53 protein-coding genes and 1 pseudogene (1 of these 54 running past the window's edge) are annotated in these 57,671 nt (G+C 51.6%); 17 read left to right on the plus strand and 37 right to left on the minus strand.

Annotated elements, in window-relative coordinates; genetic code table 11:
- The coding region (locus tag C7B16_RS25265) for a hypothetical protein (protein WP_224465868.1) at positions 1-109 on the plus strand (109 nt) is incomplete at its 5' end.
- A gap of 13 nt (positions 110-122) precedes the next feature.
- On the opposite strand, the pseudogene C7B16_RS07860 reads toward C7B16_RS25265, so the two are convergent.
- From C7B16_RS07860 to C7B16_RS07880, 5 genes and pseudogenes are all read right to left on the minus strand, one after another.
- Positions 123-551 (minus strand): annotated as a pseudogene (locus C7B16_RS07860) (MFS transporter); the annotation flags it as partial.
- A 56-nt stretch (positions 552-607) separates the two neighbouring features.
- Positions 608-1,813 (minus strand): L-rhamnonate dehydratase, encoded by a 1,206-nt coding sequence (rhmD, locus tag C7B16_RS07865; RefSeq protein WP_016248993.1) that lies wholly within the window; start codon positions 1,811-1,813, stop codon positions 608-610.
- Positions 1,814-1,827: 14 nt separating this feature from the next.
- Positions 1,828-2,610 (minus strand): IclR family transcriptional regulator, encoded by a 783-nt coding sequence (locus tag C7B16_RS07870; protein WP_000894175.1) that lies wholly within the window; start codon positions 2,608-2,610, stop codon positions 1,828-1,830.
- Positions 2,611-2,827: 217 nt separating this feature from the next.
- Positions 2,828-4,030, minus strand: coding sequence for a nicotinamide mononucleotide deamidase-related protein YfaY (locus C7B16_RS07875; RefSeq protein ID WP_016262177.1), 1,203 nt, complete (start codon positions 4,028-4,030; stop codon positions 2,828-2,830).
- Positions 4,031-4,129: 99 nt separating this feature from the next.
- The gene (locus tag C7B16_RS07880) at positions 4,130-4,672 is read right to left on the minus strand and encodes a YfaZ family outer membrane protein (protein ID WP_001516761.1); all 543 of its coding nucleotides are present in this window, start codon (positions 4,670-4,672) and stop codon (positions 4,130-4,132) included.
- 277 nt (positions 4,673-4,949) lie between these two features.
- Here C7B16_RS07880 and nudI point away from each other — a divergent pair, with 277 nt between their 5' ends.
- Complete coding sequence (gene nudI / locus C7B16_RS07890; RefSeq protein ID WP_107179551.1) at positions 4,950-5,375, plus strand: nucleoside triphosphatase NudI; 426 nt, start codon at positions 4,950-4,952, stop codon at positions 5,373-5,375.
- A 39-nt stretch (positions 5,376-5,414) separates the two neighbouring features.
- On the opposite strand, the gene ais is transcribed toward nudI, so the two are convergent.
- Positions 5,415-6,017 carry a lipopolysaccharide core heptose(II)-phosphate phosphatase Ais gene (ais, locus tag C7B16_RS07895; RefSeq protein ID WP_016262178.1) on the minus strand — a complete coding sequence of 201 codons (603 nt, stop codon included), beginning with the start codon at positions 6,015-6,017 and terminating at the stop codon, positions 5,415-5,417.
- A 314-nt stretch (positions 6,018-6,331) separates the two neighbouring features.
- Between ais and arnB the strand changes: the two genes are divergently transcribed.
- Genes arnB through arnF form a run of 7 tightly spaced genes read left to right on the plus strand, consistent with a single transcriptional unit; the run spans position 6,332 to position 13,682 of the window.
- Positions 6,332-7,471: a UDP-4-amino-4-deoxy-L-arabinose aminotransferase gene (arnB, locus tag C7B16_RS07900; protein WP_001516764.1), complete on the plus strand. Its 1,140-nt coding sequence runs from the start codon at positions 6,332-6,334 to the stop codon at positions 7,469-7,471.
- A 3-nt stretch (positions 7,472-7,474) separates the two neighbouring features.
- A complete protein-coding gene (gene arnC / locus C7B16_RS07905; RefSeq protein WP_000459655.1) occupies positions 7,475-8,443 on the plus strand; it encodes an undecaprenyl-phosphate 4-deoxy-4-formamido-L-arabinose transferase in 969 nt (322 codons plus the stop codon).
- A complete protein-coding gene (gene arnA / locus C7B16_RS07910) occupies positions 8,443-10,419 on the plus strand; it encodes a bifunctional UDP-4-amino-4-deoxy-L-arabinose formyltransferase/UDP-glucuronic acid oxidase ArnA (RefSeq protein WP_107179552.1) in 1,977 nt (658 codons plus the stop codon). The genes arnC and arnA overlap by 1 nt, the downstream gene beginning before the upstream one ends.
- A 2-nt stretch (positions 10,420-10,421) precedes the next feature.
- Positions 10,422-11,315, plus strand: a complete 894-nt coding sequence (arnD, locus tag C7B16_RS07915) for a 4-deoxy-4-formamido-L-arabinose-phosphoundecaprenol deformylase (protein WP_000598503.1) — start codon at positions 10,422-10,424, stop codon at positions 11,313-11,315.
- Positions 11,312-12,964: a lipid IV(A) 4-amino-4-deoxy-L-arabinosyltransferase gene (gene arnT, locus C7B16_RS07920; protein ID WP_107179553.1), complete on the plus strand. Its 1,653-nt coding sequence runs from the start codon at positions 11,312-11,314 to the stop codon at positions 12,962-12,964. The genes arnD and arnT overlap by 4 nt, the downstream gene beginning before the upstream one ends.
- Complete coding sequence (gene arnE / locus C7B16_RS07925; RefSeq protein ID WP_000638004.1) at positions 12,961-13,296, plus strand: 4-amino-4-deoxy-L-arabinose-phosphoundecaprenol flippase subunit ArnE; 336 nt, start codon at positions 12,961-12,963, stop codon at positions 13,294-13,296. The genes arnT and arnE overlap by 4 nt, the downstream gene beginning before the upstream one ends.
- Positions 13,296-13,682 (plus strand): 4-amino-4-deoxy-L-arabinose-phosphoundecaprenol flippase subunit ArnF, encoded by a 387-nt coding sequence (arnF, locus tag C7B16_RS07930; RefSeq protein WP_000523874.1) that lies wholly within the window; start codon positions 13,296-13,298, stop codon positions 13,680-13,682. The genes arnE and arnF overlap by 1 nt, the downstream gene beginning before the upstream one ends.
- Here the strand turns inward: arnF and pmrD are convergent.
- From pmrD to C7B16_RS07980, 9 genes are all read right to left on the minus strand, one after another.
- The gene (gene pmrD, locus C7B16_RS07935; RefSeq protein WP_010376827.1) at positions 13,676-13,942 is read right to left on the minus strand and encodes a signal transduction protein PmrD; all 267 of its coding nucleotides are present in this window, start codon (positions 13,940-13,942) and stop codon (positions 13,676-13,678) included. The genes arnF and pmrD overlap by 7 nt on opposite strands.
- 109 nt (positions 13,943-14,051) lie before the next feature.
- Positions 14,052-15,407: an o-succinylbenzoate--CoA ligase gene (gene menE / locus C7B16_RS07945; RefSeq protein WP_085449101.1), complete on the minus strand. Its 1,356-nt coding sequence runs from the start codon at positions 15,405-15,407 to the stop codon at positions 14,052-14,054.
- Entirely contained in the window at positions 15,404-16,366 is a 963-nt protein-coding gene (menC, locus tag C7B16_RS07950) for an o-succinylbenzoate synthase (protein WP_001255642.1), read from the minus strand. The genes menE and menC overlap by 4 nt, the downstream gene beginning before the upstream one ends.
- Positions 16,366-17,223, minus strand: coding sequence for a 1,4-dihydroxy-2-naphthoyl-CoA synthase (gene menB, locus C7B16_RS07955; RefSeq protein WP_000640000.1), 858 nt, complete (start codon positions 17,221-17,223; stop codon positions 16,366-16,368). The genes menC and menB overlap by 1 nt, the downstream gene beginning before the upstream one ends.
- 14 nt (positions 17,224-17,237) lie before the next feature.
- Positions 17,238-17,996: a 2-succinyl-6-hydroxy-2,4-cyclohexadiene-1-carboxylate synthase gene (menH, locus tag C7B16_RS07960; RefSeq protein WP_016249000.1), complete on the minus strand. Its 759-nt coding sequence runs from the start codon at positions 17,994-17,996 to the stop codon at positions 17,238-17,240.
- A complete protein-coding gene (menD, locus tag C7B16_RS07965) occupies positions 17,993-19,663 on the minus strand; it encodes a 2-succinyl-5-enolpyruvyl-6-hydroxy-3-cyclohexene-1-carboxylic-acid synthase (RefSeq protein WP_038355041.1) in 1,671 nt (556 codons plus the stop codon). Before menD ends, menH begins: the two co-directional genes overlap by 4 nt.
- 88 nt (positions 19,664-19,751) lie before the next feature.
- A complete protein-coding gene (gene menF, locus C7B16_RS07970) occupies positions 19,752-21,047 on the minus strand; it encodes an isochorismate synthase MenF (RefSeq protein WP_107179554.1) in 1,296 nt (431 codons plus the stop codon).
- A gap of 78 nt (positions 21,048-21,125) precedes the next feature.
- Entirely contained in the window at positions 21,126-21,431 is a 306-nt protein-coding gene (elaB, locus tag C7B16_RS07975; RefSeq protein WP_000070671.1) for a stress response protein ElaB, read from the minus strand.
- Positions 21,432-21,485: 54 nt separating this feature from the next.
- The gene (locus C7B16_RS07980; protein WP_000568147.1) at positions 21,486-21,947 is read right to left on the minus strand and encodes a GNAT family N-acetyltransferase; all 462 of its coding nucleotides are present in this window, start codon (positions 21,945-21,947) and stop codon (positions 21,486-21,488) included.
- A gap of 64 nt (positions 21,948-22,011) precedes the next feature.
- Here C7B16_RS07980 and rbn point away from each other — a divergent pair, with 64 nt between their 5' ends.
- Positions 22,012-22,929, plus strand: coding sequence for a ribonuclease BN (gene rbn, locus C7B16_RS07985; RefSeq protein WP_000420121.1), 918 nt, complete (start codon positions 22,012-22,014; stop codon positions 22,927-22,929).
- Between the two features lie 121 nt (positions 22,930-23,050).
- On the opposite strand, the gene C7B16_RS07990 is transcribed toward rbn, so the two are convergent.
- A complete protein-coding gene (locus C7B16_RS07990; RefSeq protein WP_107179555.1) occupies positions 23,051-24,814 on the minus strand; it encodes a vWA domain-containing protein in 1,764 nt (587 codons plus the stop codon).
- Between the two features lie 137 nt (positions 24,815-24,951).
- Between C7B16_RS07990 and C7B16_RS07995 the strand changes: the two genes are divergently transcribed.
- Both C7B16_RS07995 and C7B16_RS08000 read left to right on the plus strand, forming a co-directional pair.
- Positions 24,952-25,923, plus strand: a complete 972-nt coding sequence (locus C7B16_RS07995; RefSeq protein WP_001516775.1) for a M28 family metallopeptidase — start codon at positions 24,952-24,954, stop codon at positions 25,921-25,923.
- Between the two features lie 101 nt (positions 25,924-26,024).
- Complete coding sequence (locus C7B16_RS08000) at positions 26,025-26,528, plus strand: YfbM family protein (protein ID WP_000525379.1); 504 nt, start codon at positions 26,025-26,027, stop codon at positions 26,526-26,528.
- A 68-nt stretch (positions 26,529-26,596) separates the two neighbouring features.
- On the opposite strand, the gene nuoN is transcribed toward C7B16_RS08000, so the two are convergent.
- The 14 genes from nuoN to lrhA form a co-directional block, all read right to left on the minus strand.
- Positions 26,597-28,054 (minus strand): NADH-quinone oxidoreductase subunit NuoN, encoded by a 1,458-nt coding sequence (gene nuoN / locus C7B16_RS08005; RefSeq protein ID WP_000156702.1) that lies wholly within the window; start codon positions 28,052-28,054, stop codon positions 26,597-26,599.
- Between the two features lie 6 nt (positions 28,055-28,060).
- Positions 28,061-29,590 (minus strand): NADH-quinone oxidoreductase subunit M, encoded by a 1,530-nt coding sequence (nuoM, locus tag C7B16_RS08010; RefSeq protein WP_001516777.1) that lies wholly within the window; start codon positions 29,588-29,590, stop codon positions 28,061-28,063.
- 164 nt (positions 29,591-29,754) lie between these two features.
- On the minus strand, positions 29,755-31,596 hold the full coding sequence (gene nuoL / locus C7B16_RS08015; RefSeq protein ID WP_001516778.1) for an NADH-quinone oxidoreductase subunit L: 1,842 nt from the start codon (positions 31,594-31,596) through the stop codon (positions 29,755-29,757).
- A complete protein-coding gene (nuoK, locus tag C7B16_RS08020) occupies positions 31,593-31,895 on the minus strand; it encodes an NADH-quinone oxidoreductase subunit NuoK (RefSeq protein ID WP_000612644.1) in 303 nt (100 codons plus the stop codon). The genes nuoL and nuoK overlap by 4 nt, the downstream gene beginning before the upstream one ends.
- Positions 31,892-32,446, minus strand: coding sequence for an NADH-quinone oxidoreductase subunit J (nuoJ, locus tag C7B16_RS08025; RefSeq protein ID WP_000393511.1), 555 nt, complete (start codon positions 32,444-32,446; stop codon positions 31,892-31,894). The genes nuoK and nuoJ overlap by 4 nt, the downstream gene beginning before the upstream one ends.
- Before the next feature lie 11 nt (positions 32,447-32,457).
- Complete coding sequence (gene nuoI, locus C7B16_RS08030) at positions 32,458-33,000, minus strand: NADH-quinone oxidoreductase subunit NuoI (protein ID WP_000172749.1); 543 nt, start codon at positions 32,998-33,000, stop codon at positions 32,458-32,460.
- Positions 33,001-33,014: 14 nt separating this feature from the next.
- The gene (gene nuoH, locus C7B16_RS08035) at positions 33,015-33,992 is read right to left on the minus strand and encodes an NADH-quinone oxidoreductase subunit NuoH (protein WP_000220077.1); all 978 of its coding nucleotides are present in this window, start codon (positions 33,990-33,992) and stop codon (positions 33,015-33,017) included.
- Positions 33,989-36,715 (minus strand): NADH-quinone oxidoreductase subunit NuoG, encoded by a 2,727-nt coding sequence (gene nuoG / locus C7B16_RS08040; protein WP_010376987.1) that lies wholly within the window; start codon positions 36,713-36,715, stop codon positions 33,989-33,991. The genes nuoH and nuoG overlap by 4 nt, the downstream gene beginning before the upstream one ends.
- A gap of 52 nt (positions 36,716-36,767) precedes the next feature.
- Positions 36,768-38,105, minus strand: a complete 1,338-nt coding sequence (nuoF, locus tag C7B16_RS08045) for an NADH-quinone oxidoreductase subunit NuoF (RefSeq protein WP_000789507.1) — start codon at positions 38,103-38,105, stop codon at positions 36,768-36,770.
- The gene (gene nuoE / locus C7B16_RS08050) at positions 38,102-38,602 is read right to left on the minus strand and encodes an NADH-quinone oxidoreductase subunit NuoE (protein WP_000545042.1); all 501 of its coding nucleotides are present in this window, start codon (positions 38,600-38,602) and stop codon (positions 38,102-38,104) included. Before nuoE ends, nuoF begins: the two co-directional genes overlap by 4 nt.
- Before the next feature lie 2 nt (positions 38,603-38,604).
- A complete protein-coding gene (nuoC, locus tag C7B16_RS08055) occupies positions 38,605-40,407 on the minus strand; it encodes an NADH-quinone oxidoreductase subunit C/D (protein WP_107179556.1) in 1,803 nt (600 codons plus the stop codon).
- Positions 40,408-40,500: 93 nt separating this feature from the next.
- The gene (nuoB, locus tag C7B16_RS08060) at positions 40,501-41,163 is read right to left on the minus strand and encodes an NADH-quinone oxidoreductase subunit NuoB (RefSeq protein WP_000386733.1); all 663 of its coding nucleotides are present in this window, start codon (positions 41,161-41,163) and stop codon (positions 40,501-40,503) included.
- 15 nt (positions 41,164-41,178) lie between these two features.
- The gene (gene nuoA, locus C7B16_RS08065) at positions 41,179-41,622 is read right to left on the minus strand and encodes an NADH-quinone oxidoreductase subunit NuoA (RefSeq protein WP_000062991.1); all 444 of its coding nucleotides are present in this window, start codon (positions 41,620-41,622) and stop codon (positions 41,179-41,181) included.
- A gap of 614 nt (positions 41,623-42,236) precedes the next feature.
- Positions 42,237-43,175, minus strand: coding sequence for a transcriptional regulator LrhA (gene lrhA, locus C7B16_RS08070; protein ID WP_001516780.1), 939 nt, complete (start codon positions 43,173-43,175; stop codon positions 42,237-42,239).
- A 934-nt stretch (positions 43,176-44,109) separates the two neighbouring features.
- Here lrhA and alaA point away from each other — a divergent pair.
- Together alaA and yfbR are read left to right on the plus strand one after the other, a co-directional pair.
- Entirely contained in the window at positions 44,110-45,327 is a 1,218-nt protein-coding gene (gene alaA, locus C7B16_RS08075) for an alanine transaminase AlaA (protein ID WP_000074519.1), read from the plus strand.
- Between the two features lie 83 nt (positions 45,328-45,410).
- Positions 45,411-46,010 (plus strand): 5'-deoxynucleotidase, encoded by a 600-nt coding sequence (gene yfbR / locus C7B16_RS08080; RefSeq protein ID WP_000813873.1) that lies wholly within the window; start codon positions 45,411-45,413, stop codon positions 46,008-46,010.
- A gap of 70 nt (positions 46,011-46,080) precedes the next feature.
- Here the strand turns inward: yfbR and C7B16_RS08085 are convergent, their stop codons facing one another.
- The 4 genes from C7B16_RS08085 to yfbV all read right to left on the minus strand — a co-directional run bounded on the left by C7B16_RS08085 (position 46,081) and on the right by yfbV (position 49,694).
- Entirely contained in the window at positions 46,081-47,913 is a 1,833-nt protein-coding gene (locus C7B16_RS08085) for an SLC13 family permease (protein WP_105276151.1), read from the minus strand.
- An 86-nt stretch (positions 47,914-47,999) separates the two neighbouring features.
- Complete coding sequence (gene hxpA, locus C7B16_RS08090; protein WP_001203379.1) at positions 48,000-48,650, minus strand: hexitol phosphatase HxpA; 651 nt, start codon at positions 48,648-48,650, stop codon at positions 48,000-48,002.
- 10 nt (positions 48,651-48,660) lie between these two features.
- Positions 48,661-49,155 carry a YfbU family protein gene (locus C7B16_RS08095; RefSeq protein ID WP_000426118.1) on the minus strand — a complete coding sequence of 165 codons (495 nt, stop codon included), beginning with the start codon at positions 49,153-49,155 and terminating at the stop codon, positions 48,661-48,663.
- 83 nt (positions 49,156-49,238) lie between these two features.
- The gene (yfbV, locus tag C7B16_RS08100) at positions 49,239-49,694 is read right to left on the minus strand and encodes a terminus macrodomain insulation protein YfbV (RefSeq protein WP_000106629.1); all 456 of its coding nucleotides are present in this window, start codon (positions 49,692-49,694) and stop codon (positions 49,239-49,241) included.
- 337 nt (positions 49,695-50,031) lie between these two features.
- Between yfbV and ackA the strand changes: the two genes are divergently transcribed.
- The 3 genes from ackA (at position 50,032) to yfcC (ending at position 55,163) form a co-directional block, all read left to right on the plus strand.
- On the plus strand, positions 50,032-51,234 hold the full coding sequence (gene ackA, locus C7B16_RS08105; protein ID WP_000095712.1) for an acetate kinase: 1,203 nt from the start codon (positions 50,032-50,034) through the stop codon (positions 51,232-51,234).
- Positions 51,235-51,308: 74 nt separating this feature from the next.
- Positions 51,309-53,453 carry a phosphate acetyltransferase gene (pta, locus tag C7B16_RS08110; RefSeq protein WP_000086737.1) on the plus strand — a complete coding sequence of 715 codons (2,145 nt, stop codon included), beginning with the start codon at positions 51,309-51,311 and terminating at the stop codon, positions 53,451-53,453.
- 189 nt (positions 53,454-53,642) lie between these two features.
- On the plus strand, positions 53,643-55,163 hold the full coding sequence (gene yfcC, locus C7B16_RS08115; protein WP_032141354.1) for a putative basic amino acid antiporter YfcC: 1,521 nt from the start codon (positions 53,643-53,645) through the stop codon (positions 55,161-55,163).
- Between the two features lie 40 nt (positions 55,164-55,203).
- On the opposite strand, the gene C7B16_RS08120 is transcribed toward yfcC, so the two are convergent.
- The 3 genes in view from C7B16_RS08120 to C7B16_RS08130 are tightly spaced (each overlapping or abutting the next) and all read right to left on the minus strand, a layout consistent with a single transcriptional unit that may run on beyond the window.
- The gene (locus C7B16_RS08120) at positions 55,204-56,157 is read right to left on the minus strand and encodes a transketolase family protein (RefSeq protein WP_000593041.1); all 954 of its coding nucleotides are present in this window, start codon (positions 56,155-56,157) and stop codon (positions 55,204-55,206) included.
- Positions 56,150-56,980, minus strand: a complete 831-nt coding sequence (locus tag C7B16_RS08125) for a transketolase (RefSeq protein ID WP_001101102.1) — start codon at positions 56,978-56,980, stop codon at positions 56,150-56,152. The genes C7B16_RS08120 and C7B16_RS08125 overlap by 8 nt, the downstream gene beginning before the upstream one ends.
- Positions 56,977-57,671, minus strand: partial view of a PTS ascorbate transporter subunit IIC gene (locus C7B16_RS08130; protein WP_001516785.1) — the 3' portion only. The gene runs 694 nt beyond the window's last position; 695 of the gene's 1,389 nt are visible here — the last part of the coding sequence; its start codon lies beyond the right edge, outside the window; the stop codon is at positions 56,977-56,979. Before C7B16_RS08130 ends, C7B16_RS08125 begins: the two co-directional genes overlap by 4 nt.

Genomic DNA, 57,671 nt, shown 5'->3' on the forward strand with positions numbered 1-57,671 from the left:
ACAACTTGTGAAATTACCGACAAGAAGGGAAAGGGCCTTCCCGAGAGTGGTAAAGGAGAGGCCCTGGAAATACCCCACAGCCCCGAAAAAGAGCCAGTCAGTTGCTTAACTGACTGGCATTACCCCATAATGCTGGCGCGATTACGCTGCGGAAACCATTGCGAAGTGAGATAAATCATGCCTGGAAAGAACCCGGCTTCCGCAGCACCAAGCAGGGTGCGAACTATCAGAAATTTCACTTCAGTATCGGCCCATGCCATTGCCGCCGAAAGAAATCCCCACAGCAGTGTCGTCGTACCAATCCAAGTCCTGGCTCCCAGTTTGCGCATCAACAAATTCGCCGGAACACCGAGAAACGCATACACCACAAAGAAAATTCCCGCTCCCAGCGCATAAGCTTCATTACTTAGCCCGGTATCAATCTGGTAGGTCTGTTTGGCAAAACCAATATTCGAACGATCGAGAAACGCCAGCACGTACAGCGCCAACATAAACGGGATCAAACGCGCGCGGTTTTTCTTCACCACGGCGTCAAGCAAAGCGGTGCTCATAAGAAGCTCCTTAGAACATGTGAGCGTTACTGTTGTCACGGCAACGCCCGGAATGATTAGTGGCTGTAAGGGCGTTTCAGATTGCAGTCACGATTGAGTTCGACGCCGAACCCCGGTTTATCAAGTACTGATTTGTGAATACGACCATTCACCGGCACCGGCTCATTAAGCAAAATCGGATCAAACTGCGGACGCATCGATGAACAATCCGGACTGGTCATCAGGAATTCGCTAAATGGGGTATTGGTGAAGGTGATCACCGCATGGTGGGAGTAAACAGACGAACCGTGCGGCACCACCAGTTGTCCACGTGATTTGGCAATTGCGGCAATCTCCACCAGCGTGGTTAAGCCACCGCACCAGCCAACATCTGGTTGCATAATGTCGATACCGGTTTCTGAAAGTGTACGGAAAGATTGCAGTGTGCCGTGGTGCTCGCCACTGGTGACCATCATTCCTGCTGGCGCGTTGCGTTTTAATTCGCGATAACCTTCATACTGTTGCGGCGGCAGGCACTCTTCGATCCATTTCAGGTTATAAGGGGCACAAGCGTGAGCCAGTTTGGTGGCATAGTTCACGTCCTGGCTCATCCAGCAGTCGAGCATCAACCAGAAATCTTCACCGCATTTTTCACGCATACCCGCGACCATAGCGGCGTCTTTGCGGATCCCCGCATCACCATCATGTGGCCCCCAGTGCGTCGGCATCTTGCCGCCGATAAAGCCCATCTCTTTTGCCAGATCCGGGCGCGCGCCCGTGGCGTAGAACTGAATTTCATCACGGACAGCGCCGCCTAAAAGTTTATAAACCGGAAGCCCGACCACTTTGCCGAACAGATCCCACAGAGCCAAATCAACACAGGAAATCGTGTTCATCACCAGGCCCCCTGAACCGGAGTAATACTGGGTGGCGTTGAGCATTTGATCGTGAATCAGTTTGATATCACTGACACATTTGCCCTCTATGAAACGGTTTAGGTGTTTTTCAACGATAAAGCACCCCATTTCACCGGCTGTTGAAACGGCGAAGCCGGTCTGGCCATTTTCTGCTTCGACTTCAACAATTAACGTGCCAAGAACGTTAATACCAAATGACTGGCGGGACTGCTCGTAATCGCGGTATTTACTCATCGGGGTAGCAATATGATCGTCAATCCAGTGATCCACTCCCTGGTCGTGATAATCACCGCCGCCAGCGCCTTTTTCTGCTGTCGCTCCGCCAGTAAACCAGGCGCGAACCTGTTTGATTTTTGGTAGGGTCATGATGTTCTCCATTTTTATGAGGCCAGTAAGTCAAAGGGACTTTTCCATCCCAACAGACGTGAAATATCCCTGGCGCAGGCGATGGCTTTGCCCGCCAGATAATCACGATATTCTTCATTGATTTGTAAACGAGTACCGACCACTGAGATCGCGGCGGTAAGCTCGTTATTGGCGTTAAACACCGGGGCAGCAACACAACGGACATCGGTGTAATCTTCACCGTTGTCATAGCTCCAGCCCTGACGGCGAATACGTGCCAGTTCTTCGTGGAGCTGTGGTGGACGGGTAATCGTGGTGGGTGTCGCCTGTTCCCAGACCAGCCCTTCGATAATACTTTGCTGTACAGCTTCAGGTTGCCAGGCAAGCAGGCATTTACCTATTCCGGAGCGATAAAGCGAAAGGCTTTTTCCTTCATGGGAACGCACGCTGATAGTGGCTGAAGACTCCACTTTCAATATGTAATATGCGCTACCGTTATCGATGATCCCAAGGTGACACAACAGTCCAGTGGTATCCATCAGTTGCGTCAGGCGTGGGCGTGCCAGTTCCCGGAGATCCATCTTGCTTAACGCATGGCCGGAAAGCTCCACCAGCCTGGTCCACAGACAAAAATTTTCCTGGTGATCAAGACTCAGAAAACGCTGACGCTTGAGTTCGTTAAGCAGCAAATAGGCTGTGCTTTTAGGGATCCCCAATGTGTCGATGATCGTCGCAGCACTACAGGGGCCAATGCGAGCAATCAAATTGAGAATATCAATAGCCCGTGTCAGGGCGGGAACTTTGCTTGATTCCAACATACTGGACTCCAGTCTTAGATACTGGAATCAGTCTCGTTGCTCAGGGGGAGTAAAATTGTGAAGCGCATCAAATCCCACTCCTCGTCCAGAGGACTGGAGGAATTACGCACAAATTTGTGAATTAGCGCACGGATTTTTTCTTATTGAGTACAACAGGTTGGACAACCTTTGCGGGAGAGAAGTGTGCCGGTGTAGTAAACCGGCACGGAGTGGCTGCTCAGGCAGTTAGGGTCATAGATTCAACAACCTCAATCCAGCCATGCTCGCTGGCAATGTCCTGACCGTTCAGCCAGCGACGCAGCATATTGAGTGCCATCATTGCACACACTTCCTGACGAATAGCCAGACTGTAGCGCGTAGTGCTGAAATGTACGCGCAGAGCAAAAGTGCCATCCGGTGTGGCCAACGCAAAGTTGAGATACCCATCTTCCAGGCCAGAAATGGCCAGTGCCAGCCCGGCGAAATGTTTGGCTCGTCGTTCAGTTATCCAGTGTGCGGTTTGCGCCAGTGTTTCTTCCTGTGAAGGCACGACTTCACACGCCAGTAATGGCGCACCAGCACGAGAAAGTTGCAACGCCAATAAACCACCGGTGAATTGCTCGCTCAACGTCAGACTGAACTGGCGACGTTGCAATTCCCGGCTGATCTGCGCAGGTAGTCCTTCGGTGCCTTCAAAAATCATGCTCTGTCCGGCGACGCGTTTAACGTCCTGCCATAGTTTTTCCATCGCCTGTAGCTCGCTTGCCGGTCCGGTGAGTTTCAATTCGATAATCGGCATAGAAGAGCGATAGCCCATCGTTACGCCCGGCGGCAGTTGCAACGTGTCCAGGCTTTGCGCCAGATCGCTTTCTGAACGACCAAAGGTAGTCAAACGCAGGCAAACCGGTGGCTGCGGTAAGGAAAAACGCTCACGCAGGCGCGGCAGAATTTCATGCTCCACCATCACTTTAAATTCCGAAGGCACGCCTGGGGTAAAGAACATCAGGCAACGGTTAAGTTGCACAGCAAAACCACAGGCCGTGCCAACCGGATTATTGATAAATTCAGCACTGGCTGGCAGCTCCGCCTGTTTGCGGTTACTCGACGCCATCACGCGCCCACGTTCGCGGAAATAGCGTTCCATCTCTTGCAGCCAGGCTTCATGAAGAACTAATCCCTCACCTTTTGCTGTCGCAGCGGCCAGTGCGCTTAAATCATCGCTGGTCGGCCCCAGACCACCGTTGACGATCAGCACATCGGCGTGCTGGCTACGTTCACGCAGAATGGTGACTAAATCCTCAAGGTTATCGCCCACCGTATTACGGCGAGATAATGGCAACCCCTGATGAAAGAAAAAATCAGCCAGCCAGGCAGCGTTAGTGTCAACGATTTGCCCGTGTAACACTTCATCCCCTGTGGATAACATTTCCACTTTTAACATGGTTATCTCCTGCTTTTGTTATCGAATCACTATAACGCAAAGGGAGATAAGGCGTAGAAAGAAACTGAATGGCGCGGCAGAACGCCGCGCCGAAAGGCATCAGAAGCTGGCGTTAACCCCGACATAAGGGCCGTCAGCCACCGCGTTGTCGCGGTGGCCGTCTTTACCCGACAGATTCAGATAGCGGTAGCCCGCCTCAATGCTGACTGGACGCATAATAGTGTAACGCGCGCCAGCATTCGCTTCTTCATAACTTTTAATACCGCTGGAGAGCGAATCCGGAGAGTAGTAATACTCGCCAAACAGACGGAAGCTATCGCCAATTTGCCACTGCAAGCCACCGCCTACCGCCGCGGCATAACCTTCATCACCGTCGTTCGGGTTGGTATAAACGCCTTTACCACCCACGGTTGCCATTAGCGGACCCAGCGGCAGATTCAATCCCAGACCAACGCCCGCGACGTCACCGTCGTCATCGTTATGTGTCCAGTTACCGCTTAATGCCAAACCGGTCGATTCAGTACCGAAACCAACACCAATATTGGTATATTCTTTTCCCGCCTGACCGCTGATACTCATCGCATTTGCCGATGCAGAAACCAATAGCATTCCAGCCAGAACTGGCAGCGCCAATTTTTTCATTTTTACCTTTTCCCGAAAGAAGATAATTAAAAGTCCCCAAAGCTGCGGGATTGTACTGCCTGACGCAGAGGATTCAATGCGTGAAAAAAGCGATCTGCTAACTTATTGTAACTAAATACTTCTTGAATAATTAAGTGCAGAAAAAGCAGCCATCAAAAATTGATTGCCAGCCAAATAATCATCGTGGCTATCATCACCCAAAAGACAAATGCTACTTTCACCTGTTTGTCCATTGCCGTATTCTTTTATTTTATTTTCGATGGTAAGGAATATTCCCATGCGACAACGGACTATCGTTTGTCCCTTAATTCAAAATGATGGTGCTTATCTGCTGTGTAAAATGGCCGACGATCGCGGCGTTTTCCCCGGACAATGGGCGCTGTCTGGTGGCGGCGTAGAGCCCGGTGAGCGTATTGAAGAAGCATTACGTCGTGAAATCAGGGAAGAGCTGGGCGAACAACTGATTCTTACTGACATCGCACCATGGACCTTCAGTGATGATATCCGCATCAAGACCTACGCAGATGGTCGCAAGGAAGAGATTTATATGATTTACCTAATCTTTGACTGCGTCTCTGCCAACCGTGAAGTAAAAATTAACGAAGAGTTTCAGGACTATGCATGGGTAAAACCTGAAGATCTTGCGCACTATGATTTGAATGTCGCCACCCAAAAAACATTACGTTTGAAAGGTCTGATGTAACAGTAATGACAGCCATTATTGGCTGTCATATTAAAAATATCAGCGATTAGCAAATTCACCATCCAGTAAAACGTTGCCTTTTTCCACATGCATTACCAGCCCATCCAGATAATCTGGTTTAAATGTCACGTTACGTTTATCTTTAGCGATATAGGTCAGACAATGGTTATGGGTGAAAATAACGATATTTTTATCTGGTGCTTTGCTTTGTAACTCCTTAATTGTGCTATAAATCTCATTTCTACATTGTAGAAATCGTTTATCTACCGTCAGTTTTTTTCCAGCAGAAAACCAGCTCGCTGATTGAATAGTCCGAACGGTATTACTGGAATAAAGATCGAAATTAGGGATGTCCGCGCTGAAAGCTTTGCCCAGTTCACGGGCATCCTGAGTACCTTTCACCGTAATGCCTGTTTTGTCTGACAAGCAGTGATTGGAGGAACGGTCGCAGCGTTCCGCATGGCGAAACAGAACCACAACCGGGTGCTGCTGCGCTAATCTGGCCAGCGTTCTATTGTCGATACGTGGCAAACCATTACTGCTCCAGGCAGCATGTGTACCCAGCCCCACAATCGCCACAAGCACCAGTAAAATGAAGATATATTTTTTAGACTTCAACGAAGCCCGACAAAAAGCTAACACGTAAGCTCCACCTATAGACAAGCGTAGCCAACTAACTGGCCGTGAAAACAAACATCATTTTCATCGGTAAATAGTGGCGGGATAAATTAAAACATTACGGCGCACGCAAAATGCCTTAAATTTTGTCAAATTAAAAGCCCGAATAAGATGAAAAAACAAAAAAAATAATATTTAAGTCTTATATTCATTCCTTAAGGTTAAATTAATATTCTAACCTTAGAATTTCACTCCAAATGGCAAAATAGACATAACGCTCCCTATGACAAATATTAGCGAATAACTGGGAAAGATATTCAATGACCGAAGGAAAAACCATGTCAGACTTTTTGCCTTTTTCACGTCCGGCAATGGGTGTGGAAGAACTCGCCGCGGTTAAAGAAGTTCTCGAATCAGGATGGATCACTACCGGTCCGAAGAATCAGGCACTTGAACAAGCCTTTTGCCTGTTAACGGGAAATCAGCATGCCATCGCAGTCAGTTCAGCCACTGCCGGAATGCACATCACGCTGATGGCGCTGGGGGTTGGTGTTGATGATGAAGTCATTACTCCCTCCATGACCTGGGTTTCAACTCTCAATATGATCTCCCTGTTGGGCGCAACACCGGTGATGGTGGACGTTGATCGCGATACGCTGATGGTCACGCCTGAAGCGATCGAAGCGGCCATTACGCCTCGTACCAAAGCGATCATCCCGGTGCATTATGCCGGAGCGCCGGCAGATATTGACGCCATTCGCGCCATTGGTGAACGCTACGATATCGCAGTCATTGAAGATGCCGCCCATGCCGTCGGTACAAATTACAAAGGTCAACATATTGGCGCGAAGGGCACCGCTATTTTTTCATTTCACGCCATCAAAAATATTACCTGTGCGGAAGGTGGATTAGTCGTTACTGATGACGAAAATCTCGCTCGCCAGTTACGCATGTTGAAATTTCATGGTCTGGGTGTCGATGCATACGACCGAAAAACATGGGGTCGCGCACCGCAGGCTGAAGTATTAACACCAGGCTATAAGTACAATCTGACCGATATTAACGCCGCGATTGCTCTGACGCAGTTGAATAAATTAGAGCAACTAAATACCCGTCGTCGAGAAATTGCCCTGCAATATCAACAAGCACTGGTGGATCTACCCTTCCAGCCTCTGAAGCTTCCCACATGGCCACATGTTCACGCCTGGCATCTGTTTATTATTCGTGTTGATGAACAACGTTGTGATATCAGCCGCGATGCGTTGATGGAAGCACTGAAAGAAAGAGGCATTGGCACTGGGTTACATTTCCGCGCAGCTCACACGCAAAAATATTATCGTGAGCGTTTTCCCACGCTGTCGTTACCGAATACCGAATGGAATAGCGAACGCATCTGTTCGTTGCCGCTTTTCCCGGATATGACCACCGCCGATGCCGACCGCGTCATCACAGCCCTTCAGCAACTTGCAGGACAATAAGCCATGTTTGACATCCACCCTGTTAAGAAAGTCTCGGTGGTTATTCCCGTTTATAACGAGCAGGAAAGTTTACCGGAATTAATCAGGCGCACCACCGCAGCCTGTGAATTGCTGGGCAAAGAGTATGAAATACTGCTGGTTGATGACGGCAGTAACGACAATTCTGCGCAAATGCTGGTCGATGCCTCACAAGCAGAGGGCAGCCATATTGTGTCTATTTTGCTTAACCGCAATTACGGACAACATTCGGCAATTATGGCGGGTTTCAGTCACGTTACCGGCGACTTAATCATTACTCTTGATGCCGATCTCCAGAATCCGCCAGAAGAGATCCCCCACCTGGTGGAAAAAGCCGATGAAGGTTACGACGTGGTAGGGACTGTGCGCCAGAACCGCCAGGACACCTGGTTTCGTAAAACTGCCTCGAAGATGATTAACCGACTGATCCAGCGCACCACCGGCAAAGCGATGGGCGACTACGGCTGTATGCTGCGCGCTTATCGTCGTCATATTGTCGATGCCATGTTGCACTGCCATGAACGCAGCACCTTTATTCCGATTCTGGCGAATATCTTCGCCCGCCGCGCCATTGAAATTCCGGTACACCATGCCGAGCGTGAGTTTGGCGAATCAAAATACAGCTTTATGCGCCTGATTAATTTGATGTACGACCTAGTGACCTGCCTCACGACCACACCGTTACGTATGCTTAGTCTGCTTGGCAGCATTATTGCGATTGGTGGTTTTAGCATTGCGGTACTACTGGTGATTTTACGCCTGACGTTCGGACCGCAGTGGGCGGCAGAAGGCGTCTTTATGCTGTTTGCCGTACTGTTTACCTTTATTGGCGCTCAGTTTATCGGCATGGGATTACTCGGTGAATATATTGGCCGGATCTACACCGATGTCCGCGCCCGCCCCCGCTATTTTGTGCAGCAAGTTATCCGTCCATCCAGCAAGGAAAATGAATAATGAAAGCCGTCGTTTTTGCCTATCACGATATGGGTTGCCTGGGTATTGAAGCCTTGCTGGCTGCCGGTTACGAAATTAGCGCCATTTTTACTCATACCGATAATCCTGGCGAAAAAGCATTTTATGGTTCGGTCGCTCGCCTGGCGGCGGAAAGAGGGATTCCGGTTTACGCGCCGGATAACGTTAATCATCCTCTGTGGGTGGAACGCATTGCCCAACTGTCACCTGATGTGATTTTCTCTTTTTATTATCGCCATTTGATCAGCGACGAGATTTTGCAACTTGCCCCCACTGGCGCGTTTAATCTGCATGGTTCGCTGTTACCGAAATATCGCGGCCGCGCGCCACTGAACTGGGTACTGGTGAACGGTGAAACGGAAACTGGCGTTACGTTGCATCGGATGGTGAAACGTGCCGATGCCGGAGCCATTGTTGCCCAGCTACGCGTTGCCATTGCACCGGACGATATCGCCATTACGCTGCATCATAAATTGTGCTACGCCGCGCGTCAGTTGCTGGAACAGACGTTACCCGCCATTAAACACGGTAATATTCTGGAAATCGCCCAGCGCGAGAACGAAGCCACCTGTTTTGGTCGCAGAACGCCAGATGACAGCGTCCTTGAATGGCACAAACCGGCATCCGTACTGCATAACATGGTGCGTGCCGTTGCCGATCCGTGGCCTAGCGCCTTCAGCTATGTAGGCAATCAGAAATTCACCGTCTGGTCGTCACGCGTGCATTCTCATGCGTCCACAGCACAACCGGGGAGCGTGATTTCTGCTGCACCGCTGTTAATTGCCTGTGGCGATGGTGCGCTGGAAATTGTCACCGGACAGGCGGGCGATGGAATTACTATGCAAGGTTCGCAATTAGCCCAGACGCTAGGGCTGGTTGAAGGTTCAAGACTTAACAGTCAACCTGTTTGCACCGCCCGACGCCGTACCCGGGTGTTGATCCTCGGGGTGAATGGCTTTATTGGCAACCATCTGACAGAACGCCTGCTGCGCGAAGATCATTATGAAGTCTACGGGTTGGATATCGGCAGCGACGCCATTAGTCGTTTCCTTAATCATCCGCATTTTCACTTTGTCGAAGGTGATATCAGCATTCATTCTGAATGGATTGAGTACCACGTCAAAAAATGTGATGTCGTATTGCCGCTGGTGGCGATTGCCACACCGATTGAGTATACCCGCAACCCGCTGCGCGTATTTGAACTCGATTTTGAAGAGAATCTGCGCATTATCCGTTACTGCGTGAAGTACCGTAAGCGAATTATCTTCCCGTCGACCTCGGAAGTTTACGGGATGTGTAATGATAAATATTTCGACGAAGACCATTCTAATTTGATCGTCGGGCCGGTGAATAAACCGCGCTGGATTTATTCGGTATCAAAACAATTGCTTGACCGGGTGATTTGGGCGTATGGCGAAAAAGAAGGATTGCAGTTTACCCTCTTCCGGCCGTTTAACTGGATGGGGCCACGGCTGGATAACCTTAATGCAGCGCGAATTGGCAGTTCGCGCGCCATTACACAACTCATTCTAAACCTGGTAGAAGGATCGCCAATTAAGCTGATTGATGGCGGAAAACAAAAACGCTGCTTTACTGATATTCGGGACGGCATCGAAGCACTGTTTCGCATTATCGAAAACACGGGAAATCGCTGTGATGGCGAGATTATTAATATCGGCAACCCCGATAACGAAGCGAGCATTGAAGAACTGGGCCAGATGCTACTGGCAAGCTTTGAAAAACATCCTCTACGCCATCACTTCCCACCGTTTGCAGGCTTTCGCATCGTCGAAAGTAGCAGCTACTACGGTAAAGGATATCAGGACGTGGCACATCGTAAGCCTGGCATCCGCAATGCCCGCCGCTGCCTGGATTGGGAACCGAAAATTGATATGCAGGAAACCATCGATGAGACGCTGGATTTCTTCCTGCGCACTGTCGATCTTACGGATAAATAATCATGATCAAAGTGGGCTTACGCATTGATGTTGATACCTTTCGCGGCACCCGCGAAGGCGTGCCGCGTCTGCTGGAAATCTTGAGTCAGCATAATATTCAGGCCAGCATTTTTTTCAGCGTCGGCCCCGACAATATGGGCCGTCATCTCTGGCGGCTGGTGAAGCCGCAGTTTTTGATGAAGATGTTGCGATCAAACGCAGCGTCGCTTTATGGCTGGGATATTCTGCTGGCAGGCACTGCATGGCCAGGAAAAGAGATTGGCCACGCCAATGCCGACATCATTCGTGAAGCGGCTAAACACCACGAAGTTGGCCTGCACGCCTGGGATCACCACGCCTGGCAAGCCCATAGCGGTAGCTGGGATCGGCAAACGATGGTGAACGATATCGCGCGTGGTCTTCACACACTGGAAGAGATTATTGGCCAACCGATAACCTGTTCCGCCGCCGCTGGCTGGCGAGCCGATCAACAGGTGATTGAGGCAAAAGAAGCGTTCCATTTGCGCTACAACAGCGATTGTCGCGGAGTAATGCCGTTTCGTCCGTTGCTCGAATCAGGAAAACCGGGTACAGCACAAATCCCGGTGACGTTACCCACCTGGGATGAAGTCATTGGCCGGGATGTGAAAGCGGAAGATTTTAACGGCTGGCTGCTCAACCGCATCCTGCGAGAGAAAGGGACGCCAGTTTATACCATTCATGCAGAAGTCGAAGGCTGCACTTATCAGCATTATTTTGTCGATCTTCTGAAACGTGCCGCCTGTGCAGGTATTACGTTTTGCCCTTTAAGCGAGTTGTTATCAGAGACTTTGCCACTCGGGCAAGTTGTCCGCGGAAGTATTGCCGGACGTGAAGGCTGGCTCGGTTGCCAACAAGCTGCGGGAACTCGTCCATGAAATCTGTTCGCTATTACGCAGCATTCTTTGCGTTTATCACTGTCTATTATCTCTTGCCGATTAATTATCGTCTGCTCTGGCAACCCGATGAAACGCGTTATGCGGAAATCAGTCGGGAAATGCTGGCCTCCGGCGACTGGATTGTGCCCCATCTGTTAGGGCTACGCTATTTCGAAAAACCCATTGCCGGATACTGGATCAACAGTATTGGGCAATGGCTGTTTGGCGCGAATAACGTTGGTGTGCGGGCAGGCGTTATCTTTGCGACCCTGTTAACCGCCGCGCTGGTGGCCTGGTTTTCTCTGCGTTTATGGCACGATAAGCGTCTGGCACTACTCGCCACAGTGGTTTATCTCTCGCTGTTTATTGTCTACGCCATCGGCACTTATGCGGTGCTCGACCCATTCATTGCATTCTGGCTGGTGGCGGGAATGTGCAGCTTCTGGCTGGCAATGGACGCGCAAACCTGGAAAGGCAAAAGCGCGGGATTTTTACTGCTGGGGTTAACCTGCGGCATGGGGGTGATGACTAAAGGTTTTCTCGCCCTCGCCGTACCGGTATTGAGCGTGCTGCCGTGGGTAGCCATGCAAAAACGCTGGAAAGATCTCCTTATTTACGGCGGACTGGCTGTTGCCAGTTGCGTACTGACTGTTCTTCCCTGGGGGCTGGCAATAGCACAACGGGAGCCTGACTTCTGGCATTACTTTTTCTGGGTTGAACATGTTCAACGCTTTGCGATGGATGATGCCCAACATAAAGCCCCGTTCTGGTACTACTTGCCTGTCATCATTGCCGGTAGTCTGCCGTGGCTGGGATTGCTCCCCGGCGCGCTGCGCGCAAGCTGGAAAAACCGTCGTCATTCCGCAACCGTCTATCTCTTGAGCTGGGCGGTGATGCCGCTGCTGTTTTTCTCTGTCGCCAAAGGTAAATTACCGACCTATATTCTCTCCTGCTTTGCGCCTCTGGCAATGCTGATGGTGCATTACGCTTTGCTGGCAGCAAAAAATAATCCTCTGGCGCTGCGGATTAATGGCTGGATTAACATCGCTTTTGGCGTCACTGGCATTATTGCCACGTTTGTTGTTTCGCCCTGGGGACCAATGGGCACGCCTGTCTGGCAGACTTTCGAAATCTATAAGGTCTTTTGTTCCTGGTCGATTTTTTCGCTGTGGGCATTTTTCGGTTGGTACACCTTAACGAATGTGGAAAAAAACTGGCCCTTTGCGGCGCTTTGTCCGTTGGGGCTGGCGTTGCTCGTGGGATTTGCGATCCCCGACAGAGTCATGGAAGGGAAACACCCGCAGTTTTTTGTTGAGATGACGCAAGAGTCACTCCAGCCGAGCCGCTATATTCTTACTGATAGCGTCGGTGTTGCCGCTGGTCTGGCATGGAGCCTGCAACGCGACGACATCATCATGTATCGCCAGACGGGTGAATTGAAATATGGTCTTAATTACCCGGATGCGAAAAGCAGATTTGTCAGCGGCGATGATTTTGCCAAATGGCTAAATCAGCATCGACAGGAGGGGATTATTACACTCGTGCTTTCGGTTGACCACGATGAGGATATCAACCGTCTCGCCATTCCACCTGCAGATGCCGTCGATCATCAGGGGCGTCTGGTGCTCATTCAGTATCGCCCCAAATGATCTGGCTGATTTTAGTCTTTGCCAGCCTGCTTAGCGTAGCCGGGCAACTCTGCCAGAAACAGGCAACTCGCTTTGTGGCGGTAAGTAAACGGCGCAAACATATTGCACTGTGGCTGACGCTGGCATTGGTGTGCCTCGGGCTGGCAATGGCACTCTGGCTACTGGTATTACAGAACGTGCCGGTAGGCATTGCCTACCCGATGTTGAGCCTGAATTTTGTCTGGGTGACGCTGGCAGCAATAAAACTGTGGCACGAACCGGTGTCTTTTCGCCACTGGTGTGGGGTGGCATTCATTATTGGCGGCATTGTGATCCTGGGGAGTACGGTGTAATGGGCCTGATGTGGGGATTATTCAGCGTCATTATTGCTTCCGCTGCACAATTAAGTCTGGGTTATGCGGCGAGTCATCTGCCGCCGATGACGCAATTATGGGATTTTATCGCAGCGCTTTTTGCTTTTGATTTCGGTGCCCGAATGCTGGTTGTCGGCCTGGTTGGTTATCTGATCTCCGTTTTTTGCTGGTATAAAGCGTTACATCAACTGGCACTCAGCAAAGCCTACGCCTTACTGAGTGTAAGTTATGTACTGGTATGGATTGCATCAATGATACTTCCCGGCTGGGAAGGAACTTTTTCGCTGAAGGCTATGCTGGGCGTAGCCTGTATTATGTGCGGATTAACGCTGATTTTCATGCCGATTGCAAAACAACGTTACTGATGTTTTTCACCAGATTTACACTGTCGTTCCCACTCATCAGGACTATAACTGCTTGCCGAGAGGACTTTCACCGTGTGCTGCTTTTCCCGGTTAATGCAATAAAGCGCATCCTGTAGAGGAGAAAGCAGGTCACCTGATTTAACGCTAAAGTCAGTTTGCACTTCAGCAATCATTCTTATCGTGCCGCCAGCATCACAAAGCTTCAGTATGTGTCTGTTATCTTGCTTATTACTGCACGATTTTTTGACCAGCCATTCCATTGCACCATCCTGTTTAATAAGAATTTTCACATTAATTTACAGATTAACAGATAAACTCTTTATCAACGGCAATGGAATAGCGGAAATGAGAGATGAAACTAATGATTTTTTAATCCTGACGTTGCACCCACTCTTTTAGCACCTGACGTGAAATTTTAATGCCGCCGTTTTTCAACTCTGGCGGCAGCATAAGCCAACGCACTGGTTGCTGAAAACGCGCCAGCTTGTCTTTCACCCATTCGCTAAGATCAACACTTTGCTGGTCATACTCCACAACGGCTACCGGTCGATGACCAAACTCCTTGTCTGCAACGGGAACGATAAATACCTGCAAAACCGCCGGATGCGCAGCAATAACCCGCTCCACCTCTTCTGGCTGAATACCTTCGCCGCCGCTAAAGAACAGGTTGTCTAAGCGCCCGACAATAGTCAACTTGCCATTATGCAGCTCACCACGATCGCGGGTAGCGTACCAGCCTTCGTCATTGACCAGCGGCACCAGTTGTCCGTTCCGCCAGTAACCCTCCGCCATGCTGGCAGCCCGTAGCCATACTTCATCCTTGACGATTTTGACTTCCCGCCCCGGCAACGGAAAACCGACATCAGCCAGACCGTCGGCTTCTTTCGCACACACCGTAGAGGCGAACTCTGTCAGGCCATAGCCGCAAAAGCAACGAATGCCCTGCCCGCGTGCCTGCTCCGTCAGTTCGACCGGAATTGCCGCGCCGCCAAGCAACACCGCTTTCAGGGAAACCGAACTGCGATTTACCAGCAATCGCCAGAGCTGCGTCGGCACCAGCGAGGCGTGAGTACAGCCTGCCAGCATTTGTTCCAGCGGTTGTTTGTCGCGTACCGTCATCCGCGCGCCAGCGTATAACCAGCGCCACAAAATCCCCTGACCGGAAACATGAAACAGCGGCAAAGAGAGCAACCAGTCATCGTGCTCATCAAAGGGGATCAGCGATAACACACCTTGCGCACTGGCAAGGTGTGCCTGGCAGGTATGGACAGCGGCTTTCGGCAAACCGGTGGAACCAGAAGTTAAGGTCATGGAGCACAAACGCTGCGGCTGCCACGAGGCAACGTATGCGCCTTCTCCTACCTGAATTTGCAGCGAAGTTAACGCCGGAAACGTGTTTTCTCCTTCCGGCACCAACGCGAATTGCAGAGTAAGATTGGGCAACAATTCCTCAAGCAACGGTTGCGGAAGCTGTGGGTTTACGGGCAGAACTCGCGCCCCACATTGTAGTAGCGCCAGCCAGACGAGCAGCGTTTGCGGTGTATTCCATGCCCGCAACATCACCCCGCTGCCTGCAACCACACCCTGCGCCACAAAACCCGAAGCCAACTCATCGACGCGAGTACAAAGCTCGCGCCAGTTGAGTTGCTCGTTATTGAGACGCAAGGCAATGGCTTCTCCCCGCACTTGCCGCCAGTGACGCCACGGCCAGTCAGAGAAGATCATAGCAGCCGCTCCAGTGCATCCACTTCCACTAACGGCAGCGGGCTACCCGGCCAGCGACGAACCTGCTGCGCCTGCATCAGATCCAGCGTATCCAGCCCCGGAATAGTGTCGGGCGTTAACCAGGCGGCAACCCGCGCCAGTTGCGTTAAACCTAAACTCGACTCGATGGAAGAACTGATCACCGCCGTCAGCCCCAGCGCGTGGGCTGCCTGCACCTGTTCACGCACTTTCTCCAGGCTACCGGTTAGCGTGGGCTTGATAACCACAGCCCGAACCCCTTCTTCTGCCACAAAGGCAAAATCCGCCTCACGCAGACTTTCATCCCAGGCAATAGCGATGCCGGTTTCACGGGCAAACGCGCGCGAATCATCACGGGTTTTGCACGGTTCTTCAAGGAAGGCGATGCGGTCGCGGTAATCAGGGTTGACGTATTTCGCAAACTGCTGACCCTTCAGCGGCGTCCAGGCGCGATTTGCGTCAAGACGCAAATGCAGATCCGGAACCGCTTCCAGCAACAGATTCACCACCATGCCGTCGCGCACCGCTTCGTACAATCCCACTTTGACCTTCGCCACTTTCTCACCAGGCATATCGGCAAGTTTGAGGATCAGGTCGTCGGGATCGCCATTACACAGCGGCGCTGCACGGTAATTGGCTGCCTGCGGCAACGCATCAGTAAGCTCCGCCAGCGCACAGCTCACACCAAAGGCGACGGAAGGCATCTGCGGTAGCTCGCAATCACCTGCCAGCCAGTTATTTACCCAGGAAAGCAGCACGCTCTGCGCTTCTTCCCAGGTTTCCTGACTGAAACCCGGCAGTGGGGAGATCTCTCCCCACCCTTCACGCTCGCCCTCACGCAGGCAAACATACAGCCCGTCGCGGGTTTTTAACCGCCTGTCGCGCAGAACCACCCCCGCGTCCATGGGGATCTGCCAGCGGTATACCTGCGCGCTACGCATTACGGATTCCGTTTGAATTTGCTGAAATCAGGCTGACGTTTCTGGTTGAAAGCGTTACGACCTTCCTGACCTTCTTCCGTCATGTAGAACAGCATGGTGGCGTTACCTGCCAGCTCCTGCAGCCCCGCCTGACCATCACAGTCAGCATTCAGCGCGGCTTTCAGGCAGCGCAGTGCCATTGGGCTGTTTTGCAGCATTTCGCGACACCAGCGGACGGTTTCTTTTTCCAGATCCGCCAGCGGTACAACGGTGTTCACAAGGCCCATATCCAGCGCCTGTTTGGCGTCGTACTGACGGCACAGGAACCAGATTTCACGCGCTTTTTTCTGCCCGACAATGCGAGCCATATAAGAAGCGCCCCAGCCACCGTCGAAGGAACCAACTTTCGGACCAGTCTGACCGAAAATAGCGTTTTCAGCCGCAATGGTCAGGTCGCACATCATATGTAGAACATGACCGCCGCCGATGGAGTAACCTGCAACCATCGCGACAACCGGTTTCGGACAGGTACGGATCTGACGCTGGAAGTCCAGCACGTTCAGGTGATGTACGCCGGAGTCATCTTTATAGCCGCCGTAGTCGCCGCGCACTTTCTGATCGCCGCCAGAGCAGAATGCTTTATCGCCTGCGCCAGTCAGAATAATTACGCCGATGTTATCGTCATAACGCGCATCCGCCAGCGCCTGGATCATCTCTTTTACCGTCAGAGGACGGAAGGCATTGCGCACCTGCGGACGATTAATGGTGATTTTTGCGATACCGTCGGTGGATTTTTCATAACGAATGTCCTCGAAACCTTCGGAACAGTCGTGCCATTCAACCGGTGCGTAAAGCATTGCTTCATCAGGATAAATCATATTGTGTCCTTTAGTCAGAAACGCAAGATCTGCGCCAGACTTGCGATTACGCCAGCGGGATTTTCCCGGTGCGCGTTATGTCCGGCGCGAGGAATGACATGGCAGTCGGCAGCCAGTTCCGCTGCCAGAGCGCGGAATTTGCTGTCACGTTCACCACATAAATAATAAAACGTAAATGTGCGGGCGCTAAGGTTAGCACGTAAATCAGGCTGGACGGCGAGAGAAGTAGCCTCCAGCATGGCGGCAAGAGTTACACCGTTATTGTTGCTGCGCAGTGCCACCAGCTCCCGGCGTTGCTCATCGTTGAGCGAGGCAAAAACAGGCTGTTGATACCAGTCGGTAAATACCGCGGTTAACGGTTCTGAGCGAAAACGCTGCGCCCAGCGGTGATCGGAAAGCTGACGTTCTGCACGTTGTTCAGCACTTTGCAGCCCTGGATGCCCGCCTTCGACAATCACCCCACCAATCCCCGGCATCCCCTGACAAGCCGCCATCATCGCCACGCGTCCACCGAGGGAGTATCCCACCAGCCAGTAATTTAGTATGTTGTAACTAACAAGAGTGTTATGCAGCACATCGGTGACATCAGCAAAACCATCAACGCTGATAGCCATTGAACCGCCGTGTCCGGGGAGATCCACATACAATCGCGAGTAGTCCGTAAACGCCTCGCCCACTTCCTGCCATTCGCGGCAATCTCCGGAAAAACCGTGCAGAAAAACCAGCCAGGGTAAACCTGGCTTGCCGTGTTTTGCCTGCGCATGCAGGATCATAAATGGCTTACCTGCGCCAGCAACTGCTGGAGTGTTTGCGCACCATCAGTATCGTTAACGACCATTTCAATCACGGTGGTGGTCGGGGTGCGCCATGCGCCAGCCAGAGCCGATTCAAACTCATCCCAGTTTTGCGGGCGATGATATTTCAGTTCGAACATAGCGGCAGCGTGCTCAAAATGAACGTTCTGTGGCATTAAATAAAAACGCTCACGCTCGCTTTTTGGTGTGGGAAGTAGCGAGAAGATTTGCCCGCCGTTATTGTTCACCACAATTAATACCAGCGGCGCGGAAACCTGGCGCAACAAGGCCAGCGCGTTCAGGTCGTAAAGCGCCGAGAGATCGCCAACAATCGCCAGTGTCGGTTTACCGCTCGCCCGCTGAACGCCAGCGGCGGTCGAGATCAGACCGTCAATACCGCTGGCTCCACGGTTGCTGTAAACCGGGTAACCTGCCGGAAGTTGTGAGAGTGCGTCGATCAAACGCACCACCAGGCTGTTACCGACAAACAGTTGCCCCTGTTCCGGTAGGTATTCGCTGATGCGGTGCGCCAGTTGCGCTTCGCCAAATGCATCGCGACGGGTAACAACTGCCTGCATCGCCTGTTCAGCCAGACGCGGGATCTCCACGCACCAGGGCTGACGTTTTTCAGCCGGATGCAACTCCAGCCAGTCAGTAATATTGGCAATCAGCCGACGTCCACGGTGATGCGCCGGGTCGAGTCGCCCTTCGATGTTATCAACAATCCAGTATTCTTCCGGTTCACAATTCGCCTGCCATTGCAGTAACCGTTTTCCGGTCAGGCTACTACCCATCTGGATCACAATCTGCGCCTGCTGTAACTCGCCAATCGCTTTAGCATTACCTAACCACAAGTCGGCACACGGCAGCGGTTGCCCGGTTTGCGACAGCACGTCGCCAATCAGCGGCCAGCCAAGAGTTTGCGCCCACTGGGCAACTTTTTTGCCCTCTTCCGCACTCATGCGCCCCGCAACCACCACGCCGCGCTTTTGCCGCCAGAAGAACCAGTCGCGCTGTTTTTCGCTCTCCAGCCGAGGGGCTTCACGCAGCCACGGTTTATCGTCCTGCCACCAGTCGCCCAGCCGTTGTTGCCACGCCAGCCCCGTGTCGTCCATCTCGCCATACAGCGGTTCGGCAAACGGGCAGTTGATATGGACTCCCCCCGTATGCAGCGTACCTAAAGCGTGATCGATGGTGGAAACCAGCCAACGCGCAGGAATATCCTGGGTCGGGCGTGGTAGTGAAATGCTATGCGTGGGATGAGAAGCGAACATACCCGGCTGGCGAATCGCCTGATTCGCACCGCAATCAATCAGTTCCGGAGGACGATCGGCGGTTAACAGGATCAGTTTTTCTCCAGTTAACCCAGCCTCAATCAGCGCCGGATAGAGATTCGCTACCGCCGTGCCGGAGGTCACAATCACCGCCACCGGCTGTTTGCTGACCTTCGCCAGCCCCAGCGCCAGATGTCCCAGCCCACGCTCATCAAAATGGGTGTGATGAATGAATGCGGAATTTTCCGCTGCCGCCAGAGTTAATGGCGTAGAACGAGAGCCAGGGGCGATGCAGACGTGTCTGACGCCGTGACGTGTTAATGCTTCCAGAATGACCGCCGCCCAGCGTCGGTTAAATGCGCTTACTGACATGAGTTTGTCCGGTATCAATATTGCGGCTAAGTATAGAGAGCTACAAAATTAGATTATTGATATGAATCGATAATGATGCGACTCATTACTATTCCATTTGTAATAAAGTCCGCAGTCCTGCCGCTTTGTTGTCGATTTCCTGCCACTCTTGCTCGGGATCTGAGCCACGGACAATACCTGCTCCGGCATACAGACGCACTACATTGTCACTGATTTTTGCCGAGCGCAGGGAAACGCAGAATTCACTTTGTTGTAGAGAAAGATAACCCGCAGAGCCAGCGTACCATTCACGGGTAAACGGTTCGTGTTGCGCGATAAACTGCCGCGCCAGATCGCGCGGTAAGCCTGCTACGGCTGCCGTTGGCTGCAACTGATGCAAGCAAACCTCGTCGTCTGCTTTATTGAGTGAAGTCCAGATGCAGCGACGCAGATGTTGTACTTTTCGCAGGCGAAGTACCTGCGGCGGCAAAACATCCAGTGTCTGGGTATCAGACTGTAATCGCTGGCAGATATCTTCCACCACCAGCATGTTTTCACGTTGGTTTTTATCATCCGCCATAAGCCACTCGGCCAACCGCTGCGCCTGTTTATCGTCGGGGTGATTTGCCACCGTTCCGGCAAGGGCTTCAGTGCGCAGCGCTTTGTCACGCCGCCGCCATAGTCGCTCAGGCGTTGAGCCGAGAAATGCGCTTTCGCCATCAAAGCCCATGTAGAAATGGTAACAGTTAAGATTCAGTCGACGGCTGGCAGCCATCATTGCCGCCGCATTGACCGGACTTGCAAAATGCAGATCTGTCGCCCGCGCCAGTACGACTTTATCCAGCTCACCTTCCGCAATGGTGTCGGTCGCCAGTTTAATTAACCGCGTCCAGCCCGATTTGTCTGGCCAGTGGTTTTCTTGTGGAGTGGTTAAATGCAACGCGGGCAACGGTTTGGTATTCGCCAGTGTAGTAATGAATTCTTTTGCCTGATTTGCGTCATTCTGAAGGGACGTTTCGCTGAAAAGGGTCAGGCGAAAGTTCGCTTTTCCCGCACAGCGCCGCCATTCCAGACGCGGCAAAAGTAAATGACCTTGTGACGGGTCAAACGCATTCAGCCCCCAAATGCGTAAGTCGGGATGTTCCGGGTACTGACGAAGAAAACGTTGTGCCTGGTCCAACGACGTAAAGCTGGCAATCGCGCCCAGCACCGCGGCCTCTTCATCACCATTACGTTGTTGCCAGTAGAATTGCGGATACGTTTGCTGACTGGCCAACCAGCTTAAAGCATCAAAAGCGTCATTAAGGGGGAAAGGAACATCGAAAACCCGAATGCCGGGTGTCGCCGGAATCTCTTGCGACAAATGGCGCAGTAGATTTCCCAGCGCCGTAGTAAGTGATTGCACGCGGACCTCTCCCTGTTAAAAGCCTCACATTATACGGGGTACTGCACAAAAAATGCAGTACCCCAGTGTAGGGAGGTTTTAACGGCGTGCCAGCAACAGTCCTAATACCAGTCCAACGGCCGCGCCCACGCCAATCCCCTGCCAGGGTTTTTCATGGACGTAGTCATCGGCACGATATACCGCCTGCTTCGCCCGATAGTAATAGCTGTCGGAAGCCTGACTTACCCTTTTTTTCACATCATCCAGCGCCTTTTCTGCCCGCGCCTTTAGCTCAACATATTTTTGATCGGCGGGATCGCCAGAGGAGCGTAGCACCTCTTCCAGTGTTTCGCTCAGTAACGTCAGGTCGTCATCGATACGTGTATCACTAAATTGATTAGACATTCTCGTTCTCCATTTACGTAAAACCTGCCACTAACTATAGACAACTGTTATCAATCACGCCTGATTAACCTCGCGCGCCATCCCGATATGCGGAATACCATCTTCCTCATAAATATCGGTCACTGGGATGAAACCAAATTGCTCATAAAAGTTTTGTAAGTGCGCCTGCGCCCCCAGATAAATCGCCTTGTCCGGCCAGTGGCGCGTACATGATTCCAGCGCCTTGCTCATCAATTGCTGACCGATTTTTTCGCCGCGTAAGGCTTCGCTGACAATCACCCGACCAATCACCACCGGTTCGAGATCATCATCACTTTTCAGGATCCTCGCATACGCCACCAGTGTCCCGTGATGCCAGCCGAGAAGATGGCGATTTTCTCCTACCAGATCATCACCGTCGATATCCTGATAAGGGCAGTTTTGCTCCACCACAAATACCGCGCAGCGTAGTTGTAATAAGGCATAAAGCTGAGAAACAGATAAATCAGAATGATGCAGATCTTGCCAGTCGATCATGGAAGGCTCCTTTGTGCTGTTTGCTTTATACTAGCTGGAATATTTTCAGCAGCGTGATGAACTCATGGAATTAATTTTTTTAGGTACTTCAGCGGGGGTTCCGACCCGAACACGGAATGTCACGGCAATATTGCTTAATCTGCAACATCCAACGCGAGCCGGGCTTTGGTTATTTGACTGCGGTGAAGGTACACAACACCAGATGTTGCACACGGCATTTAACCCCGGAAAACTGGACAGGATTTTTATAAGCCATTTACATGGCGATCATCTTTTTGGCTTGCCCGGGTTGCTATGCAGTCGTTCCATGTCAGGCATTGTGCAACCCTTAACCATTTATGGTCCGCAAGGTATCCGTGAATTTGTTGAGACAGCGTTACGCATTAGTGGCTCGTGGACTGATTATCCACTGGAGATTATTGAAATTAGCGCAGGCGAAATTCTTGATGATGGCTTGCGTAAAGTGACAGCTTATCCGATGGAACATCCGCTGGAATGTTACGGCTATCGTATTGAAGAACATGATAAACCTGGCGCGCTGAACGCCCGGGCGTTAAAAGATGCCGGTGTACAACCCGGTCCGTTATTTCAGGATTTGAAAAAAGGCAAAACAGTCACGCTGGAAGACGGTCGGCAGATTAACGGTGCTGATTATTTAGACGCGCCTACACCGGGTAAATCAATCGCCATTTTCGGTGATACCGGCCCTTGCGATGCCGCAATCGACCTTGCTAAAGGTGTCGACATAATGGTTCACGAAGCGACGCTGGATATGGCGATGGAGGCCAAAGCCAACAGTCGCGGCCACAGCTCCACACGCCAGGCGGCGGCACTGGCCCGTGAAGCTGGTGTCGGTAAACTAATCATTACCCATGTTAGTTCGCGCTATGATGATAAAGGCTGTCAGCACTTGTTACACGAATGCCGGTCGATTTTCCCGGCAACCGAACTGGCGAGCGATTTCGCGGTGTTTAGCATTTAAGTCGAAAGCGGTGGTTAGTTGGCAGATTAATTTAATGATGCCAACGCACTTATTTGACGTATTTTTCATCTGTTTGCCGAATACGCTTGATGTCGATATCCGGCAAACAGATTTATCATTTTTAGTTTTGTGAATTGTCCAGACCTTCCGCCAGCCCAATCAGGCGAATAAATTCCGCTCTGTAGCCTTGTTGATCCGGTCCTTTCGCTTGCCGCGCCCACTGTTCGATCTGCTGCCAGGATGTATTATTCAGGTATTCAGAACCGCGCAATTTTTGCCCAAACGCAGCGACTGCTGCGCGAAAACGCATATCTTCTGAAGGTGCGTTTATTGTGGGTGCCAACGGGAATTCAACTAACTGACTTTCTTTTCCCTGCGGGTATTTCCAACGAATCTTTAACCAGGTCAGTTCTTTCGCTTTATCTGATTTCGCTGATTTGTTATCCGGGGCATAGCGTAACTTATCAATTGATGCTTTTTGCCCATTCAGCGTTAATTCGAATAACAACGTTATATGTTTACCTGCGCCAATATCCCCCGCATCAACGTTGTCGTTATTAAAATCCTCCGCCCGAAGTTGGCGCTTTTCATAACCAATCTGACGGTATTCCGTTACCCACGCGGGGTTAAACTCTATTTGCGCTTTGACATCTTTTGCTACGGTAATCAACGTCTGCCGCATTTCACTGTTCAACACTTTCTGCGCTTCAGAGAGAGTATCAATGTAGCTGTAGTTGCCGTTACCAACATCGGCAATTCGCACCATCATTGCCTCGTTGTAATTGTCATCCCCCACGCCAAGCGTCGAAAGAGTAACACCGGACTCCCGCTGTTTTTTGACCATTGATTCAATCGATTTTGGATCGTCAATACCAACGTTAAAGTCACCGTCAGTGGCCAATAAAATGCGATTGATGCCGCCCTTAATAAACCCCTTCGCCGCCTGCTGATAAGCCAGTTCCAGCCCGGCACCGCCATTGGTACTGCCTTCCGCATCCAGCGAATCAATCGCGGCATTAATTTCTGACTTGTGATTCCCTGAGGTAGAAGGCAACGCAATACGGGAGTCGCCAGCGTAGGTTACGATGGCAATGTTATCCTGCTCACGAAGTTCTTTGACCAATAATTTCAACGAAGACTGAATAAGTGGCAAACGTTCACTAGAAATCATTGAACCAGAAGTGTCGATAAGAAAGACCAGATTAGAAGCTGGTAACTCTTCACTTTTGCGATCTTTCGCCAGGATATCAACTTTCAGCAATGTTCGCTGCTCATTCCAGAGCGCAGATGCCAGTTCATAGCGCATAGCGAAAGGTATTGGCTTAGTGGCGGGAACAGGCTCTTTATTATTGCTTTTATCATTAATAACCCAGTCTGACGGAAAATAATTGACCATCTCCTCCACCCGCACAGAGTCTGGCGGAGGTAACAGCCCTTGATTGAGGAAACGCCGTACATTTGCATAGCTGCCAGTGTCGACGTCAAGGCTAAACGTCGCCAACGGGTTTTGCGCTACCTGCTTAACCGGATTATCATCGAACTGCTGGTAGCGAGCTGTTCCTGGATTTGCGATACGTGTAGCTTTTGCTTTAGCCGCTCTTTCAAATGTTGGCGCTTCCTGCAATCGCCCCGGCAAAGCCTGTTTGTCTGAGGATTGTTGCGCTTCATGCTGGGCTAAGGTTTTTGCTTTCGCGTCTGCAGCGGCTTTAGCGGCGGCGGCTCTTTGCTCCGCCACTTTTGTTGCCGCTTGTTGCGCGGCAAGTACTTGCTGGTCTGTGGGTGTAGTAGATTGTTGTTGCTGACTTTCCTTATCATCAGATTCCTGCCCACATCCTGACAAAATCAAACTACTAATAAGCAACATGATTATATTTTTATTTCGCATATAAAATCCTTTTAAATAAACTCAGCTACCAGACATAAAATAGACTCTTTGTATAATCCGACCAATCTTAATAAAATACAATCCCGAAACCCATAACAAATAATAATTCAACAACAAAACCTATTAATAATTTGTATATAAAAAAAATAACCTTTCCCTTTTTTATATTGTTCTTGCTTTCACTTCCTCTAATTGTTTTTTATCAACCCTGGGTCAATGCATTACCGCCAACGCCCCGGCACGCAAGTCCCGAGCAATTAGAAAAAACAGTTCGTTACTTTACACAAACTGTGCATCCACGTAGTGCTGACAATATTGATAATCTGAATAGATCCGCAGAGTATATAAAAGAGGTCTTTGTCAGTAGCGGTGCCAGAGTTACCGTGCAGGACGTCCCCATTACTGGTGGCCCCTACAAAAACATTGTTGCTGATTACGGTCCTGCCGATGGATCGCTGATTATTATTGGGGCGCACTATGATTCCGCAACCAGTTATGAAAACGACCAATTAATCTATACGCCAGGCGCGGATGATAACGCCAGCGGCGTCGCCGGACTACTGGAGCTGGCACGTTTGTTACAGCAGCAAGCGCCGAAAACAGGCGTTCAACTAGTCGCCTATGCGTCGGAAGAACCGCCCTTCTTTCGTAGCGATGAAATGGGGAGCGCGGTACACGCCGCTTCGCTTGAGCGTCCGGTGAAATTAATGATAGCGCTGGAGATGATTGGTTATTACGACTCCGCATCCGGGAGTCAGGATTACCCTTACTCTGTCATGTCCTGGCTTTATCCCGACCGTGGTGATTTTATTGCAGTGGTTGGCAGAATGCAGGATATCAGCGCTGTGCGTCAGGTAAAATCTGCGTTGTTATCAGCAACAGAGTTGCCTGTTTATTCTATTAACGCACCGGGATTTATTCCCGGTATCGATTTCTCCGACCATCTCAATTACTGGCAGCAAGATATTCCTGCCGTCATGATTACAGACACTGCGTTTTATCGAAATAAACAATATCACCAGTCTGGCGATACTGCAGACAGACTCAATTACCAGAAAATGGCGCAGGTAATTGATGGCGTTATTAGTTTGTTGCATAACAGTAAATAATAAAAATTTCTCGAGGCAGCTCCAGAAAAATGACTGCTGTAATTTTATTTTGTGGCATCTGATTTAAGATGCGAAAAATGAAATTCAACGGAGGAAAACAAATGGGAATGATTGGTTATTTTGCGGAAATTAATTCAGAAAAGGTTAACCAACTGCTTGAGTCTACTGAAAAACCTTTGATGGACAATATTCACGACACGCTTTCAGGTTTACGCCGACTGGATATTGATAAGCGCTGGGATTTTTTACATTTTGGCCTGACAGGCACCTCTGCTTTTGATCCCGCGAAGAATGACCCGCTAAGTCGTGCCGTGCTTGGTGAACACAGCCTCGAAGATGGCATAGATGGTTTCCTGGGATTGACCTGGAATCAGGAGTTAGCCGCGACAATCGACCGCCTGGAAGCTCTGGATCGAAGTGAGCTGCGTAAACAGTTTTCCATTAAGCGACTCAATGAAATGGAGATTTATCCGGGAGTGACCTTTTCAGAAGAGTTAGAGGGGCAACTCTTTGCGTCGATCATGCTTGATATGGAGAAGTTGATTAGCGCGTATCGACGTATGCTGCGACAAGGGAATCATGCGCTGACGGTTATTGTTGGGTGATGGTGTCAAAGGCACCATAAAAAAACCGCCGAACATGTCGGCGGCTTTCTGACTTACGAACTGACTGCTTACATCAGCGGCATTGCCAAACGTACAATGCTGATCAGCGGTTGCGGCCATACACCCAGCACCAGTACCAACAGTGCGGAGATCAGCACCACGATGCCGCCTGCCGTGTACTGCCAGTCTGACGGTGCATCACGGTTTGGCTGTTCTGAACCATGAAGGTACAGGCTCACCGCCACGCGCAGGTAGTAGTAGAGGCCGATTGCCGAACCGACAACCACAGCGCCCACCAGCCACCACAGGTGCGCCTGAACACCGACCGCCAGCACGTAGAACTTACCGATAAAGCCCAGCGTCATCGGGATACCGGCCAGTGACAGCATCATCACCGTCATCACCGCCGCGAGGATCGGACGATGCCAGAACAGTCCGCGGTAAGAGAACAGGGAATCAGCATCCGGGCCACGATACGGGCTGGACATCAGGCTGACCACACCGAACGCGCCGAGGCTGCTGAACAGATAACCGGCGAGGTAAACCCCTACCGCTTCCATCGACATCTCGCCGGTTTGCAGCGCAATCAGTGCCACCAGCAGATAACCGAGGTGAGAGATAGACGAGTAACCGAGCAGACGTTTGATATTGGTCTGGCTCAGCGCCATCAGGTTACCGAAGATGATGGAGGCAAAGGCGATAATCGCCAGCACCACGCGAATCGCTTCGCTGTCGCCCACCGGTGCGTAAAGGAACAGACGCATCACCACGCCGAAGATAGCGATTTTGCTCGCCGTCGCCAGGAAGGTGGAAACCGGCGCAGGCGCGCCCTGGTATACGTCTGGTGTCCACAGGTGGAACGGCACCAGAGAAAGTTTGAAGCCGAGGCCGACAATCATCAGGCCAAAACCCGCCAGTAACAGCGGCTCGTTGAGCATACCATCACCGAGGTTTTTACCCAGCGCGACGAACGACAGGTCGCCAGACTGCGCGTACACCAGCGCCATACCGAACAGCAAGAAAGAAGACGCTGCGGCAGAAAGAATGGTGTATTTGATACTGGCTTCCAGCGAACGTTTCTGGCGGAAAGCGTAACCGACCAGGCCAAACAACGGCAGAGAGATCAGTTCGATACCGAGGAACAGAGACGCCAGATGGTTGGCATTCGCCAGCAAGATCCCACCCAAGGCGGCAATTAACACCAACAGGTAGAACTCGTCCTTATTGTCGTTATAACCTTCAAGCCACGGGTAGGCAAAAGTACAGGTGGCGAGGCTCGCCAGCAGTACCAGCCCGGTGTAGAGCATGGCGAAACCATCAACGCGCATCAGCGGCGTGACGTCCATAGCGCCCGCCTGGCCAACAAACCAGAGCGAAACCAGCGCCGCGTTAAGCCCAATGACCGACAGCGTGGCGTTGAGGAAGTGATTGCGTCGCCACGCAATGGAGAGCATCACAACCACCACCGTCAAGCCGACGATCAGCAACGGTAGCAGTGCGATCAGGTTTTGTGGAGTTATTGTCATGGCGATTTACGGCCTTGTAGTAGTAACGGAATTAACAAACCACTGCTGGATATTGCCAATCGCGGAGTGCGAGGTATCCAGAATCGGCTGCGGCCAGAAGCCCAGCAGTACCAGCAGCACCACCAGCAACAGGATCATAAACAACTCACGCAGCGACATCCCTGGCAGTTCCTGGCTGGCAATCTCGCTTTTCGCCTTACCGAAGTAAGCGCGATGCAGCATTGCCAGCGAATAAACAGACGCAAAGACCAGCCCAAAAGTAGAGATAACGGTAATGACCGGGACGACCTGGAAGCTGCCGAACAGAATCATAAATTCACCGACGAAGTTACCAGTGCCCGGCATCCCAAGCGTTGCCACAGCAAAGAACAGCGACAGTGCTGGCAGCCATTTCATTTTGCTCCACAGACCGCCCATCATGCGCATGTCACGGGTGTGGATACGTTCATAGAGCTGACCGCAGAGAATAAACAGACCCGCCGCCGACAAGCCGTGCGCAATCATCTGAATAACCGCGCCCTGGTAGGCCAACTGGCTGCCGGTATAGATAGCAATCAGCACGAAGCCCATGTGGGAAACCGAGGTGTAGGCGATCAAACGTTTGATATCAGTCTGGGCAAAGGCCATCCACGCACCGTAGAAGATGCCGATAACACCCAGCCACATCGCGATTGGCGCAAACTCTGCCGACGCGTTCGGGAACAACGGCAGGGAGAAACGCAGCAGACCGTAAGCGGCGGTTTTCAGCAAGATCCCCGCGAGGTCAACGGAACCGGCAGTCGGTGCCTGGGAGTGGGCATCTGGCAACCAACCGTGCAGTGGAACCACCGGCATTTTCACCGCAAAGGCGATGAAGAAGCCCAGCATCAACAGATATTCCACACCGCTGGACATTGGCGTATTCAGCAGCTCTTCATAGTTGAAGGTCCAGACACCAGTCGCATTGTAGTGAACGAAGACCAGCGCCAGGATGGCGATCAACATCACCAGACCACTCGCCTGGGTGTAGATGAAGAATTTGGTTGCCGCCGTGATACGCGTTTTACCGTCAGAAGCTTTATGCCCCCACAGTGCGATCAGGAAGTACATCGGCACCAGCATCATTTCCCAGAAGAAGAAGAACAGGAACATGTCGATGGCAAGGAACACGCCGATAACACCGCCCAGGATCCACATCAGGTTGAGGTGGAAGAAGCCCTGATATTTTTCGATCTCATTCCACGAGCAAAGTACCGCCAGCACGCCGAGCAGACCTGTCAGCACGACCATCAGCAACGACAGACCATCAATGGCGAGGTGAATAGAGATTCCAAAACGCGGGATCCACGGCATGTCGAATTCAGACTGCCACTGCGGAATTCCGGCGGATTGCGTCAGTGAATAACCGCCCTGCAACCACAGTTGCAGCGACAGCGCCAGCGTCAATCCCATGGTGATTAGCGCGATCCAGCGCGGCACCTTTACGCCAAAGCGTTCGGTCTGCCAGCACAGGAAGCCGCCAATAAAGGGAATTAATATTAGCCAGGGTAGTAACATGGCGATCTTTATTCCTTGTAAAAGTCCCGTCAGGACCGGATTTTCAACGAATTCTCACGACAGAAAATTCACTTCGGATTGGGGGGAGTGTCGGATGCGCCGCTGTAGTGGCTTATCCGACCTACGTTCTTATATGCCCGAGGGCAAATCCCACAATCCTTAACTCAACGCAGTACCATCAACAGTGCCAGCACCACGACCGCACCGATGCTCATGGATGCCACATACCAGCGCAGGTAGCCGTTCTCACTGAGCAACAGACCTTTACCCGCAAAGCGCGAGAGGATCGCCGGGATGTTCATCATTGAGTTCAGCGGATCGCGTTTCAGCAACCAGGCGATCCCCAGGAACGGTTTGACGAACACTTTGTCGTACAGCCAGTCAAAGCCCCAGGCGTTGTACCACCAGGTCCCCAGCAGACGACCCGGTGCACTGTTGGCGATAGAAGTCACCAGAGTACGTTTACCCAGCCACAGCCAGGCTGCCAGCAAAATGCCAACAACTGCAACCACGCCAGAGGTAATTTCCAGGGTCAACATACTGCCGTGTGCCAGCTCCGTGGTTTGCGGAAGCACGCCCTGCAGCGGCGGTACAATCAGTGCGCCAACGAAGGTGGAAAGGATCAGCAGCACAATCAGCGGCAGGCTGTGGGTGATCCCTTTCACGGCGTGAGCGTGAATTTGTTCTTTTCCGTGGAAGACGATGAAAATCATACGGAAGGTGTAGAGCGAGGTCATAAACGCACCGACCAGACCAGCCACCATCAGATTGATATGACCATTCGCCATCGCACCCGCGAGGATCTCATCCTTACTGAAGAAGCCCGCAGTGACCAGCGGCAGTGCCGACAGCGCCGCGCCGCCCACCAGGAAGCAGAGATAAACCAGCGGAATAGATTTACGCAGACCGCCCATCTTGAAGATGTTCTGTTCGTGATGACAGGCCAGAATGACAGAACCGGATGCCAGGAACAGCAGCGCTTTAAAGAATGCGTGGGTCATCAAGTGGAAAATCGCCGCATCCCATGCCTGCACGCCAAGCGCGAGGAACATGTAGCCAATCTGACTCATGGTGGAGTAAGCGAGAACACGTTTGATGTCGGTCTGTACCAACGCAGCAAAACCAGCCAGCAGCAAGGTAACCGCCCCGACAATACCCACCAGATGCAGAACTTCCGGGGTCATCAGGAACAGGCCGTGGGTACGGGCGATCAGGTAAACACCTGCGGTTACCATGGTTGCGGCGTGGATCAGCGCAGAGACAGGCGTCGGGCCAGCCATCGCGTCGGCAAGCCATGTCTGCAACGGCAACTGCGCAGATTTACCAACCGCACCACCCAGCAGCATCAGCGTCGCCCACATCAGCATGTTATTGCCGTCTGCAAAGTGCGCCGGTGCCAGTTCCACCATTTCGCGGAAGTTCAGCGTGCCCAGTTCGTTGTAGAGAATGAACAGCGCGAAAGCGAGGAACACGTCACCGACACGGGTCACGACAAACGCTTTCATTGCCGCGGCACCATTCTTCGGATCGGTGTAATAGAAACCGATCAGCAGATAGGAGCACAGGCCCACGCCTTCCCAGCCGAGGTACATCAGCAGCAGGTTGTCGGCCAGAACCAGAACCACCATGCTGGCAATGAACAGGTTGGTGTAAGCGAAGAAGCGAGAGTAGCCCTCTTCACCGCGCATATACCAGGATGCGTACATGTGGATCAGGAAACCCACACCGGTGACCACTGAGAGCATGGTCAGTGACAGGCCGTCCAGCACCAGGTTGAAACCGATGTTAAAGTCGCCTACCGACATCCACGTCCACAGCGGCTGGCTGTAAGCCTGCTCACCGTTAGCGAAGAAATCGACGCCGATAAAAGCAGTCACCAGCGCAGCCAGGCCCACAGAGCCAACGCCAACGATCGCTGAGACATTTTCAGACCAGCGTCCGCGAGAGAACGCCAGCAGAATGAAGCCAATTAATGGCAAAATAATGGTTAAGGCAAGCATGTTCATCCGCGCATCTCACTTACTGAATCGATGTTCAGGTTCTGGCGACGACGGTGAAGTTGCAGCAGCAGCGCAAGACCGATACTCGCTTCCGCCGCCGCGAGGCTGATGGCAAGAATGTACATCACCTGACCGTCGGTCTGGCCCCAGTAGCTCCCGGCGACCACAAAGGCCAGCGCGGAGGCGTTAATCATGATTTCCAGACCAATCAGCATAAACAGCAGATTGCGACGGATAACCAGACCGGTTAAGCCAAGAACGAACAAGATTGCCGCGAGGATCAGTCCATGTTGTAAGGGGATCATGCGTGCTCCTCCGTTTTTCTTTTCGCGCTGTCGTCTTTGCGATTGCTCAGCACTTCACCCGCACGCTCTTCGCGACCGACGTGGAAGGCCACAACCAGACCGGCCAGCAGCAGCATAGAGGCCAGTTCAACCGCCAGCACGTAAGGCCCGAACAGCGTAATACCCACTGCTTTGGCGCTGATTGGCGTACCATCGATACCCTGATCGTTAACACCGAGAATGGCGTAAACAATCACCACCAGCATGATGGCCGACAAAATTGCCGGACCAATCCACACCTGCGGTTTCAGCCACTGGCGTTCCTGTTCGATTTCCGAACCGCCCAGGTTGAGCATCATCACCACGAACACGAACAGCACCATAATGGCACCCGCGTAGACGATAATTTCCAGCGCACCGGCAAAGTAAGCGCCCAGTGAGAAGAACACCCCGGAAATCGCCAGCAGCGAAATAATCAGGTACAGCAGTGCGTGTACCGGATTGGTATGGGTGATCACTCGCAAGGTCGCAAGTATGGCTATCAGGCCACAGATATAAAAAGCGAACTCCATTGCCCCTCTCCTTACGGTAACAGGCTCTTGACGTCGATAGGCTTGGCTTCGTTCTCTGCTTCGCCCTTATCTTTGCCGTCGATTGCCATACCTGCCATCCGGTAGAAGTTATATTCCGGGTATTTGCCCGGACCGGAGATCAGCAGATCCTCTTTCTCGTAAACCAGATCCTGGCGTTTGTATTCCCCCATCTCGAAATCCGGGGTTAACTGAATCGCCGTGGTCGGACAGGCTTCTTCGCACAGACCACAGAAAATGCAGCGTGAGAAGTTGATGCGGAAAAATTCCGGATACCAGCGACCGTCTTTGGTTTCTGCTTTTTGCAGCGAGATACAGCCGACCGGGCAGGCTACTGCGCAGAGGTTACAGGCTACGCAACGCTCTTCGCCGTCCGGATCGCGGGTCAGAACGATACGACCACGATAACGGGGCGGCAGATAGACCGGCTCTTCCGGGTACATTCGCGTTTCGCGCTTGGCAAACGCGTGCAGGCCGATCATCCAGATACTACGAACCTGGGTGCCGAAACCTACTAACAATTCTTTTAAGGTCATGGTCTTAGTGCCCCTTATTGCGCCTGCCAGAGAATGACAGCCGCCGTTACCAGCAAGTTGATCAGCGTCAGCGGCAGGCAGATTTTCCAGCCGAAGGACATTACCTGGTCATAACGCGGACGCGGCAACGACGCACGAATCAAAATGAACATCATCATAAAGAACGCAGTTTTCAGCGCGAACCAGATGAATGGCGGTAACAACGGGCCTTGCCAGCCACCGAAGAACAACGTCACCATCAGTGCGGAGATGGTCACAATCCCGATGTATTCACCCACGAAGAACAGGCCGAATTTCATCCCGGAATATTCAATGTGGTAACCATCCGCCAGTTCCTGCTCGGCTTCCGGCTGGTCAAACGGGTGACGGTGACATACCGCCACGCCCGCGATGGCAAAGGTAATAAAACCAAAGAATTGCGGGATGACGTTCCATACATGCGCCTGGCTGTTAACGATGTCGGTCATGTTGAATGAACCGGCCTGCGCCACCACGCCCATCAGGGAAAGCCCGAGGAACACTTCGTAGCTTAGGGTCTGCGCAGAAGCACGCATCGCACCCAGCAGCGAGTATTTGTTGTTACTTGACCAGCCCGCAAACAGCACTGCGTAAACCGCCAGACCTGCCATCATCAGGAAGAACAAAATCCCGATGTTCAGGTCGGCAACCACCCAACCCGGACTGACTGGCACAATCGCAAAGGCCAGCAGCAACGAGGTAAAGGCGATCATCGGCGCAAGGGTAAAGATGACGCGATCCGAGAATTTCGGGATCCAGTCTTCTTTAAAGAACATTTTGATCATGTCCGCGACCAACTGAAGCGAACCGCCCCAGCCAACACGGTTAGGTCCGTAACGGTTCTGGAACAGCCCCAGCAGACGACGTTCACCAAAGCTCATGAATGCCCCGCAGGTGACAACCACCAGCAAGATCACCACCGCTTTGAGGATGGTCAGCAGGATCTCAATCAGTTCCGGTGATAACCAGGTCATTGTTGTGCCTCCTTGAGATCCTCAAGATGCGCGCCAGCCAGCACCGGAGCAATGCCGGACATGCCCATCGGCAAGCCCACCTGCCCTGCCGTCAGCCCTTCTGCGATTTCAACCGGTAGCGTGACCGTGTTGCCATCGTAACTAAAGGAGACGCGAGTACCCGCATTCACGCCCAACTTCGCGGCATCTGCCGGGTTGAGTTTGATATACGGCTGCGGCATACGGCTCTGGAATACCGGAGCACGCTGTGACAGTTCATCGCTGCCAAACAGATGGTAGTACGGCGCGATACGCCATTTCCCTTCCTGCGGCTGGAAGCGTGCCGGTACGCTGGTGAAGTAATCCAGACCGTTTTCGCTGGCTTCAAACAAACGCACGCCCGGATCGCCAAAGCGCAATTTGCCACCCACTTCGTCCTGGAATTTGTTCCACGCCTGCGGGGAGTTCCAGCCCGGTGCCCAGGCAAACGGCACTTGCGAACGGTGCGCGGTCGGCTGGTTGTTACCTTCCATCGAGAAGGTGAACATGGTGTCGATATCCTGCGGCTGACGCGGTTCATGAACGCTGATATTGGCGCGCATGGCGGTACGGCCACTGTAACGGTGCGGCTCACGAGCCAGTTTCTGACCACGAATGCGGAATGTCGCATCCGGCGCGGCATCTTTGATGCCAGCAAGTTCCGGGATCTTCGCCACGACGGCGTCAATCACATGGTCGAGCTGCGTCCAGTCCACTTCTCGACTCAGCAGCGTACTGTGCAGCGAGTGCAACCAGCGCCAGCTTTCCAGCATCACCGTTTTGCTGTCGTAGTAAGACGGATCGTAAACCTGGAAGAAACGTTGAGCACGACCTTCGTTGTTGATCACCGTACCGTCGCTTTCAGCAAAGCTGGCAGCGGAAAGCACCAGATGGGCGTTTTCCATAATCGCCGTGCGCTGATGGTCAACCACCATCACCAGCGGCGCTTTTGCCAGCGCGGCGTTCACGCGGGTCGCGGAAGCGTGACGATGTAGATCGTTTTCCAGCACCACCACTGCATCGGCGCGTCCGGTTTCCAGTTCGGTCAGGGCTTCTTCAAGCGAACCGCCGCCCATAATGCCCAGCCCCATACTGTTTACGGAACGGGCAATCATAGTGATACCTACGTCAGCGCCGCGACCTTTCAGGGCTTTCGCTACGTTAGCTGCAGCCTGAATCACTTCTGTACTACCGGCGTTAGTGCCGGAGATAATCAACGGTTTCTTCGCACCAGCCAGTGCCTGTACGATGACGTCGACTTTGCTTTGCAGCTCCGGCTCGATACCGTCAACCGCTGGTGCGGAGTTGTCCAGCGCGTGGGCGATGGCAAAACCTAAACGCGCCTGATCTTCAACCGGTGCGCGGTAAGTCCACGCCGCGATGTCATCCAGGCGGGTGTCATCAACGTTAGTAACAAACAGCGGGTGCTTGGCACGTTGGCCAATGTTGAGGATTGCCGCAATCTGCCAGTCAGCCACTTTCTGTGCTGCCGCCATTTCACGCGCTTTGCCTTTTACTGCCTGACGAACCGCCAGCGCGACGCGTGCCCCGGTCTGTGTAACATCTTCGCCCAGCACCAGTACTGCATCGTAAGATTCGATTTCACGCAGTGCCGGAGTATAAATGCCGCCTTCACGCAGCACTTTCAGCGCCAGTTGCAGACGTTCCTGCTCACCGTGAGCGATACCGGTGTAGAAGTTTTCTTCGCCAACCAGTTCACGCAGCGCAAAGTTGCTTTCCACGCTGGCACGCGGAGAACCGATGCCGATGACTTTCTTCGACTGACGCAGAATATCTGCCGCACCTTGCATCGCCTGCTCGGCGTTGAGGGTGATGAAATCATCGCCACGACGCTGTACCGGCTGACGTGGACGATCCTTCAGGTTGACGTAGCCGTAGCCGAAACGACCACGGTCGCAGAGGAAGTAATGGTTTACCGTACCGTTGTAACGGTTTTCGATACGACGCAGTTCACCATAACGTTCACCCGGGCTGGTGTTACAACCGATGGAACATTGCTGGCAGATACTCGGCGCAAACTGCATATCCCATTTACGGTTATAACGCTCGGAGTGCGTTTTATCGGTGAATACGCCGGTCGGGCAAATTTCCACCAGGTTACCGGAGAACTCGCTTTCCAGGGTGCCGTCTTCCGGGCGACCGAAGTAAACGTTGTCGTGCGCGCCATAAACGCCCAGATCCGTACCGTCAGCGTAATCTTTGTAGTAACGCACGCAGCGGTAGCAGGCGATGCAGCGGTTCATTTCATGAGAGATGAACGGCCCCAGATCCTGATTGCGGTGGGTACGTTTGGTGAAACGGTAGCGACGGAAGGTATGCCCGGTCATCACGGTCATATCCTGAAGATGGCAGTTACCACCCTCTTCACAGACCGGACAGTCGTGCGGGTGGTTGGTCATTAACCACTCGACCACACTTTCACGGAACTGTTTCGCTTCTTCGTCGTCAATGGAAATAAAGGTGCCATCGGAAGCCGGTGTCATACAGGACATCACCAGGCGACCACGCGTGTCTTCCGCGTTTTGGTATTGCTTCACCGCACACTGGCGGCAAGCACCGACGCTTCCCAGCGCCGGATGCCAGCAAAAGTAAGGAATATCAAGGCCCAGAGACAGACAAGCTTCCAGCAGGTTGTCCGCTCCGTTGACCTCGTATTCTTTGCCGTCTACATGAATTGTAGCCATTAGCATGCTTCCAGTTTTCTCAGTCATAGACTGAGCGTTAATCGAAATTCGGTTACCAGCGCTCTTTCAGCAGGTTCGGCTGAATCCCATTAATCAAATGGGTATTGCTGAACGGCTGTTTGATTCCCGCTTCAAATTCTTCACGGAAATATTTGATGGCGCTCTGTAACGGCTCCACTGCACCTGGTGCGTGGGCACAGAAGGTTTTACCCGGGCCTAAGAATCGACACAGTTGCTCAAGTGTTTCGATATCGCCAGGCTGACCTTCGCCACGCTCCAGTGCACGCAGAATTTTCACACTCCACGGCAGACCATCGCGGCACGGCGTACACCAGCCACAGGATTCACGGGCGAAAAACTCTTCCAGGTTACGTACCAGCGACACCATGTTGATCTCGTGGTCAACGGCCATCGCCAGCGCCGTACCCAGACGGCTACCCGCTTTACCGATACTTTCGAACTCCATCGGCAGGTCAAGGTGCGCTTCTGTCAGGAAGTCAGTGCCCGCGCCGCCTGGCTGCCAGGCTTTGAATTTCAGCCCGTCACGCATACCACCAGCGTAATCTTCAAGGATTTCACGCGCGGTAGTACCGAACGGCAGTTCCCACAGACCCGGATTTTTCACCCGACCAGAGAAGCCCATCAGCTTGGTGCCAGCATCTTTGCTTTTCGAGATGTTCTGATACCACTCCACGCCGTTAGCGAGGATCGCCGGAACGTTACACAGGGTTTCGACGTTGTTAACACAGGTCGGTTTGCCCCATGCGCCTGAGGTTGCCGGGAATGGCGGCTTCGAGCGCGGGTTAGCGCGACGCCCTTCCAGAGAGTTGATTAACGCAGTTTCTTCACCGCAGATGTAGCGTCCTGCCCCGGTATGGACGAACAGTTCGAAATCAAAACCTGTTCCCATAATGTTTTTGCCGAGCAGCCCCGCTTCGGTCGCTTCGGCAATGGCACGACGCAGATTCACTGCCGCTTCGATATATTCGCCACGCAGGAAGATGTAGCCGCGATACGCTTTCAGCGCAAAGGCAGAGATCAACATACCTTCCACCAGCAGGTGCGGCAGTTGCTCCATCAGCAAACGGTCTTTATAGGTGCCCGGTTCCATTTCATCGGCGTTACACAGCAGGTAACGGATGTTCATGGATTCGTCTTTCGGCATCAGGCTCCACTTCAGGCCAGTAGAGAAGCCCGCGCCGCCGCGCCCTTTCAGACCGGAATCTTTGACCTGATTGACGATTTCGTCCGGAGAAAGCCCGGTCAGCGCCTTACGCGCCCCTTCGTAACCGTTTTTACTGCGGTATTCGTCCAGCCACACCGGCTGTTTGTCATCGCGCAGACGCCAGGTCAGCGGATGCGTTTCGGGAGTACGGATAATGTTTTTCATTTATACCGCTCCAGCAGTTCAGGGATCGCTTCCGGGGTCAGATGCGCGTGAGTGTCCTCATCGATCATCATGTTTGGCCCTTTGTCGCAGTTCCCCAGGCAGCAGGTTGGCAGCAGCGTAAAGCGACCGTCAAACGTCGTTTGCCCTGGTTTGATATTCAGTTTTTTCTCCAGCGCCGCCTGAATTCCCTGGTAACCGTTGATGTGACAAACCACGCTGTCACAATAGCGGATCACATGGCGACCCACCGGCTGGCGGAAGATCTGGCTGTAGAACGTTGCCACACCTTCAACATCGCTTGCCGGAATACCCAGAACGTCAGCGATCGCGTGGATCGCGCCGTCCGGCACCCAGCCACGCTGCTTCTGAACGATTTTCAGCGCTTCAATGGACGCCGCACGCGGGTCTTCGTAGTGGTGCATCTCGTGCTCAATCGCTTCACGCTCTGCCGCACTCAGCTCAAAAGCCTCGGTTTGTGGTTGTTGATTCTCGTGCATAATTAGCGGTCCACATCTGACATAACAAAATCGATACTGCCCAGATAAACAATCAGGTCAGACACCAGGCTGCCGCGGATCGCCGCCGGAATTTGCTGCAAATGCGCATAACTCGGGGTGCGGATACGGGTGCGATAACTCATGGTGCTACCGTCACTGGTCAGGTAGTAACTGTTGATCCCTTTGGTCGCCTCAATCATCTGGAAGGACTCATTGGCAGGCATCACCGGCCCCCACGACACTTGCAGGAAGTGGGTGATCAGGGTTTCGATATGTTGCAGCGTGCGCTCTTTCGGCGGCGGCGTAGTCAGCGGGTGATCCGCTTTGAACGGGCCTTCCGGCATGTTGTTGAGGCACTGCTCAAGAATGCGCAGACTCTGGCGCAGCTCTTCCACTTTCAGCATTACGCGGGTGTAGCAGTCAGAAACGCCACCACCGACCGGGATTTCAAAGTCGAAGTTTTCATAGCCAGAATAAGGACGCGCCTTACGCACGTCGAAGTCGATCCCGGTGGCACGCAAGCCAGCACCTGTGGTGCCCCACTCCAGCGCCTCTTTCGCGTCGTAGGCGGCAACGCCTTTGGAACGGCCAATCAGGATGGTGTTACGCAGCGCGGCTTTCTCGTAAGAAGCCAGACGTTTCGGCATCCAGTCAAGGAACTCACGCAGCAAGCGATCCCAGCCTCGCGGCAGGTCATGCGCCACACCGCCAATACGGAACCACGCCGGATGCATACGGAAACCAGTGATTGCTTCCACCAGATCGTAGATTTTCTGACGATCGGTAAAGGCAAAGAACACTGGCGTCATTGCACCGACGTCCTGAATAAAGGTGGAGATATACAGCAGGTGGCTATTGATGCGGAACAATTCGGAAAGCATTACGCGGATTACGTTAACGCGATCCGGCACGGTGATCCCGGCCAGTTTTTCTACCGCCAGCACGTATGGCATTTCGTTAACGCAACCGCCGAGGTATTCGATACGGTCGGTGTACGGTATGTAACTATGCCAGGACTGGCGTTCGCCCATTTTCTCCGCGCCACGGTGGTGATAGCCGATGTCTGGTACGCAGTCGACAATCTCTTCACCATCGAGCTGCAGAACGATACGGAAAGCCCCGTGCGCCGACGGGTGGTTCGGACCGAGGTTGAGGAACATGAAGTCCTCGTTTTCGGTGCCGCGCTTCATCCCCCACTCTTCCGGTTTGAAGGTCAGGGCTTCCATCTCCAGATCCTGTTTGGCTTTGGTCAGCTCAAACGGCGAGAATTCGGTAGCACGCGCCGGGTAATCTTTACGCAGCGGGTGACCTTTCCAGGTTTGCGGCATCATGATGCGACGCAAGTTCGGGTGACCGTCGAAAGTAATGCCAAACAGATCCCAGGTTTCGCGCTCATACCAGTTGGCGTTCGGGAACAGTTTGGTAAAAGTCGGCACATGTAGATCGTTTTCTGCCAGCGCCACCTTTAGCATGATGTCGCGGTTGCGATCGATCGAAATCAGATGGTAGAAAACGGAAAAATCGGCGGCAGGTAACCCTTCGCGGTGTGTGCGCAAACGCTCGTCCATGCCGTGTAAGTCAAACAGCATGACGTAAGGTTTCGGCAGTTTCTTTAAGAAATCGCCAATTTCCAGTAATTGTTCACGCTTGATCCACACAACGGGAACCCCGGTGCGAGTCGCCTGAACAGTAAAGGCATCCGGCCCAAAACGGTTGCGCAGTTCGCCAATCACCGGATCATCAAGATGATCACGGGTCTGCCAGGCGGGTTCTTGCGCGGTTAAGTCGGTCATATTGTTCACCATTGCATATGGTCCGTGGTGACTGTCGGCGTAGTTAACTTCGCGAAATAGATTTAGGAATAAGCGAAGAAAAATGCCTTTGCCGACAGGCGCAAATTAAATCTCGTCAGGTGTGCGCAGGTTGGTAACGGCAATGCGTTCACCGCGCTTGCGTTCGCGCTCTGATTGCATATTGGCGCGATATACGCCCTGATCGCCAACCACCCAGGAGAGCGGGCGACGTTCTTTGCCGATAGATTCCTGCAATAGCATCAGTGCCTGCATGTACGCTTCAGGACGCGGCGGGCAACCCGGGATATACACATCAACCGGAATGAATTTATCAACACCCTGCACAACGGAATAAATATCGTACATACCGCCGGAGTTCGCACATGCGCCCATGGAGATAACCCACTTCGGCTCCAGCATCTGGTCATAGAGACGCTGAATAACTGGCGCCATTTTGGTAAAACAGGTTCCAGCCACCACCATCAGGTCAGCCTGACGCGGCGAAGCACGCAATACTTCTGCGCCAAAACGCGCCACGTCATGAACCGCGGTAAACGAGGTCACCATCTCAACGTAACAGCAGGAAAGACCGAAGTTATACGGCCAAATTGAGTTTTTACGACCCCAGTTAACCATGTCATTGAGCTTGCCCATAAACACGTTTTTATTAACTTCTTGCTCCAGAGGGTCGGTTACGATCTCCTGCTTTTGCAGGGGGTAACGGTCGTTCTCACCGTTGGGATCTATGCGGGTGAGCGTATAATCCATCTTAATGCCTCGCGGTTAGCGTTGACGATTAGCGATACTGTTCGTTTCCGGGTTCACACGCTCGCGGCGTGAACGCGCGGGCGTCCAGTCCAGCGCGCCAATACGCACCAGATAAACCAGACCTGCCAGTAACACAAAAATAAAAATTGCCGCTTCTACAAAGCCAATCCAGCCGCTTTCGCGAATGGAAGTTGACCATGCGAACAGATACAGCGCTTCAACGTCGAAGATAACGAAGAACATGGCCACCAGATAAAACTTGGCAGACAGGCGTAAGCGGGCGGAGCCGACCGAGTCGATACCTGATTCAAACGGCACGTTTTTTGACCTCGCGCGCGCGCGACCGCCTAAAAACCAACCGCCAATCAACATCAGGCAACACAGGCCAATGGCAACGATAAGAAAGATAGCGAATGCCCAGTGATGAGCGATGACTTCAGTGGATGTTGACATACTCATTGCTTACTCATCAAAAGTAGCGCCAGATTCACTGCTCTTCACGGCAGATGGACGCCACATCGATTCATGGGGAGGAATAAAAAAAACCTTACAATCGCTGTAGAAACTATTTTATACAGCTAATTGATGTGGTCTTTTACTCCTTTCTATAACCTTTTGTCAACTTTAACAAAGGTTTCTTCACATTAATTTACATGATATCAACAACTTTTGCATTTAATGCCTTTACCCCCAGATTGTTGACAACTCCAGGAAAATTAGATGTTGTTGAATCGTGTCCGTTGTGAAGCAATGGAAAAAATACGGGCCTATTTTGACAGGAATTGGTGACGATTCCTCCCCCCAAAAGAGAGTATTTTCTTGATCTGTGACACGCTTTTGTTAATCCATAACAAAAACACAGCAATAATTTTACTCATTTTTTAACATTATTGTAGCAGGAGATTTTTTTCAGGCGATTTTTTGTTCGTTAGCGTGGGGAATGGCTGGTGATTGAAAAATGAACATTTTTGTTCGTTGTCGGGAACATTCGTAAGGTTTTATTGTAAAAAAAAGCCACTGGCGTTTTATTAATCACCAATGGCGTTTTTTACTGAATTGTTATTGCCTGGAGATTATTCGTAATCCCCTTCAATCAACAGGGAATCGTCCCCTTCCTGAGCAGTCAACGGGTTGTATTGCCACGGGTTGTGATAACTCTCCATGGCCTGGTATATCACCTGCGCCAACTCATTGTCGCAGGACGGATCATAGCACAGCAAATATTCGGTATCTGGTAGTGGTGGTAAACCATCTACCGCACTCAAAACGCGCAGGTCAGGACTCATCATCTCAACCGGTCTTGCCGTCACACCAAGGCCCGCTTTTACTGCAGCACGAACCGCCGGTAGCGTAGAGGCGACATAAGCCAGACGCCAGGGAATATCCGCTTTATTGAGCGTTGCCAGAACCATGTCACGGAACGGACTAGGATCATCCAGCAGCACAAGAGGGATCGGTTCACCTTTTTGCAATACATATTCCGCAGCGCAATACCAGTGTGTTGGAGAAGTACGCAGATTCAACGCCTTAAAGGTATCAGGACGATGAGTGGTAACCATTAAATCCACTTCCTGGGACTTCAGCATTTCTGCCATATAGGCATTGCGCTTAACGCGGACATCCAGCGCAAGTTTCGGATAAACCGAGCTTACGCGATTGAGCAGGAAAGGTAAGATCGTATCAGCAGATTCATCTGAAGCACCGATAGTTAACACGCCCTGAAGATTACTGAACATCAATGATGAGCAAGCCTCATCATTGAAACGCAGGATTTTCCTGGCGTAGCCAAGAAGCTGAATACCATGTTCAGTCAACAGTTTGTTGCGACCATGCCGAGCGAACAGTTCTTTCCCAACGAGTTGTTCCAGACGTTGCATTTGCTGACTAACAGCGGACTGAGTACGACACACAGCGGAAGCTGCGGCAGCAAAAGTGTTCAGATCGGCAACAGCAACAAATGTTCTCAGCAGATCGAGGTCGAGGTTAATTATCGGACGATTTGCACTTATCATATATTATCACTTACTGGCGGCTCATACTGAGCTGGTTAATGCTGTGCACACACAAACAAGCAATTCCATTTGTAATGTGCCTCCCTGGCAGTTTCATCCGGAACCCGGACGAAAGTAAAAATGCATATGAGTTGCACTAAAAAATGTGGCTCACATTGTTCCGTTATAATGCCTGAAGTAGATCACAGAATATATCTTCAGGAATCGCATATCTATTAAGTTACTCACTCTTTTCTATTTATGACATGCGCGAGTTTGTGTAAATGTAAATGTAAATGTAAATGTTGGTCCTTGCTCCACTCTCTCGCAACGGTGCGGCTCGAACATGAGCGCGAACAAATAGCGAGAGTAAGCCTGCATCAAAGCAGGTGTTCCGTCATTAAAGCAAGCATTTTACCCTAAAAACCTTTTATTTATAAGGGTCATTGCGAATTATCTGATGCAAAGTTATGTTATGTTAGGCAAAGTAATCTTCTATTATTAATATGCACAACAAAGTCTTTTTGAATATTAAATAATAATTAATTAGCACCACCTGCATACATTAATTCCTCTTAACAATAATTTCCTCCGTCACCACCTATATGCCCCACCGGCGATCACTACTCTGTTAATGTTTCACTTATAACGAAAATATCATGAATGCTTTATGTTCGTGATTTCTTAAGCCGAAGAAATTTTACACATTTATCTAACAGGTAAAAAAACCACATCCTGAATTAATACACAGAATAAATCACTACTAAATCTCATTTATTAAGTATATGCATCTTATTATTTAACGATTATTAAGTTATTAACAGCACAATTCCGCTTTCTCTCCTGGCAAAATCTTGTTCTGCAGAACTTCAAAACGCCGCCTCGGGGGAGTACATTGTTCTAAGCTGACTTCCACGGCAGGGAGTGGCGATAACAGCAAAAAAGGTCAAGATTCATGTCACCCATTGAAAAATCCAGCAAATTAGAGAATGTCTGTTATGACATCCGTGGTCCGGTGCTGAAAGAAGCAAAACGCCTGGAAGAAGAAGGTAATAAGGTATTGAAACTGAACATCGGCAACCCAGCCCCGTTCGGTTTTGACGCTCCCGATGAGATTCTGGTTGACGTGATACGCAACCTCCCGACAGCTCAGGGTTATTGCGATTCAAAAGGCCTCTATTCTGCGCGTAAGGCTATCATGCAGCATTACCAGGCACGTGGCATGCGTGATGTTACCGTGGAAGATATTTACATCGGAAATGGTGTATCGGAGCTTATCGTTCAGGCAATGCAAGCATTGCTGAACAGTGGGGATGAGATGTTGGTTCCTGCACCTGATTACCCGCTATGGACAGCGGCAGTTTCGCTCTCAGGCGGTAAAGCGGTGCACTATCTTTGCGATGAATCCTCTGACTGGTTCCCGGATCTCGATGACATTCGCGCCAAAATTACGCCACGCACGCGCGGCATTGTTATTATCAACCCGAACAACCCAACAGGCGCGGTTTATTCCAAAGAGCTATTAATGGAGATTGTGGAGATTGCGCGTCAGCATAACCTCATTATCTTCGCTGATGAAATTTACGATAAAATCCTCTACGACGACGCCGAGCATCACTCGATCGCGCCGTTGGCTCCTGACCTGCTGACCATTACCTTTAACGGGCTGTCGAAAACGTATCGTGTTGCGGGATTCCGCCAGGGCTGGATGGTGCTGAACGGGCCGAAAAAACACGCCAAAGGTTATATCGAAGGTCTGGAAATGCTGGCCTCAATGCGGCTGTGCGCCAACGTTCCCGCGCAACACGCGATACAGACAGCGCTGGGCGGCTATCAGAGCATCAGCGAGTTTATCATGCCAGGCGGGCGTCTTTACGAGCAGCGTAACCGTGCGTGGGAGTTGATTAATGATATTCCTGGCGTTTCCTGCGTAAAACCTCGCGGCGCGCTATACATGTTCCCGAAAATAGACGCCAAACGCTTTAATATTCACGACGACCAGAAAATGGTGCTGGATTTCCTGTTGCAGGAAAAAGTTCTGCTGGTACAGGGAACCGCATTTAACTGGCCGTGGCCGGATCACTTCCGCATTGTCACGCTGCCGCGTGTTGATGATATCGAACTGTCCTTGAGCAAGTTCGCTCGTTTCCTTTCTGGTTATCATCAGTTGTAATCTTAAATTCACTGCCGGAGATTGCATCCGGCAGTGTTATCCCCCCACAATGACCTCATGATGCCATCACTCGTAAGGTCGCTATGAAACAGAGCCATTTTTTTGCCCACCTCTCCCGCCTGAAGCTCATTAACCGCTGGCCGTTGATGCGTAACGTGCGGACTGAAAATGTGTCCGAACACAGTTTGCAGGTAGCGATGGTCGCCCATGCGCTGGCAGCCATCAAGAATCGCAAATTTGGCGGCCAGGTTAATGAAGAACGTATCGCGTTGCTGGCGATGTACCACGATGCCTCTGAAGTGCTCACTGGTGATCTTCCTACTCCGGTGAAATACTTCAACTCGCAAATCGCCCAGGAATATAAAGCCATTGAGAAAATCGCTCAGCAAAAACTGGTCGATATGGTTCCGGAGGAGTTGCGGGATATTTTTGCACCATTAATCGATGAACATGCGTATAGCGATGAAGAAAAGTCGCTGGTTAAACAGGCAGATGCGCTGTGTGCGTATCTGAAATGCCTGGAGGAACTCGCAGCCGGCAATAATGAGTTCTTACTGGCAAAAACGCGGCTGGAAACGACGCTTGAATCGCGCCGCAGTCAGGAGATGGACTACTTTATGGAAGTGTTTGTTCCCAGCTTCCATCTGTCTCTCGATGAGATTAGCCAGGATTCACCGCTGTAAGCCGACGTAGGCCTGATAAGACGCGCCAGCGTCGCATCAGGCCTACGTCGGTGGCGACATCAGGAGCTCGTCAAAACGGAAACAGCATCGGGATCATCACCACGCAAACCGCCATCACAATAATGGTAAACGGAACCCCCAGCTTCACAAAATCACTGAAGCTGTAATTCCCCGGCCCTAAAACCAATGTGTTAACGGGTGAAGAGACTGGTGTCATAAAGGCAGCGGATGCTGCCATCGCCACTACCATGGCAAAAGGGTAAGGCGATACGCCCATAGTTTTGGCAGCAGCCAGCGCAATCGGGGCCATCAACACCGCCGTCGCAGTGTTAGAGATAAACAAGCCTATAACCGCCGACAAGACAAACAAACAGACCAGCATCATATGCGGCCCGTAACCACCGCCAATATCCATTAATCCTTTCACCGCCAGCGCGACGCCACCGGTTTTTTGCAATGCCACAGCAAACGGCATCATCCCAACGATCAAAATAATGCTCGGCCAGTGAATAGACTTATAGGCGCTTTCAGCATCGATACAGCGGAATTTGCCCATCAGCAGGCAGGCAATGATAGCCGCAACTGGATTAGGAATTTCATCGGTCAACATTAACGCCACCATCAACACCAGGCAGAAAATGGCATGGGGTGCCTGACTGTGAGCGGGCGATGCTTCACTCACCTCTTCCGGTAAGTTTAACGCCACAAAGTCGCGGCCTTGTTTTGCCAACATACCGATAAGCTTCCAGTTACCGACCACCAGAATAATGTCACCCAACAGCAGAGGCTCATCCGCCAGCGAACCTTCCAGCGCCACACCGTTGCGTTTCAGCCCCACCACATTTAGTCCGTAGCGGGTACGAAAGCCAATTTCACGCACCGATTTGCCAATAAGCTCTGACTCGGGAATTAATGAAATTTCTGCCATACCGACATCAAGAGCCTGATCGGAAAAATACTCGCCGCGCAAAACCATCGGCTCCAGCAATTGTTCACTACAAAATTGACGGAGATCGACGTCAGCCGCAGACATATCAATAAGCAAAACGTCACGCGCGCGGAATTCAGACACCCCGTTCACGTTCACGATAACGCGACGAAAACGCCGCCAGCGTTCAACACCAATGACGTTTGCGCCATAACGTTCACGCAATTTGAGATCGTCCAGTCGTTGGCCAATCATCGGTGAACCGGGACGAATAGCCAGACGACGCGCACGCCCAGTAAGACGGTATTCACGAATGAGATCGCGGAAGGTGCGACGCGTCCAGCCTTCGCGCTGCGGAGCCTGGGTATCCCCTTTTAGCATAAAGCGCATCACTAGCATGTATAAAATGCCAAGTATCAATACGACCAGGCCGATAGGGGTTACGCTAAAGAAACTGAAACCATGATAGCCTTCACGTAGCAGCTCACTGTTCACCACCAGGTTAGGCGGCGTCGCCACCAGCGTCATCATGCCGCTTATCAGTCCGGCAAAACTCAATGGCATCATCAGGCGCGACGGCGACGTCTGCATACGCATAGCAACACTTAACACAACAGGAATAAAGATAGCGACGACGCCGGTTGAACTCATAAACGCGCCAAGACCGGCAACTGTCAGCATCAGTAAAACCAACATTTTGATTTCACTGCTGCCCGCAACTTTGACCAGCCATGTCCCCATCACGGTTGCAACGCCTGTACGAACTAAACCATCGCCAATAATAAACAGGGCGGCGATCAGCACAACGTTAGGATCGGAAAAGCCGGAAAAGACTTCGGTGATAGTCAGCGTACCGCTTAATGCAAACGCGACAATGACAAACAAAGCGACAGCATCCATACGCACTCTGCCCGTCGCAAACAAGACTATCGCAATCGCCAGCAATGAGAGAACCCAAATCAATTCACCGTTCACAACGTATCCTTGTTAATTGAGGGGGATGGTTTGATTCTGCCACAAAAAAGCCCCGTCGGGACGGGGCTAAATCATGATCTGGCGTTTCACGCAATAATAACGTCACCATTTGGCTGTTTGGTCACGGTAATTTGCTCCAGACTATGAAGGACCAAATCTACCTCATTCAGACGCGGGGTGTCTGCCGGTGCATTAACAGCAATAACATGGCAACCTGCCGCCAGACCAGAAAGCAAGCCAGCGGGAGCATCTTCCACTACCACACATTCCTGCGGCGCAAGCCCCAGCAGTTGCGCGCCTAACAGATACGCATCCGGCTCAGGTTTTCCACGCTTAACCCGTTCAGCGGTAACAAACACCTCCGGCGCAGGAAGTCCGGCCACTTTATGGCGCGCTCGCGCAACTGGCATAGAACCTGAAGTGACAATTGCCCACGGAATACCCGCTTTATTCAAATGATTGAGTAAAGCTATCGCCCCCGGGAGCGCGGTAATGCCTTCGGTTTCCGTGGCCTCGATTTGTTCCAGACGCGTAAACTCGGCGGCAATTTCTGCCTCGGTTTTCCCCGCCATAAAGTGACGCAGAGACGTTATTGCCTGTTTACCGTGAATAAAAGCAAGCACCTCTTCCGGCGTTAGCCCATGCCGTTTCGCCCAGTTGCTCCACGCCCGCTCTACCGCAGGCAGGGAGTCCACTAACGTACCATCAAGATCAAACAGAAAACCTTTGCACCGCACGCAGGCCTCCTCAGGCGTTAATGATTTGATTAATTTCGTTGGTACTCAAATGATACTGACGCGGGCAGGAATGCCAGACGTTCAACATGCGCTGATATTTCTCCCACATTGGTGTCTGGGCATTAAAGCCATGAGTTCCGGCGTCAAAATGCGTGTAACGCCCTTCGACATTAACCATAAAGCGTACATAACCGAGATAACGCGCTTCAGTAGCGGCGTCGAAGCCGAGGAAAGTGACACGGCGTTCATCGATAGCTTGCTGATCCTGCAAATTAGACCAGGAAACATGCAGCGCGTGATACATCTCCATAATGTCGATGATAGTGCGGCAGGTTTCTTCTTTCAGCTCGCCAAACTCGCGATCCAGCTCGCGCATCTGTAACCCATAGCCACGCTCAATGATTGTTTGCAAGCGACGGTAACGTTCAGCATTTGCCGGATCGAGCATAGTCATCATTTTGTACTGGTTAGACAAAATAAGACGTTGCGCGTTGGTCATTTCCATTGTTGACTCCTGTATCACTTTACTACGGTGAAAAAAAAGAAGGCCGATGTCTGCCTTCTTTTATATGCGTAATCAGGGATCAATTACAAATCATCAAGGAAAGTTTTATCCAGTTGTTTGAAGGCGCGCTTAAGCGTGTCAGCTAATGCCTGATAGTCAGGCTTGCCTTCTACCGGTGCTAACGCTTGCCCGGCTTCCTGCAATTTACCGCGAACTTCATAAAACCAACTCAGGATCGCTGGCGGTAATGGCGTAACGGAACGCTTGCCCAGCCACCACAATCCCTGCATCGGTAAACTCAGAGCGAACAATGCTGTAGCAACTGCCGGACCAAGCTGACCGCCCAGCGCAATCTGCCAGCAGAGAGTAAATACGGCGATCGGCGGCATAAAGCGGATCGCATAACGCGTCATCTTAATAACGCGATTTTCAACAAACACCGGGGCAAGGCGTTTTTCCAGCGGCCACGTCTTCGAGTAGTGCTGTCCCCGGCGGAACAAACTAAAAAAATTAACAGAACGATTATCCGGCGTTGACATGCTTCACCTCAACTTCACATATAAATATTCAAAAATTTGTGCAAATTCACAACTCAGCGGGACAACGTTCAAAACATTTTGTCTTCCATACCCACTATCAGGTATCCTTTAGCGGCCTGAAGGCCTAAGTAGTACATATTCATTGAGTCGTCAAATTCATATACATTATGCCATTGGCTGAAAATTACGCAAAATGGCATAGACTCAAGATATTTATTCCATCATGCAAAAAAAATTTGCAGTGCATGATGTTAATCATAAATGTCAGCGTCATCATGCGCTACGCTCTATGGCTCCCTGACGTTTTTTTAGCCACGTATCAATTATAGGTACTTCCATGTCGAGTAAGTTAGTACTGGTTCTGAACTGCGGTAGTTCTTCACTGAAATTTGCAATCATCGATGCAGTAAATGGTGAAGAGTACCTTTCTGGTTTAGCCGAATGTTTTCACCTGCCCGAAGCACGCATCAAATGGAAAATGGACGGCAATAAACAAGAAGCGGCTCTAGGTGCAGGCGCCGCTCACAGCGAAGCGCTCAACTTTATCGTTAATACTATTCTGGCACAAAAACCAGAACTTTCTGCGCAACTGACTGCTATCGGTCACCGTATCGTACACGGCGGCGAGAAGTATACCAGCTCCGTAGTGATCGATGAGTCTGTTATTCAGGGTATCAAAGATGCAGCTTCTTTTGCACCGCTGCACAACCCGGCTCACCTGATTGGTATCGAAGAAGCACTGAAATCTTTCCCGCAACTGAAAGACAAAAACGTTGCTGTGTTCGACACCGCGTTCCACCAGACTATGCCGGAAGAGTCTTACCTCTACGCCCTGCCGTACAACCTGTACAAAGAGCACGGCATTCGTCGTTACGGCGCACACGGCACCAGCCACTTCTATGTAACCCAGGAAGCGGCGAAAATGCTGAACAAACCGGTAGAAGAGCTGAACATCATCACCTGCCACCTGGGCAACGGTGGTTCCGTTTCTGCTATCCGCAACGGCAAATGCGTTGACACCTCTATGGGTCTGACCCCGCTGGAAGGTCTGGTAATGGGTACTCGCTCTGGCGATATCGACCCGGCTATCATCTTCCACCTGCACGACACCCTCGGCATGAGCGTTGACGCAATCAACAAAATGCTGACCAAAGAGTCTGGCCTGCTAGGTCTGACCGAAGTAACCAGCGATTGCCGCTATGTTGAAGACAACTACGCGACGAAAGAAGACGCGAAGCGCGCAATGGACGTTTACTGCCATCGCCTGGCGAAGTACATCGGTGCATACACTGCGCTGATGGATGGTCGTCTGGACGCAGTTGTATTCACCGGTGGTATCGGTGAAAATGCCGCGATGGTTCGTGAACTGTCTCTGGGCAAACTGGGCGTGCTGGGCTTTGAGGTTGATCATGAACGCAACCTGGCTGCACGTTTCGGCAAATCTGGTTTCATCAACAAAGAAGGCACCCGCCCTGCTGTTGTGATCCCGACCAACGAAGAGCTGGTTATCGCGCAAGACGCCTGCCGCCTGACCGCCTGATTCCACACCGCCAGCCCTGCTGGCGGTGCTGTTTTGTAACCCGCCAAACTGGCGGTAACGAAAGAGGATAAACCGTGTCCCGTATTATTATGCTGATCCCTACCGGAACCAGCGTCGGTCTGACCAGCGTCAGTCTTGGCGTGATCCGTGCAATGGAACGCAAAGGCGTTCGTCTGAGCGTTTTTAAACCTATCGCTCAGCCGCGTACCGGTGGCGATGCGCCCGATCAGACAACGACTATCGTGCGTGCGAGTTCTTCCACCACGACAGCCGCTGAACCGCTGAAAATGAGTTACGTTGAAGGTCTGCTTTCCAGCAATAAGAAAGATGTGCTGATGGAAGAGATCGTCGCGAACTACCACGCCAACACCAAAGATGCCGAAGTGGTTCTGGTTGAAGGTCTGGTCCCGACACGTAAGCACCAGTTTGCCCAGTCTCTGAACTACGAAATCGCCAAAACGCTGAACGCGGAAATCGTCTTCGTTATGTCTCAGGGCACAGATACCCCGGAGCAGTTGAAAGAGCGTATCGAACTGACTCGCAACAGCTTCGGCGGTGCAAAAAACACCAATATCACTGGCGTTATCGTTAACAAACTGAATGCTCCGGTTGATGAGCAGGGTCGTACTCGCCCGGATCTGTCTGAGATTTTCGATGACTCTTCCAAAGCGAAAGTCAACAATGTTGATCCGGCGAAGCTGCAAGACTCCAGCCCGCTGCCGGTTCTCGGCGCTGTGCCGTGGAGCTTTGATCTGATCGCAACTCGTGCGATCGATATGGCACGCCACCTGAACGCCACCATCATCAACGAAGGCGACATCAACACTCGCCGCGTGAAATCTGTGACTTTCTGCGCACGCAGCATTCCGCACATGCTGGAGCACTTCCGTGCCGGCTCTCTGCTGGTGACTTCCGCAGACCGTCCTGACGTACTGGTTGCCGCTTGTCTGGCTGCAATGAACGGCGTAGAAATCGGTGCTCTGCTGCTGACTGGCGGCTATGAAATGGACGCGCGCATTTCTAAACTGTGCGAACGTGCTTTCGCTACCGGCCTGCCGGTATTCATGGTGAACACCAACACCTGGCAAACCTCTCTGAGCCTGCAAAGCTTCAACCTGGAAGTTCCGGTTGACGATCACGAGCGCATCGAGAAAGTTCAGGAATACGTTGCTAACTACATCAACGCTGACTGGATCGATTCCCTGACTGCAACTTCCGAACGCAGCCGTCGTCTGTCTCCGCCAGCGTTCCGTTATCAACTGACCGAACTGGCACGCAAAGCAGGCAAACGTATCGTTCTGCCGGAAGGCGACGAACCGCGTACCGTTAAAGCAGCCGCTATCTGTGCCGAACGTGGTATCGCAACGTGCGTACTGCTGGGTAACCCGGCAGAGATCAACCGCGTTGCAGCGTCTCAGGGCGTAGAACTGGGCGCAGGCATTGAAATCGTTGATCCAGAAGTGGTTCGCGAAAACTATGTTGCTCGTCTGGTCGAACTGCGTAAGAACAAAGGCATGACCGAAACTGTTGCACGCGAACAGTTGGAAGACAACGTGGTTCTCGGCACGCTGATGCTGGAACAGGATGAAGTTGATGGTCTGGTTTCCGGTGCTGTTCACACCACCGCAAACACCATCCGTCCGCCGCTGCAGTTGATCAAAACTGCACCGGGCAGCTCTCTGGTATCTTCCGTGTTCTTCATGCTGCTGCCGGAGCAGGTTTACGTTTACGGTGACTGCGCGATCAACCCGGATCCGACCGCAGAACAACTGGCTGAAATCGCAATTCAGTCTGCTGATTCCGCCGCTGCTTTCGGTATCGAACCGCGCGTGGCTATGCTCTCCTACTCCACCGGTACTTCTGGTGCAGGTAGTGACGTAGAGAAAGTTCGCGAAGCAACTCGTCTGGCTCAGGAAAAACGTCCTGACCTGATGATCGACGGTCCTCTGCAGTACGACGCTGCGGTAATGGCTGACGTTGCGAAATCTAAAGCGCCGAACTCTCCGGTTGCAGGTCGCGCTACCGTGTTCATCTTCCCGGATCTGAACACCGGTAACACCACTTACAAAGCGGTACAGCGTTCTGCCGACCTGATCTCCATCGGGCCGATGCTGCAGGGTATGCGCAAGCCGGTTAACGACCTGTCCCGTGGCGCACTGGTTGACGATATCGTCTATACCATCGCACTGACCGCGATTCAGTCTGCACAGCAGCAGTAATCTCGTCATTATCCGCAGCCATGCGCTGCGGATATCTGAACCGGAAATAGTCACTATTTCCGGTTTTTTATTCTCTTAATTTGCATTACTCCTTTCTGATTATCTTGCTTAACTGCGCTGCATCAATGAATTGCGCCATCTCACTTTGCATACTTACCACTTTGTCTTGTGCAAGGGAAAATTTGCGCTATGTCCGCAATAACTGAATCCAAACCAACCAGAAGATGGGCAATGCCCGATACGTTGGTGATTATCTTTTTTGTTGCTATTTTAACCAGTCTCGCCACCTGGGTTGTTCCGGTGGGAATGTTTGACAGTCAGGAAGTGCAATATCAGGTTGATGGTCAGACGAAGACTCGCAAAGTTGTAGATCCTCACTCATTTCGCATTCTGACCAACGAGGCAGGCGAACCCGAGTATCACCGAGTACAACTGTTCACGACGGGAGATGAACGCCCTGGTTTGATGAACTTCCCGTTTGAAGGGCTAACCTCTGGCTCGAAATATGGGACAGCCGTTGGCATCATCATGTTTATGCTGGTGATTGGCGGCGCGTTTGGTATCGTGATGCGCACAGGAACCATTGATAACGGGATTCTCGCGCTTATCCGCCACACTCGAGGGAATGAAATTCTTTTCATTCCGGCACTGTTTATTCTCTTTTCACTCGGCGGTGCGGTATTTGGCATGGGGGAAGAGGCCGTCGCCTTTGCCATCATCATTGCCCCACTAATGGTACGCCTGGGTTACGACAGTATTACCACCGTCCTGGTAACCTACATCGCAACGCAAATCGGTTTTGCCAGCTCGTGGATGAACCCGTTCTGCGTGGTTGTCGCCCAGGGGATTGCTGGCGTTCCTGTCCTTTCCGGCTCCGGGTTGCGCATTGTGGTGTGGGTTATCGCCACTCTGATTGGCCTCATCTTTACCATGGTGTACGCCTCACGGGTGAAAAAGAATCCTTTGTTGTCACGCGTGCATGATTCCGATCGCTTCTTCCGCGAAAAACAAGCTGATGTTGAACAGCGGCCGTTCACTTTCGGTGACTGGCTGGTATTGATTGTCCTGACCGCCGTCATGATCTGGGTGATTTGGGGCGTGATCGTTAACGCCTGGTTTATTCCAGAGATTGCCAGCCAGTTCTTCACTATGGGTCTGGTGATTGGCATCATCGGCGTTGCCTTCCGCCTTAACGGTATGACCGTTAACACCATGGCCTCGTCATTTACCGAAGGGGCGAGAATGATGATTGCTCCTGCACTGCTGGTCGGTTTTGCCAAAGGGATTTTACTGCTGGTTGGCAATGGCGAAGCGGGTGATGCCAGCGTGCTGAATACTATTCTCAATAGCATTGCCAATGCCATTAGCGGCCTGGATAACGCGGTCGCGGCCTGGTTTATGCTGCTCTTCCAGGCGGTATTCAATTTCTTTGTGACATCCGGTTCTGGTCAGGCAGCGTTAACCATGCCTTTACTGGCACCGCTTGGCGATCTGGTTGGCGTTAACCGTCAGGTTACCGTGCTGGCGTTCCAGTTTGGCGATGGCTTCAGCCATATCATTTACCCGACCTCGGCTTCGTTAATGGCGACGCTCGGTGTTTGCCGGGTAGATTTCCGTAACTGGCTGAAAGTGGGTGCAACACTGCTTGGACTGCTGTTTATTATGTCCAGCGTCGTGGTGATAGGCGCTCAGTTAATGGGTTACCATTAAGTCAATAATCCCCTTGCCAGTCTCTGGCAAGGGGAACTGATTACAATAGCTCTCTGGCTGCCGCCACAATATCATGCGCGGTTAACCCGTACTCTCTCTGTAAAAAGTCCTGAGTTCCAACCTGACCATAACGCTCCTTCACGCCCACGCGACGCATTGGTATTGGGCAACTTTCGACTAATACCTCGGCAACGGCTGACCCTAGCCCATTGTGAATACTATGGTTTTCACAGGTCACAATACGCCCCGTTTTCTCGGCATAATTTTTAATCAACATTCGGTCAACAGGTTTAAGAGTAAACATATCAATTACTGCCGCACTTACACCGCTCTGTTCCAGTTGACGTGCGGCCTCCAGGGCTTCAGCCACCATAATGCCATTAGCAATCAGCGTGATGTCAGTACCTTCACGCAGTACATTGCCTTTACCAATAGAGAAGGTTGTCCCAGGAGAATAAATACTTGTCGCTTGCTTACGGATCGTACGAACCCAGTAAAACCCATCAAGCTCTACAAGCTGGCGTAAAATATCACTAAACATCACCGCATCGGTCATCTCCATCACCACCGAATGCGCCAGCCCACGCACAATTCCCATATCTTCAAATGACATATGTGTCCCGCCATTGTGGCAAGCGGTAACACCCGCATCAGAAGCAATCACTTTGACATTAGCACGCTGGTAATCAAGCGACATAAAGAGCTGATCAAAACAGCGACGACTGGCAAATGCGGTAAAGGTATGCACGAATGGCTTGCGCCCGGTTAAGGCCAGCCCTGCAGCAGTGCCGATAACATTAGCTTCCATAATGCCGCAATTAATGACGTACTGTGGATAATCCCGCGCCACGCTGTCCATTGCCATGGAACTCATTAAATCAGCCTCAAGGGCAATGACAGAATTACCGTTTTCAATCTGTTGCGCAATAAAGCCTGCATAAATTTTGCGCATCTCGATGCTGTCTTTTTGTCCTGCCGGTGCGAGCTTAATCATGCATGGCCTCCAGTTGGCGAATTGTTTCGTTTAGCATCTCCTTCATTTCTTCCGTGAGGCGTAAATGATGAGAATTACTGAGTTGCTCAAGACACGCTACCCCCTGCCCTTTGATACTATCGAGAATGACTACTCTCGGTCTGGCCTCGGCTGGTAGAACAGGTTTAACTACATTCAACAACCCCTCAATATCATCGCCCTTCACTGTCACGACATCAAAACCGAAAGCGCGAAATTTTCCTTCTAAATCAAATGGATTAATAATTTCATCCAGTTCGCCATCAAGCTGCTGTTTGTTCCAGTCCACAAACACAGTGAGATTATTCAAACGATGATGAGCAATAAACTGGAAGGCTTCCCAACATTGGCCTTCGTTAAGTTCACCATCGCCAACAATACAAAAAACCCGATTCTTGCGCCCCGCCAGTTTATGCGACAGCGCCATCCCTCCTGCAATGGATATCCCCTGCCCCAGCGATCCTGTAGTGGCATCAACACCACGCGTTTTTAGCCGATCCGGATGACTTGGTAAGCGTGTTCCGTTCTGATTTAAGGTGCTTAATTCTTCCAGTGGAAAATAACCTTTCAGCGCCAGAGTACTGTAGAGCGCAGGTCCGGCATGCCCTTTTGACAATACAAAATAGTCACGATCAGGCCAGTCGGGATCAGCAGGATCAATTTTCATCACCGCGCCATAAAGAACTGCCAGCGTTTCCACAACAGACATGCTGCCACCATAATGACCAAAGCCAAGATGAGTTAATGATTTAAGCGTCTGGATACGAATATCCCGTGCAAGTTGTGTCACTTCTTTAACATTCATGATTTGGCTCCGCTCTTCTCCTGCACTTTGGCAGCGAGTTTGTTATTGGCGAAAATGTTCCAGGCAACCAGCAGCACAAATAGCGCTACTACAAGTCCGGTTATGGCAAAAGGCGAGAGATAACGCGCCAGGTTCCCGAGAACGATGCCGACAGCACCAAAATCCGCATCGGAAAAGGTCGTATTTGCAAAGCCTATCGCCCCCAGAACTGGCAATAACAGCACTGGCAGGAAGGTAATCAATAAACCATTCGCAAAAGCACCAATCATCGCGCCGCGACGCCCACCCGTAGCATTACCAAATACACCCGCAGTTGCTCCGGTGAAGAAGTGAGGAACGACACCAGGAAGAATCAGCACCAGTTTCATCTGTCCCAACAAAAATAGCCCCACCAAACCACCAAGAAAGCTAAATAAGAAGCCAACTAACACTGCATTTGGCGCATACGGATACACAACCGGACAATCGAGGGCGGGACGCGCATTCGGCACCAGCTTTTCTGAAAATCCGGTAAATGCCGGAACAATTTCAGCAAGGATTAAACGCACACCTTGCAGAATGATAAATACGCCTGCGGCGAAGGTGATGGCCATAATAATGGCGTAGACAAGGTAGTTTTGACCGCCACTAAACTGGCTTTCAACGTACTCGCGCCCCGCACTGATCGCCATGATCAGATAAATCACCATCA

The organism is Escherichia sp. 20412-1 (assembly GCF_003027595.1).
Classification (GTDB): Bacteria; Pseudomonadota; Gammaproteobacteria; order Enterobacterales; family Enterobacteriaceae; genus Escherichia; species Escherichia marmotae.

Coding starts and splice junctions, on each gene's coding strand:
- rhmD (WP_016248993.1), bottom strand. CDS start 1,813: ATGACCCTACCAAAAATCAAACAGGTTCGCGCCTGGTTTACTGGCGGA.
- C7B16_RS07870 (WP_000894175.1), bottom strand. CDS start 2,610: ATGTTGGAATCAAGCAAAGTTCCCGCCCTGACACGGGCTATTGATATT.
- C7B16_RS07875 (WP_016262177.1), bottom strand. CDS start 4,030: ATGTTAAAAGTGGAAATGTTATCCACAGGGGATGAAGTGTTACACGGG.
- C7B16_RS07880 (WP_001516761.1), bottom strand. CDS start 4,672: ATGAAAAAATTGGCGCTGCCAGTTCTGGCTGGAATGCTATTGGTTTCT.
- nudI (WP_107179551.1), top strand. CDS start 4,950: ATGCGACAACGGACTATCGTTTGTCCCTTAATTCAAAATGATGGTGCT.
- arnB (WP_001516764.1), top strand. CDS start 6,332: ATGTCAGACTTTTTGCCTTTTTCACGTCCGGCAATGGGTGTGGAAGAA.
- arnC (WP_000459655.1), top strand. CDS start 7,475: ATGTTTGACATCCACCCTGTTAAGAAAGTCTCGGTGGTTATTCCCGTT.
- arnA (WP_107179552.1), top strand. CDS start 8,443: ATGAAAGCCGTCGTTTTTGCCTATCACGATATGGGTTGCCTGGGTATT.
- arnD (WP_000598503.1), top strand. CDS start 10,422: ATGATCAAAGTGGGCTTACGCATTGATGTTGATACCTTTCGCGGCACC.
- arnT (WP_107179553.1), top strand. CDS start 11,312: ATGAAATCTGTTCGCTATTACGCAGCATTCTTTGCGTTTATCACTGTC.
- arnE (WP_000638004.1), top strand. CDS start 12,961: ATGATCTGGCTGATTTTAGTCTTTGCCAGCCTGCTTAGCGTAGCCGGG.
- arnF (WP_000523874.1), top strand. CDS start 13,296: ATGGGCCTGATGTGGGGATTATTCAGCGTCATTATTGCTTCCGCTGCA.
- pmrD (WP_010376827.1), bottom strand. CDS start 13,942: ATGGAATGGCTGGTCAAAAAATCGTGCAGTAATAAGCAAGATAACAGA.
- menE (WP_085449101.1), bottom strand. CDS start 15,407: ATGATCTTCTCTGACTGGCCGTGGCGTCACTGGCGGCAAGTGCGGGGA.
- menC (WP_001255642.1), bottom strand. CDS start 16,366: ATGCGTAGCGCGCAGGTATACCGCTGGCAGATCCCCATGGACGCGGGG.
- menB (WP_000640000.1), bottom strand. CDS start 17,223: ATGATTTATCCTGATGAAGCAATGCTTTACGCACCGGTTGAATGGCAC.
- menH (WP_016249000.1), bottom strand. CDS start 17,996: ATGATCCTGCATGCGCAGGCAAAACACGGCAAGCCAGGTTTACCCTGG.
- menD (WP_038355041.1), bottom strand. CDS start 19,663: ATGTCAGTAAGCGCATTTAACCGACGCTGGGCGGCGGTCATTCTGGAA.
- elaB (WP_000070671.1), bottom strand. CDS start 21,431: ATGTCTAATCAATTTAGTGATACACGTATCGATGACGACCTGACGTTA.
- C7B16_RS07980 (WP_000568147.1), bottom strand. CDS start 21,947: ATGATCGACTGGCAAGATCTGCATCATTCTGATTTATCTGTTTCTCAG.
- rbn (WP_000420121.1), top strand. CDS start 22,012: ATGGAATTAATTTTTTTAGGTACTTCAGCGGGGGTTCCGACCCGAACA.
- C7B16_RS07990 (WP_107179555.1), bottom strand. CDS start 24,814: ATGCGAAATAAAAATATAATCATGTTGCTTATTAGTAGTTTGATTTTG.
- C7B16_RS08000 (WP_000525379.1), top strand. CDS start 26,025: ATGGGAATGATTGGTTATTTTGCGGAAATTAATTCAGAAAAGGTTAAC.
- nuoN (WP_000156702.1), bottom strand. CDS start 28,054: ATGACAATAACTCCACAAAACCTGATCGCACTGCTACCGTTGCTGATC.
- nuoM (WP_001516777.1), bottom strand. CDS start 29,590: ATGTTACTACCCTGGCTAATATTAATTCCCTTTATTGGCGGCTTCCTG.
- nuoL (WP_001516778.1), bottom strand. CDS start 31,596: ATGAACATGCTTGCCTTAACCATTATTTTGCCATTAATTGGCTTCATT.
- nuoK (WP_000612644.1), bottom strand. CDS start 31,895: ATGATCCCCTTACAACATGGACTGATCCTCGCGGCAATCTTGTTCGTT.
- nuoJ (WP_000393511.1), bottom strand. CDS start 32,446: ATGGAGTTCGCTTTTTATATCTGTGGCCTGATAGCCATACTTGCGACC.
- nuoI (WP_000172749.1), bottom strand. CDS start 33,000: ATGACCTTAAAAGAATTGTTAGTAGGTTTCGGCACCCAGGTTCGTAGT.
- nuoH (WP_000220077.1), bottom strand. CDS start 33,992: ATGACCTGGTTATCACCGGAACTGATTGAGATCCTGCTGACCATCCTC.
- nuoG (WP_010376987.1), bottom strand. CDS start 36,715: ATGGCTACAATTCATGTAGACGGCAAAGAATACGAGGTCAACGGAGCG.
- nuoF (WP_000789507.1), bottom strand. CDS start 38,105: ATGAAAAACATTATCCGTACTCCCGAAACGCATCCGCTGACCTGGCGT.
- nuoE (WP_000545042.1), bottom strand. CDS start 38,602: ATGCACGAGAATCAACAACCACAAACCGAGGCTTTTGAGCTGAGTGCG.
- nuoC (WP_107179556.1), bottom strand. CDS start 40,407: ATGGTGAACAATATGACCGACTTAACCGCGCAAGAACCCGCCTGGCAG.
- nuoB (WP_000386733.1), bottom strand. CDS start 41,163: ATGGATTATACGCTCACCCGCATAGATCCCAACGGTGAGAACGACCGT.
- nuoA (WP_000062991.1), bottom strand. CDS start 41,622: ATGAGTATGTCAACATCCACTGAAGTCATCGCTCATCACTGGGCATTC.
- lrhA (WP_001516780.1), bottom strand. CDS start 43,175: ATGATAAGTGCAAATCGTCCGATAATTAACCTCGACCTCGATCTGCTG.
- alaA (WP_000074519.1), top strand. CDS start 44,110: ATGTCACCCATTGAAAAATCCAGCAAATTAGAGAATGTCTGTTATGAC.
- yfbR (WP_000813873.1), top strand. CDS start 45,411: ATGAAACAGAGCCATTTTTTTGCCCACCTCTCCCGCCTGAAGCTCATT.
- C7B16_RS08095 (WP_000426118.1), bottom strand. CDS start 49,155: ATGGAAATGACCAACGCGCAACGTCTTATTTTGTCTAACCAGTACAAA.
- yfbV (WP_000106629.1), bottom strand. CDS start 49,694: ATGTCAACGCCGGATAATCGTTCTGTTAATTTTTTTAGTTTGTTCCGC.
- ackA (WP_000095712.1), top strand. CDS start 50,032: ATGTCGAGTAAGTTAGTACTGGTTCTGAACTGCGGTAGTTCTTCACTG.
- yfcC (WP_032141354.1), top strand. CDS start 53,643: ATGTCCGCAATAACTGAATCCAAACCAACCAGAAGATGGGCAATGCCC.
- C7B16_RS08120 (WP_000593041.1), bottom strand. CDS start 56,157: ATGATTAAGCTCGCACCGGCAGGACAAAAAGACAGCATCGAGATGCGC.
- C7B16_RS08125 (WP_001101102.1), bottom strand. CDS start 56,980: ATGAATGTTAAAGAAGTGACACAACTTGCACGGGATATTCGTATCCAG.